The sequence below is a fragment of the Curtobacterium sp. MCLR17_034 genome (assembly GCF_003234485.1).
GTDB lineage: Bacteria > Actinomycetota > Actinomycetes > Actinomycetales > Microbacteriaceae > Curtobacterium > Curtobacterium flaccumfaciens.
On the sequence record NZ_QKTH01000010.1, the window covers coordinates 1 to 57671 of the forward strand.

The window sequence follows — 57671 nt, forward strand, 5'->3', positions numbered from 1 at the left end:
GTCAGATGTGTATAAGAGACAGGGCCTGCGGCGGGGGGGGTCCTGCGGCGGGGGTCCTGCGCCGGGCGTCCTGCGCCGGGCGTCTCGCGTCGGGGACACGAAGAAGGCCCCGGTCCTGTTGGACCGGGGCCTTCGTGTGACGCTTGGTTGCGGGGGCAGGATTTGAACCTACGACCTCTGGGTTATGAGCCCAGCGAGCTACCGAACTGCTCCACCCCGCGGCACGTTTAGAAGCCTACACGGGGCCGTGGCGGGACACAAATCGAGTGCCCCGCCACGGTGTGTCAGTTGCCGTTCTCGGCTGCCGTGGCGGCCTCGATCGCGTCCTGGAGGCGCTGATCGGCTTCCGCCGCGGCCACCAGGTCGTTGTCGGCGTAGGCCTCCTGGCGGTCCTGCAGGGCTGCCTTGGCGTCGGCCAGGGCTTCTTGCAGAGCGTCGTTGTCGGTCGAGCCGGAACCCGTCGAGCCGGTCGAGCCGGTCGAGCCGGTCGAGCCGGAGCCCGAGGAACCCGTGTCGGAACCGGACCCCGTGTCGGAACCGGATCCACTGTCGGAACCGGAACCGGAACCGGAACCGCTGTCGCTGCCGCTTGCGCCGGAGTCGCCGGCCGCCGCACCGGAGTCGCCGCCGAACAGCGAGTTCAGCGCTTCGTCGAGGGTGTCCTCGAACGCGATCTTGTCGCCGAAGGCCACGAGGACCTTCTGCAGCAACGGGTACGAACCACTCGAGGTCGACTGGACGTAGACGGGCTGCACGTAGAGGAACCCACCGCCGACCGGCAGCGTGAGCAGGTTGCCCTGCTTCACGGTCGAGTTGCCCCGCTTCAGGATGTTCAGCTCCTGCGACACGGTCGAGTCACCGTTGAAGAGGCTCTGCACCTGCCCGGGGCCCGGGATGTTGTCGGTCTTCGGCATCGTCAACAGCGTGAGTTTGCCGTAGCCCGACGCCTTCTCGCCCTTGCCGGCACCGCCCGCGTCGGAGTTCACCGCCAGGTAGCCGGTCAGCACGTTGCGGTTGTTCGCCCCGGCCGACTGCTGCGGGATGTAGGTCGTGTACAGCGAGTACGCCGTCCCCTGCCCCGGCACCTTCATCGTCAGGTAGTACGGGTCCTGCAGGTTCGCCCTGTTGGCGGTCGTCGTCGTCTGCGCGCCGAGCGCGTTCGTCGACGTCGCCGCGGTGTCGGCGTCACTGTCCGACGTCGCCGTGCTGGTCGGTTCCTGCGGGGTGTTCCACGCGTCGTCACCCGAGTAGAACGAGTTGGCGTTGGTCACGTGGTACGTACCGAGGATCGAGCGCTGCACCTTGAACAGGTCCGTCGGGTACCGCACGTGGTCGAGGAGTTCGGCGCTCATGCTCGACACCGGCTTCATCGACGTCGGGAAGATCTTCTGCCACGTCTTCAGGACCGGGTCCTTCGTGTCCCACGTGTACAGCGTCACCTTGCCCGTGTAGGCGTCGACGGTGGCCTTCACCGAGTTCCGGATGTAGTTCACCTGGTCGGTGCGGTACGTCGAGGACTCGGCGCCGGCGATGCTGTCCGACAGGCTCTGGCTCTGCGAGTACGGGTACGCGTCGCTCGTGGTGTATCCGTCCACCACCCACTGGATGCGGTGGTCGACGATCGCCGGGTAGGCGTCGCTGTCGACGGTCAGGTACGGCGCCGCCTTCTGCACGCGGGTGATCGGGTCGCGGTCGTAGAGGATCTGCGAGTCCTTGTTCACCGCGTTCGAGAGCAGGATCTGCTCCGACTGGAACTTCGCGGCGTAGACGAGCCGGTTGAAGAAGTTGCCGAGGCTCGGACCGCCGTCGCCGGCGTAGGTGGTGGTCGCGTTGCCGCCGTTGTCGTCGTCGGAACCGGACGGGTAGTCGAGCTCCACGTCCTTCGTGCCCTTCGGCGCACCCACGATCGAGTAAGGCGGCGAGGTCTCACCGAAGTACACGCGCTGCTGGAAGTCGCCCAGCGCACCGTTCGACGGGATCCCGGACTCGAGGAACACCGGCTTGCCGTCGCTCGCGCGCTGGTTGCCGTAGGCCGCGGTGACGCCGTAGCCGTGGGTGTAGACGAACGCCCGGTTGTACTGCGTGTTCGCGGCCGAGCTGAGCCCGGCGAGGTCGATGTCGCGGACCGCGATGACGGTGTCCTCGGTCTCGCCCTTGACGTCGTAGCGGTCGACGTCCAGCTCCTTCGGGAACTGGTAGTACTGCCGGTACTGCTGCAGCTGGCTGAACGTGTCGGAGACGATCTTCGGGTCGATGAGACGGATGTTCGCCGTCGTCTGCGCGTCCTTCGCGAGCGCACCCGAGCTCGTCTCGGTCGTGGCGTCGTAGTTCTGTTCCTCGACACCGGCGACACCGTAGGCGTCTCGCGTGGCCTTGATGTTCCGCTCGATGTAGGCGGACTCGAAGGTGCGCTCCGAGGGCTTCACCTGCAGACGCTGGACGACCCACGGGTAGATGCCGCCGACGACGATCGCGGCGACGAGCAGCAGGCCCGTCCCGACGATCGAGATGCGCCAGCGGCCGATGACCGCCGTGACGATGAAGAGCAGCGCGACGATCGCCGCGATGCCCGCCATGATCTCGCGGCCCGGGATCACTGCGTTGACGTCGGTGTACTGGGCACCGGTGATGAGCGAGTTCGACTTCGTCAGCGCCGCGTACTGGTCGAGCCAGAGGCTGACGGCCTGCAGCGCGATGTAGAGCGCCGCCGTGACCGCCAGCTGGATTCGCGCAGCACGGGAGATCCGGACCTCGCGACCACCGAAGCGGAGCGCGCCGTAGAGGTAGCTCGCAGCGAGCGCGGCGAGGCCGGCGATGAGGACGACGGCCGACGAGTAGGCCACGATCGAGCGCCAGAACGGCAGCTCGAACACGTAGAACCCGATGTCCAGTCCGAACTGCGGGTCGGTCTTGCCGAACGGCGTGCGGTTGAAGTACTCGAGGACCATGCTCCAGCGACCCGCGGTCGAGAGCCCCGCGAAGATGCCGAGGACCACGGGGATGCCGATCATCACGGCGCGCCGCAGCGGCTCGATGACCTGCTGGTAGCGGTCGAGCTGCGAGTTGAGCTTCGCGTAGACCGGCCGGAACCGGAACGCGAGCGCGATGCTCACGAAGACCGGGACCGCCATGCCGAGGAAGCCCGCCAGGAACATCAGGGTCCCGGCGATCCACCGGGTGGTGAGGACCTGCTGGAACCCGAGCTGCGCGAACCACGCGTAGTCGGTGTACAGGCTGGCGAAGATGAAGAAGGCGATCACCAGTGCGGCCAGCACGATGATCGTGACCACGATGGGGACCCGCGGCGAACGCCGCCCCGAGGTGGACGAGGTTGTCGTCACTTGATGTGCTCCAGACGTGTCGGACCGGCGGGCCCGGCTCGCGGCGGGCCGTCAGTGACACTGATCCTATGGGACCGGACCGAGCGTGAACCTGTACGGGGACTCAGGAGCGGGTCAGGACCCGCAGCGGGCGAGCTTCGCGGTGCTCCCGCCGTCGGCGATCGTCTGCAGGTCGGTGACGGCCTGGTCGAGCGTGGAGACGCTGTAGACGTCGAGCCCGTCCGGCACGTGCCCGACGACCTCGTCGCAGTTGTCCGCGGGGGCGAGGAACACCGTGGCGCCCGCGTCCGCGGCGCCGTAGAGCTTCTGCCGGATCCCGCCGATGGGCCCGACCTCGCCGTCTGCCGTGATCGTGCCGGTGCCCGCGACGTGCTTGCCGCCGTTGAGCTTGCCCGGCGTGATCTCGTCGATGATCCCGAGCGCGAACATCATGCCGGCGGACGGACCGCCGACGTCCTGCAGGCGGATCGACACCTTGAAGGGGAACTCGTAGCGCTCGGTGACGCCGACCCCGAGCAGCGCCGTGCCCTGCTCGCTGCGCGGCGTCACCCGGACGTCCTTCGTCGCGCCGTCCCGTTCGACGGTGACGGTCGCGGGGCTCGAGGTGCCGTGCTGCGCGACGGCTTCACGCAGGCTCACCGCGTCGGCGTTGGTCGTGAGCGACTTGCCGTCGAACGCCGTGATGACGTCGCCCTTCTCGATCGCGCCGTCGGCCGCTGAGCCCTCCTGCACGGCGCTGACCTCGAGTTCGGTGGGCAGGTCGTTCCCCTGCTGGATGAGCGCGGCGGCAACGGCCGACTGCTGCGACGCCTGCATGTCGGCGGAGTCCCGCTCGTTCACCTGCTCGGTCGTGGTGCCGCTCGGGTAGATCGCCTCGACCGGGATCACCGCCTGCGACCTGGTGAAGATCGCGCGGATCACGCTGGTCCACGACGGGCGGTTCGTGGCGTCGCCCTGGATGCCGACGGTGAGCATGTCGAGGGCGCCGGCCGTCGGGTACGTCTCGTGGCCGGACACCTGGATGAGCTTGACGTCCTTCGCGTCCTTGCCCGTCCCCTGCTCCTGCGTGCCGATCGTGTTGTAGACCGGCCCGGGGACCTCGATGAGGTACGGGCTCGGCAGCAGGCTCGCCAGCAGTCCCAGCACGACCGCGCCGATCAGGAACGCCCACCCGACGGTCCGGGCACGCGAGCGACGACGGGGCGCGGGGGCGAAGAGGGTCACGCGGGGTCCTTCCGAGGTGGGCACCCGCGCCTGGCGGCAGGGTGGTCGCCCACGTCTCGCGACGGGGCTGTTCGCCCTGGGCGCAGCGCTTCGGGCGTTCCCACGGGGGCATCCCAGGTGCGGCCCCGTGAGCAGCGATTAGCGTAGTCGGCATGCCTGATGAACCACAGCCGGGGCCGGACGACGACTTCCAGGAGATGCTGCGCAAGCTGCTCTCGGGCGAGGGGCAGATCGACCCGTCGCAGCTCGCCGGTGCCGCCGGTCTGCCGAACGACCCGGCCTCCGTGGCGAACCTGATGAGCCAGCTCCAGCGTGCCGCGCAGTCCGGCGGTGACGGCATCGACTTCTCGGCCACCGCCGAACGCGCCACCGCGATCGCTCGGGACGGCGGCCACCCCGTCGACCCGGCCACCTCGCAGGCGGCCGACCAGGCCTTCCAGGTCGCTGCACTGTGGCTCGACGAGGTCACGACGGTCGCCGAGCTGACCGCGACCCCGAGCCTCTACACGCGTGAGCAGTGGGCCAAGGCGACCGTCCCGGTGTGGACGCAGATCGCCGAGCCGGTGGCCTTCAGCATCGCCGATGCCCTGACCGAGGCGATCGACCAGCGTGCTCCCGAGCAGCTCAAGGCGATGCTCGGCGACGTCTCGAAGGCGATGCGCGGTATCGGCGGGGCACTGTTCGCGATCCAGCTCGGCCAGGTCGTCGGGCAGCTGTCGAAGGAGGTCGTCTCCGGCGGTGACGTCGGCGTACCGCTCCTCGACGAGCAGGTCGCGGCACTCCTGCCCCAGAACGTCGCCGAGTTCGCCGAGGGCCTCGACGTCTCCGAGGACGAGGTCCGCATCTACCTCGCGGTCCGCGAACTCGCCCACGCCCGGCTCTTCCGGTCGGCACGGTGGCTCCGGCTGCACATCATCTCGTCCATCACGGACTACGCGCGGGGCATCCACATCCCCTTCGACCGCGTCGAGGAACTCGCGGCCGACATCGACCCGACCAACCAGGAGCAGCTGCGCGACGCACTCGCCTCGGGTGCCCTCATCCCGCCGCGGACCGCCGAGCAGGACGCCGCGCTCGCCCGGCTCGAGACGATGCTCGCCCTGGTCGAGGGCTGGGTGGACACGGTCACCGCCGCGGCCACCGTCCGTCTCCCCAAGGCCGGAGCGATCGCCGAGATGGTGCGCCGTCGCCGTGCGGCCGGCGGCCCGGCCGAGTCGGCGTTCGCGACACTCGTCGGCCTCGAGCTGCGTCCGCGTCGTCTACGTGAAGCCGCCGCGATGTGGCAGCGGGTGACCGACGAGCTCGGCGCCGAAGAGCGTGACGCCCTCTGGTCGCACTTCGACCTGGTGCCGACCTCGGACGACGTCGACGCACCCGACGCCCTCGTCGCACGGCTGCGGAACCCGTCCCAGACCGACGAGGACGACGCGTTCGACAAGGCCCTCGAGGACCTGCTGAACGACTCGACCGGTGCGCGTCCGCACGAGGACGAGTCCGGCCGCGTGGCCGACGACCCCGAGGGTGGAGCGGGCGACGAGCCCGGGAACGACACGGGCGATCAGCCCCGCTGAGTTCTCCACAGATCCCCCTGGTGACCCCACGCGTGCCGCGTACTCCGGCACCGTGGGGTCATGGGCATCCGCATCGATCCGACGCTCGAGTTCGTCTGGCGTGACCCCGCCACGGTCCAGCTCGGGGTCGATCCTCCACGCGCCGTCGTCGCGGTGCCCACCACGGGGGAAGAACGGTTCCTCAACGGTCTGCGACGCGAGACCGGCCACGACGTGCTGGCAGGCCTGGCGGCCGCGTCGGGGTGCTCGCCGGAACGTGCTGCCGGTGTGCTCGGTGCCGCGTCGCCCGCGGTGGTCGAGGTCCTGCCCGAGCCGCTCGAACGCATCGAGGTGCACGGCGCCGGTGTCCTCGCCGACACCGTGGCGACGTTCCTGTCCGGCGAGGGCGTGACGGTCAGCCGCACCACCGCGCCCGCCGGGGGCCCGATCGTACTGCCCGAGCCCGAACCGCGCCTCGCCGTGGTGGTGGCCGACCACGTCGTCGACCCGGCGCTCCGCGCCGCGTGGACCCGCCGGGGCGTGCCGCACCTGGCGGTCGTCGTCGGCGACGGACGCGTCCGTCTCGGTCCGTTCGTCGTGCCGGGGGCCGGGCCGTGCCTCCAGTGCGCTGAGTACGCACGCGTCGACGATGACCCGGCCTGGCCGGCCATCGCCGCTCAGGTGTGGGGGCGGCACCCGGCACCGCTGTCACTGTGGCGGGCGGCGGCGGTGGCCGCCGCCACGACGCGGATGCTGCTGGAACGGCTCCCGCTCCGGACGCAACGAGCCGAGCCCGACCAGCTCGTCTTCGAGCGCGACGACCTGTCGGTCAGCCGTTCGCCGGTCCGGCCCCATCCGCGGTGCGCGTGCCGAGCGCTGCCAGGAACCGACTCGGAGCCCGGGCTCCCCCACGCGTGGAGCCCTGTTGCGACCACGTGATCGTGACCGAACGGCGGGCGCGCGTCAGCCCGACGTAGAACAGGCGTCGTTCCTCGTCCACCTCGGTGTCGGTCGACGCGTGCGAGATCGGCAGGAGCCCCTCGGCGGCGCCGGCGATGACCACGTGCGGCCACTCCAGACCCTTCGACGAGTGCAGCGTCGCGAGCGTGACAGCATCGACCTCGGGCTCGTGGTGCGTCGCCGCACGGTCCACCAGGTCCTGGGTGAACTGCTGCATCGTCGTGCCGACGGGGGCGTCCTCGGCCAGGCCCATGATCGCCTGCAGCGCTTCCCACTGCTCACGGACTGCGCCGGTGCCCTCCGGCGGCGTCTCCGTCCAGCCGCTGACCTGCAGCACCAGCCGGACCCGTCGGGTCAACTCGTCGTCGGTCTGCCGGATCGCCTCGCCGCGCATGTGGTGGACGGCGAGCTTGACCTCCGGGCGGTTGAAGAACCGGGTCCCGCCCTGCACGCGGTAGGGGATGCCGTTCCGGCCGAGCGCGGACTCGAGCGCAGCGGACTGCGCTCCGACGCGGAAGAGCACGGCGCAGTCCCCGTAGGACGCTCCGGCCCCGACGAGCTCGGCGATGCGCCGGGCGATGGTCTGTGCCTCGTCACCGTCGTGGACGCAGGCCAGCACCACCGGTTCCGGACCCGGTTCCTGGCTCTGGGCCACCAGGTCGAGCGCGCCGGGCTGGCCGCGCATCAGCGTGTTGGCCGCGGACACGACCTCGCGGGTGGAGCGGTAGTTCCGCTCGAGGCGCAAGACCGACCCGCGCGGGAACTCCGACCCGAACCCGAGCAGGTAGTCGCTCGAGGCGCCGGCGAACGAGTAGATGGTCTGACTGGCGTCGCCGACGACGCACAGGTCGTCACGGCCGCCCAGCCAGGCCCGCAGCAGGTCGTGCTGCACGGGCGAGACGTCCTGGTACTCGTCGACGACGAAGAACCGGTACTGCTGCCGCACGTACGACGCCACGCGGGGCTCGGACTCGACCATGCCGAGGGTCGCCAGCAGGACGTCCTCGAAGTCCAACTGCCGCCGGTCGTCCTTCAGTCGCTCGTACGCCTTCATCAGGTCGATGACCCGGCGCGGCGTGGTGTCGCGCGGCATCACCCGGTCGGCGGCGGCGGCCTCGTACTCGTCGAGCGAGAGCATCTGCACCTTGCGCCACTCGACCTCGGCGGCCAGGTCGCGGAGCACCGGGGTGTCGACGTTCATGCCGACCGTGTCCGCGGCGTGGGCGATCATCCGCCCCTTGGACTCGACTATCTTGGGGGCGTGCCCGCCGACGGTGTCCGGCCAGAAGTAGCTGAGCTGCGCCATCGCGGCGGCGTGGAAGGTGCGCGCCTGGACCGTCCCGGCCCCGAGCGCGCGCAGGCGCGACCGCAGTTCGCCGGCGGCACGGGTCGTGAACGTCAGCGCGAGGACGTGGTTCGGCGCGTAGGTCCCGGTGGCGACGCCGTAGGCGATCCGGTGCGTGATCGCGCGGGTCTTTCCCGTCCCGGCGCCGGCGAGCACCGCGACCGGACCGAGCAGGGTGCGGGCGACCGTCCGCTGCTCGGCGTCGAGCGCGGCGAGCAGTTCGTCGGGCGAGGGCGGCCGGGGTTCGACTGCCCCGGCACCCGGTGCACCGCGCGGACCGGTGACGCTCACGGCAGGTCCAGCGGCCCGCCGTACCACTCCTCGATGATGGCGCGGGCGATCGAGGTGCGTCCCGGCAGCAGCAGGGTGTCGCCGGCGCGCTCGCGGATCTCGTCGCGCGAGAACCACCGGACGTCCAGGATCTCCACGCCGTCGGGGCGGGCGGTCGTCGGGTCACCGCCGGCTGCGCGGGCGCGGAAGCCCACCATCAGCGACGCGGGGAACGGCCACGGCTGCGAGCCGAGGTACTCGGGCTCCTCGACACGGACGCCGGACTCTTCCCAGACCTCGCGGCGGACCGCGTCCTCGAGCGACTCCCCCGGCTCGACGAACCCGGCCAGCAGCGAGTACCGATCGGCGTCCCACGCGGCGTTGGAACCGAGCAGGATCCGGTCGTCGGCGTCGACGACCCCGACGATGATCGCCGCGTCCGTACGCGGGAAGAGGTCGTGTCCCTCGGGGTCGCGGCGGACCCATCCGCCGCTCACAACGGCAGTGGGTGAGCCGGTGCGCGGCGAGAAGCCGTGCACGGCGTGCCAGTTGGCCATCGCGACGGCTTCGACCGCCAGGCCCTGGTCGCGCGGCGAGAGCTCGGTGCCGAACATCCGGAGGCTCTGCCAGGCGTCGTCGTCGGGTTCGATCGCGGTCGCCGTCGCGCTGTCGATCAGGGCGGCGACGAAGCGGGTACCCGCCGGGGCATCGACGGCGTCCGACACCGCACGGCCGAGGTACAGAGTCACGGTGTCGACCGGGATCTCCGTCGCGGTCACGAAGCGCAGGGTGCCGTCGGCGTTCCGGAGCATCTCGGCACCACGCACCGGCAGGTACCGGGTGCGCTCGTCCTCGCGCAGGACACGCTCGACGTCGTCGGTCGTGCGGAACTCGGCGTCGCGGTCGAGTTCGTTGCGGGACAGCGGGAGCCGGGCGGCGAACTCGACGGTCACGGCGGGAGAGCTCCTCGGATCGGGTGCGGACGTGCAGGAGACGTGCGGTGGGCGTGCGGGCCGCCGAACAGCGTGGCGTGCAGCCGTGCACGCGACACGCGCCTACCCTGAGGGGCATGGCGGGATCCCAGTTCACTCTAGCCGCGTTGGCGACGACGGCCGTTCCAGGTCTCCTCGTCACGGGCACGCGCACGCTCGGCTCGGCCGCGGCCGGCGACTACGAGTCGGCGCTCCTCCGCGACGCCGACGGCACCGAGATCGTCATCCGCCGCCCCCGGAACCAGCGCGCCGAGGCGCGGCAGTCGGCCGACCTCGTCGCCATCCGCGCGCTGAGCGCCGGCATCCGCACACGCCTGCCGTTCGGCGTCGCCGAGTACCGCGGCCAGGCGCCGATCGGGTCGACGCGCGCCATCGTCACGACGCGGCTGGCCGGAGCTCACCCGACCCTCGCGTCGCTCGTCGAGCGCCCCGACCTCGCCACCAGCGTCGGCCGTGCCCTCGCCTCGATCCACCAGCTGCCGACGAGCTTCGTCTCCGACGCCGGCCTGCCGTCGCTCACGCCGTTCGAGGTGCTCCGGTCCGCCGTCTCGGTGATGGACCGCGCCGTGGCGACCAAGCTCGTCCCCGCCGCGCTCGTCGAACGCTGGGAGGGTGCCGCCCGCGACCAGCAGCTCTGGCAGTTCACGCCGACCGTCGTGCACGGTTCGCTCGGCACCGGCGCCCTGCTCGTCGACGGCGACGCGGTGACCGGGATCCTCGACTGGGGCGAGCTGCGGCTCGGCGACCCGGCGAAGGACCTCGCCTGGGTGCTCGCCGGCCGCCGCGATGCCTTCGACACCGTCCTCAGCGCCTACGAGGCGAACGGCGGCGGACGCGACCGCCAGCTCGCACAGCGTGCACGCGTGCACCACGAACTCGAGACGGCGCACTGGCTGCTGCACGGCGTCCAGGCGAAGAGCACCGAGGTCGTCGACGACGCCGTCGCGATGATGCACCGCCTGGTCGACGCGGTGCACGCCCCGAGTGCGGAACCACTGCAGTCCGTGTCACCCGAGACGATGGAGATCGGCGAGGTGGAGCAGCTGTTGTCCTCCACCGAACGCCGCCACGGCTGACGCTTCGTGAGCAGGAATGGTCGGGTCGCTGCGGCGCACCCGACCATTTCTGCTCACCAAGGTGCGGCAGGAGTCGTGGACGCGACCGCCTGGAGGCCCGGCGCGGGTCCGGCGGACCGGCACCGGGCCTCCAGGGCGGAGCGCGACACGGGCGGAGCGCGACACGGGCGGAGCGCGACACGGGCGCAGCGCGTGCGACGGGCGCAGCGCGCCCGCAGGACGTCAGCCGACGGCCTCGGACCACGCGCGCTCGAGTCCGGCTCGGTCGAGCAGCTCGGTCGGACGGACCTCGAGGTCGTCGGCGACGAAGTAGAACACCGCGTCGACCTGGTCGAGCGGCCGCCCGGTGAACTCGGCGTAGGCGACGCGGTACAACGCGAGCTGCAGGGTGCGGCGGGCCAGGTCGTCCGCCCCCGACGGCGCCTTGCCCGTCTTCCAGTCGACCACCTCGGCGCGCCCGTCGATCTCGTACACGGCGTCGAGCTTGCAGACGACGCTGTGCCCGAGGAACGGGATGTGGATCTCGCGCTCGACCTCGATCGGCGTCAGCCCGGCCCACCGTGAGCGCGCGAACGTCGCCTGGAAGTCCGCGAGTCGACGGGCGTCGTCGTCGGTGACCACGGCGTCCGGCGACGAATCGGCGAGGTCGTCGGCATCGAGGTCGAGCTCGCCGTCCCACACGTCGAGCGTCTCGAGCGCGCCGCCGCTCCGTGCCCGCTGTTCCACCCACTGGTGGAACAGCGTGCCGAGCCGGGTGGCCCGGTACGGGCGCTCCGGCATCGGCCGGCGGAGCCGCTCGGCCACGGAGTCGGGTTCGGTCAGGTAGTCCTTGAAGCCCGACGCCGGGACCCGGTGCGGGACGGCGACCGCGTGCTTCGCGTTCCGGGTGGCGTACCGTTCGGCGAGCAGCAGGTCGATGTCGGCGGCGAAGCGCCCCGCAGCACCGGGGTTCGCGTTCCGCACCCGCTCGGCGGCAGCCAGGACCCGCGGCGCACGCTGCCCGAACGGCACGTGCGGCCAGGTCTGGGTCGCGCCGCTCTCCCCCATCGGGTTCTCGTCGTGCACCGTCGTCTCCGGGATCGCCGCACCGTCGATGACGCCGGCGTCCACCAGGTCGCGCAGGTAGCGGCTCGGCTCGGTGGGTCGGACCCCGCCGGCCCAGAACGAGCCGGACACCAGCAGGTCGTGCTTCGCACGGGTCAGGGCGACGTAGGTGAGCCGGCGTTCCTCGTCCTCGTTGCGGGCCTTCACCTGTTCCTTGAAGGCGTCGATCGCCGTGGTGACGTCCTTCTGGGTCTCCTGCCCGCGCCATGCGAGTCGCGGCAGCTCGGCGGCGTCTCCACGGAACTCGTACGGCAGCCGGCCGAACCCGAGCCAGCCGGACGAGCCCTCCTGCGGACGCGCCGGCAGGCCGCCCTCGACCATCCGGGGCACTGCGACGGCGTCCCACTCGAGCCCCTTGGACCCGTGGATCGTCAGGATCTGCACGGTGCCGGCCTCAGGCTCCTCGGACCGCGGGCCCATGTCGTCCCGTCGGGCTGCGGCGTCGATCCACCCGAGGAACGAACCGAGGTCGGCGCGGTCGTCGGTCGACACGAAACCGGCGAGCTCGTCGATGAAGGCGTCGAGGTACGCGCCGCTGCCCTGTTCGTGCGCGGCGACCTCGATGTCGAGTCGCATCTCCTGCACGACGAGCGTCACGAAGTCGACCAGGTCGCTCCCTGCGCGTGAGCGGAGCATCGCGAGCTGCCCGCCGAGCGCACGCATCCGGCTGCGACCCGCGGGGGTGATGCCCTCGAGCGCGCCGTGCTCGTCGGGTGCGGTCGCGGCGAAGTCGAGCGCGTCGACGATCGACCCGTGCTCCCCGGCGGCCACGGAGGCCCGGAAGGCCGCGGTCAGGTCGTCGTCGAGGCGTTGCTGGGTGTGATCACGCTGGAACAGCCACCGGGCGAGCTGGTGCAGGGCGACGATGTCCGCCGCCCCGACCCGCCACCGTGCACCCGCGAGCAGCCGGATCAGGTCGTTGCCGGCCGCCGGGTCGTGCAGGACGCGCAGGCACGCCACCAGGTCGACGATCTCCGGACGCTGGAGCAGTCCGCCCGTGCCGAGCACGTGGTACGGCACCCCACGGGCACCGAGCGCCGCCGTGAACGCCGCGAGGTCCTTCCGGGCCCGCAGCAGCAGCGCCATCGAGCCCGCCGGGTCCTGCCTGCGGTGGTCCTGGAACCACGCCGCGACCTCGTCGGCCTCTTCCGGCAGGGTCTCGGGGAACACCACCCGCACGGTGCCGGCGTCCGCACCCGGCCGGGGCGAGAGCCGTTCGACGTCGACCTCGGACGCCTCGGACAGCGGCGACACGATCGCGTTCGCCCCCGCGAGCACGTCCACCGGGTTCCGCCAGCTGGTCGACAGCGCGAAGGTGACGGGTTCGGCCACGCCGGGTTCGTCGCCGCCGAAGTCGTGCGGGAACCGGGCGAGGTTCGCGGCGCTCGCACCACGGAACCCGTAGATCGACTGGTGCGGGTCGCCGACCGCCATCACCGAGTGCCCGCGGAACAGCCGCGCGAGGAACCGGGTCTGCACGACCGAGGTGTCCTGGTACTCGTCGAGGAGCACCACCCCGTACCGGCTCCGCAGGTCCGAGACGACACGAGGGGCCGACTCGGCCGCGGCGAGCGCGAGGGCGATCTGGTCGGAGAACTCCACGAACCCGCGGTCGACCTTCTGTCGTCGGAACTCGGCGACCAGGTCGGCCAGGGGTTCGAGGGCGCCGATCGCGGCGACCGCGTCCGTGATCGCCTTGTACGGCTTGCCGCGGTTGCCGGGGAGTTCGAGCAGCTCCGAGAACTCGATCGCGAACCGGCGCAGGTCCTCTGGCTCGACGAGGTGTTCCGAGGTGGCACCGGCGAGCGCGACCACGGCTGCGGTCAGGGTGTCGACGTCGCGGTCGAGTCCGGCGAGCCGGTCGTCGCGGGCGGCCACCACGACCCGACGGGCGAGCTGCCAGGCCGACGGTTCGGTCAGCACCTGGGACTCGCCGTCACGCCCGACGAGCAGGGCGTTCTCACGGAAGACCGCGTTGGCGAAGGCGTTGTACGTCGAGACCGTGGGTGCCTCGAAGGCGTCACCGGGGGTGATCAACCCCACGTCCTCGAGCGCGCGGATGCGGTCGTTGATGCGAACGGACAGCTCGCCGGCGGCCTTGCGGGTGAAGGTCAGGCCGAGGACTTCGTCGGGGCGGACGAGTCCGTTGGCCAGCAGCCAGACGACGCGCGAGGCCATCGTCTCGGTCTTCCCGCTGCCGGCACCGGCGACGACCAGCGCCGGCACGAGCGGTGACTCGATGACGGCGCGCTGCTGGGCGGTGGGACGGGGGCGGCCGAGAGCGTCGGCGATGGCGTCGGCGCCGTGCCGGATGACGGGCGGTGCAGCGGCAACCGTGCCGTCCGCAGCAGCAGCAGCAGCCGTGCCGGTCGTGTCCGCCGTGCCGGTCGTGTCCGCCGTGCCGGTCGTGTCCGCCGTGCCGGTCGTGTCCGCCGTGTCGGTCGTGTCCGCCGTGTCGCTCACCAGGTCACCTCCGCCACCACGTGGATCCGGCACTCGACCCCGGTCCGGGCCTTCTCGCAGTGGTCGTCCACGTTCGCCACGAACGTCCGGCCGGCCATGCCCCGCGCCACTCCGTGCAACCGCTCGCGGTAGGCCTCGCGCGCCTCGGCGTCGAACGCGTGCTGGGTCCGCTCGGAGTACGCCTGTCCGCCGCGGGGGTTCTGGACGAAGACCAGCCGGGCGTCGGTCATCGGAGACCCAGCCGGAACACCCTCGACCGCGCCGTCCTCGACCGCGAGTTGGTAGGCCCCGAGCTGCGGGTGTTCCGGCATGTCGTTCTTCTCGCTGGGCATCGAACGGCCGGTCTTCAGGTCGACGACGCTCACCCGCCCCTCGGGGTCGACCTCGATGCGGTCGATGCTCCCCCGGATCCGGGCGGGCCCGGTCACGAGCGCGAACGAGGTCTCGGCGCCGAGCAGTCGACGGCCGGCGCTGGCGAAGGTGCGGAGGTAGTCGCTCAGCCCCTCGATCATCCGCCGGGTCCGGGCACGTTCGCGGTCGGCGACCCAGGGCGACTCGAACGTGAGCTCGTCCCACCGCGCCTCGACCCGCTCCCACAGCGACTCGACGTCGATCTCGGTGGCGTGCTCCATCGCTTCGTGCACGATCGTGCCGATGCCCATCGCCGGGCTCGGGGCACCGCCGCCGAAGGTCTGCGCGAACCAGTGCACCGGGCACTCCTCGAAGGTGCCGATCCGCGACGGCGACACCGACACGGCCGGGGAGACGGGCTCTCCGCCCTCGACCTCGGGCGCGGGCTCGGCGTCGAGGTCGACCAGGGGGTCGTCCGTGGTCGGTTCGGCGAGCCCGTACCACTCGTCCGGAGCCGCCCCGGGGACCTCGGCCTCGGCCAGGCGGGCCAGGGCGGACGCGGCCTCGTGGTCGCCGGAGCCCACCACCCGGCGGCGCAGCGAGCCGGCGAGCCCACGCAGGGACAGTGGGTGGACGGTCGGCTGACGGTCAGGCGGCACCGGGACGAGCCGGACGAAGGGTGACGGCGACTCGTCGTCGTTCGCGACCGTGCCGATGACGACCTGGGTGGTGGCGCGCGAGACGGCCCGGGCGAACAGCCGGAGTTCGTCGGCGACCACGGCGGCACGGTCGTCGATGGGCGAACGCTCGACCCCGGCGGCAGCGCGGACCAGGCCGTCCGGGTCGAGCAGACTGCCGCGCACCCGGGTGTTGGGCCAGACGCCGTCCTGCAGACCGAGCACGACGACCACGTCGCACTCGAGCCCGATCGTCGCCGACGGCGTCAGGACCCGCACCCGGCCGGCGGTCCGGTCGGGGCCGATCGAGTCCTCTGGCAGGTCGGCGCCGAGCAGGTCGTCGACGAAGACCCGCGCGGGGGCGTCCGGCGTGCGCTCGACGAAGCGCTTGGCGGCGGTGAACAGGCCGACGACGGCATCCAGGTGCCGGTCGGCTTCCCCGGCGCCGACCCCACCGGCGGCGGACGGGGCGCCCCACGACTTTGCAAGACCGCTGCGTTCCCAGAGGCCCCAGAGGATCTCCTCGATGCTCGATCCTGCCTGGGCGTCGGCACGCGCCTGCACCAGGCTCCGGGCCAGCCGGGTCGCTCGTCGTGCGAACCCGGCGTCCACCGTCGCCAGGCGCTCCGGTGCGCCCAGGGCATCGACCAGCAGTTCGTCGGCGGTGCGGCTGCCGTCGCCCGCGAGCTCCTCACGCCGCAGGGCGAGCCGGAGCCGACGCATCGCCAGGGTGTCGAGGCCACCGAGGGGCCCGGTGGCGAACGCGGTGGCCAGGGCGGCGTCGAGCGGCAGGACGTCGAGCGCCACCGCGGCCGCGTCGAGCAGCGCCCGCGCCGCGGAGTCGTCGCGCGGACGGACGGGCGCGGCACCGGCAGTCGCCGGGACCTCGGCCACGGAGAGTGCCCGGACGAGTTCGGGGATGGCAGCACCGCTGCGGGTGACCACGGCCATCCGGTGCCATGGCACGCCGTCGAGCAGGCGGTGTTCGCGGAGTCGACGGGCGATCGCCACGACGAGCGCGGACCGGCTGGCGGCCTCGAGGTGCACGACGGCGTCGGGCCGCGCATCCTGGTCGCCCGCCGACGCGCTGCGCTGCCGACCGGCCGCCGCGGTGCCGATGCGACCCGTGACGCCGGTGACCAGGGCGCGGATCGGGGCGGGGTGCCGGTGCACGGCGCCGAGGAACAGCTCGTCGACACGGTCCACCCCGAGGCGCACGGCCAGTCGACCGAGCACGTCCGGTTCGGCGCCGCGGAACGCCGAGGCGGCGATGTCCGGGTCGCCGAAGGCCACGACCTGCACGCCGGAGCGCGCGAGTGCCCCGAGCAGCGCGATCTCACCCTCCACCAGTTCCTGCGTGTCGTCGACCACGACCAGGCGCAGGGCGGCGATGCTCGCGGGGAGCTCGTGCCGCAGCACCGCGGCGGTGGCGTACGCCACGAGTTCGCCGGAGTCGAGCCCGGTCGGCCGGAACGCGGTGACCGATGCCCGGTAGTCGTCCACGAAGTCCCCGACGGCCCGCCACTCGGGCCGTCCGAGCTCGTCGCCGAGTTCCCGCATGTCGTCGGGCTCGACGCCGGCCGCCACCGCACGCATCATGACGTCGCGCAGGGCGGTGCGGAACCCCGCTCGCTCCCGGACGACGGCGGTGATGGGGTCGGGCCAGGTCGGTCCGGCTCCGTCGAGTTCGTGCCCGGCGAGCAGGTCGGCGATGATCCGGTCCTGCTCCCCGCCGGTCAGCAGCGTCGGGGGTTCCTGCCCCTGCACCGACGCCGCGTGGGTGACGATCTGGAACGCCAGCGAGTTCACGGTGCGTGCGAGGGCACCCGGCACGACCCGGTCGACCGTCCGAGCGAGCCGGTCACGCAGCGCCGTCGCGGCCGTCCGCGCCGAGGTCAGGGCGAGCACCGTCGCGTGGCCGTCGGGGGTGATCGCGTCGGGACGGGTCAGCCGGTCTGCGACGAGCCGTGCGAGCGTGGTCGTCTTGCCGCTGCCCGGCGCACCGATCACCGCGGCGTGACGGCCGTCCGGCAACGCGAGCACCGCGGCCTGCGAGGGGTCGTCGACCAGTGCGCGCGCGAACCCGGTGTCCTCGGGAGCGGGCATCAGCAAGGTCTGCGGCACGCTCGTACGGTACCCAGGACCGCCGACAGCACCGCTGCGGACGCGCGGGGCACCGGTCGTCACGCCGTCGAGTGCGCCCGCGGCGAACGCCCGATGCCGCACGGGACCGCTCGGATACGCTGTGCTCGTGGACATCAAGATCGGCATCATCAACAGCCCCCGCGAGATCGCCTTCGAGACCGCCCAGACCGCGGACGAGGTCGAGAAGGCCGTGTCCGAGGCGCTCACCGCCAAGTCGACGCACCTGTCGCTCCAGGACGACAAGGGCCGTCGCTTCATCGTCCCCGTCTCGGCCCTGGCGTACGTCGAGGTCGGCGCGGAAGAGGCACGGCGCATCGGCTTCGTCGCCTGACGACGTGGAACTGCTCTTCGCCGTCCTCGGCGGCGTCATCATCGGTGCGGTCGCGCACGTGATCCTGCCGTGGCGGTCGAACCGTGGCGTGCTCGTCGGCCCAGCGGTCGGCGGCATCGCCGCAGCAGTGCTCTGGGAAGCGCTGACCTGGGCCGGGTGGCGGTACGACGGCACCTGGATCTGGGTCGTGGCCCTCGTGGGCTCCGGCGTGGTAGTCCTCGTCGTCGAGTGGCTCCTCGGCACGCAGCGCGACAAGCGCGACGCCGAGTACTACGAGCAGCTCAAGACGCGCGGCGCCTGACGCTCGAGCAACTCAGACGCGCGGCGCCTGACGCTCGAGCAACTCAGACGCTCGGCGCCCGACGCTCGACCGCTCAGGCCGTCAGGCCGAGCGCGTCCATCCGTCGGGTGTGCGCGGCGATGAGCTCGGTCCAGACCGGCTCGAGCCGCTCCTGGTCCTCTCGGGCGTGCGACGCCAGCGCCGACCGTGCGACGAGCAGGGTGTCGCCCACCAGACGTCGTCCCCACATCGCCAGACGCGAACCGATCTGCGGGTCGTCCTCGATGTGAGCCGTCAGCTCCTCGACGACCGCCGCTTCCTCGCGCGCGTCGAACACCGACCGCAGCCGCTGCCGCACGTCCGTCGGCAGCGAGCGGAGCAGGTTGCCGAACAGGTCGTTCAGGATGCCGGCGGTCACGTAGCCGGTCAGCATCGACTCGTACCAGTCGGCGCCGCTCGTCCGTTCGAGGAACAGGTCGATCGCCTCGCGGTGCGGGGCCATCAGCGCCGCCGGGTCGCCACCGCTGCGCTCGATCTCGGCCACGATCGTGCGGTGCCGCTCGAGCGCCGTGGTCGCGAGGACCCCGGTCACCAGACGGCCGGAGAGCGTCGGTGCCGAAGCACCGGCTCGTCCCATCGTCTCGTAGACGGAGAGCTGCAGGTACGCGGCCTGCCCGAGGTAGACGTCGAGCTCCGGGGTGACGTCGTCGAGCGCGAGGCGCTTGACCTGCGCGGCTCCGCGGGGGTTCCGCGACGCGAGCCATGCGGCAGCGAGCTGCGCCGCGCGCTTCCGGTTCCACCACGACACCACCCGACCAGCATAGAGGGCGCGCCCCGTGGGACCCGCCGGTCGCCCCGCTCGGCGCCCGGACCGGACCGCCCGACTCCCCGAAGCACCCCACCGCGCCCCGGACCACGCGCCCGTCGGTAGACTGGCCCGGACTTCCACCAGAACTAAGGTGATTCTTTGACTTTCTCAGACCTCAACATCGACCAGGACATCGTCGATGCACTGGCCGGCAAGGGCATCATCGAGCCCTTCCCGATCCAGGAACAGACCATCCCGCTCGGCCTGACCGGCCAGGACATCATCGGCCAGGCCAAGACGGGTACCGGCAAGACGCTCGGCTTCGGCCTGCCGCTGATCCAGCGACTCGGCGCCGACCCGGCGCACGGCGTGAAGGCGCTCGTCGTCGTCCCGACCCGTGAACTCGCGGTCCAGGTCACCGAGGACCTCGAGCTCGCGGCCTCGAACCGCCCGACCACGGTCGTCTCGATCTACGGCGGCAAGGCCTACGAGGGCCAGGTGGAGCAGCTCAAGGCCGGTGCCCAGATCGTCGTCGGCACGCCCGGGCGGCTCATCGACCTGCAGCGGCAGCGTCTGCTCGACCTCTCCCACGTGCAAGAGGTGGTGCTCGACGAGGCCGACCGCATGCTCGACCTCGGGTTCCTGTCGGACATCGAGCGCATCTTCCAGGCCGTCCCCGAGGTGCGGCACACGATGCTGTTCTCGGCGACGATGCCCGCGCCGATCGTCGCCCTCGCCCGCCGGTTCATGAGCCGTCCGGTGCACATCCGGGCGACCGACCCGGACGAGGGCCTCATGCAGGCCAACATCAAGCACCTCATCTACCGTGCGCACTCCCTGGACAAGGACGAGGTCATCGCCCGCATCCTCCAGGCCGAGGGCCGCGGCAAGACCGTGATCTTCACCCGCACCAAGCGTGCCGCGGCGAAGCTCGTCGAGGAACTGAAGGACCGCGGGTTCAACGCCGCAGCGGTGCACGGCGACCTCAACCAGGAGCAGCGCGAGCGCGCGATGGCGGCGTTCAAGGCCGGCAAGCGCGACGTGCTCATCGCCACCGACGTCGCCGCCCGCGGCATCGACGTGGACGACGTCACGCACGTGATCAACCACACGATCCCGGACGACCCGGACACGTACCTGCACCGCGCCGGCCGCACGGGCCGCGCCGGCAAGACCGGTATCGCGGTCACGTTCGTCGACTGGGACGACCTGCACAAGTGGACGCTGATCGACAAGGCCCTCGAGTTCGGCATCCCCGAGCCCGTCGAGACCTACTCGTCGTCGCCCCACCTGTTCGAGGAACTCGACATCCCCAAGGGCACCAAGGGCCGTCTGCCCGGCTCGTCGTCGCACGCCGCCTCGGCTGGCGCCCCCGTCGAGAAGCGCAGCAGCGACCGCCCGGCCTCGGGTTCGGGTTCGCGTGACGCGTCGCGTTCGCGGTCGCGCAGCCGCACCCGGTCAGGAGGCTCGGAGCAGTCCGCCCCGCAGGCTCCAGCCACCGAGTCGGTCGCCCCCACCACCGCGGCGGGCACCGAGGACGGCTCGGCCGTCGAAGGTGGTTCCACCACCGACGGCGCCGCGAAGCGTCGTCGCCGTCGCCGCCGTCGCGGAGCCGGCACCGGCGATGCCTCGGCGACCGCCTCGGCACCGCAGGGCACGTCGGACGGCGAGTAGCGCCTCCAGACCGAAGGGCCCGTCGCTGACGCGACGGGCCCTTCGTCGTCCCCGCCCGCCGACTGCCCCGCGAGGGCGACAGATCGCCGCCAACTGTCAGCGGGGATCTGTCGCTTTCGCGGATGGGTCAAGCCGCGCCGACCGAGATCTGTCGCTTCGGTGGGACGACGCGACGCGTCAGGACAGGCGCGAGCCGGGTCCGACGACGGGAGCGCTGCCCGTCGCCTCGGACACGATCGCGTCGAACGAGACGCGTGCGGTGCGGTGTTCCCCCAGCCGGTTCGGCTTGCCGGTGCCGTGGTAGTCGCTCGAACCGGTGACGAACAGGCCGTAGCGCGTCGCCCAGTCGAGCAGGGTGCGCTTGCCGTGTGCCAGGTTCTCGCGGTGGTCGACCTCGAGCCCGCCGAGCCCGGCGTCGACCAGGTCGCGGAGCATCGGCTCGTCGATGACGATCCCGCGCGAGGACGCCGCGGGGTGCGCGATGACGGGCACGCCGCCGGCCTGCCGGATGAGTTCGACGCCGCGCAGGGGCGACGGTGCCTCGTGGGGTTCGTAGTAGCCGGACGCCGGGTGCAGGATGCCGCGGAAGGCTGCGGACCGGTCGGACTCGAGCCCGCGGGCGACCAGGGCGTCGGCGATGTGCGGGCGGCCGATCGTGGCACCGGGGCTGGACTGGGCCAGGACGTCCGCCCAGGTGATCGGGTGGTCCTCGGCGATGCGGTCGACCATGCGGTGCGCGCGGGAGAGCCGGCCGTCGCGGATCCGGGTCGTCTCCTCGACCAGTCCGGGGTGCTCGGGGTCCACCAGGTAGCCGAGCACGTGCACGCTGCGGTAGCCGATGCGGGTGCTCAGCTCGAGGCCCGGCAGCAGGGTCAGGGGCAGCTCGCGCGCCGCGGCCGTGGCGTCCGCCCACCCCGCGGTCGTGTCGTGGTCGGTCAGCGCGACGGCGTCGAGTCCGGCAGCCGCGGCCGCTCGGACGAGCTCCGCGGGACGCTCGGTGCCGTCGGAGACACTGGAGTGCGCGTGCAGGTCGATGAACGGGTCTGGCACGTGGCCAATGCTATCCACAGGTGAGCGGCCGCACAGGCCGGGTGTCGCCCGGCGGTGCGATGATGGACGCATGGCCGACACGACTCCCCGCGCGACGAGCAACCGATCCACGACCCCCGGGTCCTCGACCTTCAAGGACTTCATCGGGTCGCAGTGGGCCGAGCGCTCGGAAGCGCAGCCCGAGCCCCGCGAGCAGGCCGCGTTCGCCGCCGAGCGTCGCGCGCGCGTCTCCGAGCTGCACCCGGGCCGCACGATCGTGGTGCCGGCCGGGCAGGCCAAGGTCCGCTCGAACGACTGCGACTACCCGTTCCGCCCGCACTCCACCTTCGCGCACCTGACCGGCTGGGGCACCGACACCGTCGTCGGCTCCGTGCTCGTGATGACGCCGAACGGCTCCGGCCACGACGCCACGCTGTACTTCCGCGCCACCGCGGGCCGCGACTCGGAAGAGTTCTACGCCAACCCCGAGATCGGGGAGTTCTGGGTCGGTCCGCGCCCCTCGCTCGACGCCGTCGCCGCCGACCTCGGGCTGGCCACGGCCGACCTCGGGGCGTTCACGGCCGTCGCCGACGCACTCGACGCGTCGGCGCTGCTCGTCCGTGAAGCCGACGACGACCTGACCCGTTCGCTCGACGCCCGCATCGGCGCAGCGATCGGTGGCGCGGACGAGACCGAGGGGTCGCCGGCCACCGACGACCTGCTCGCCCGCGACCTGTCCGAGCTGCGACTGGTCAAGGACGCGTACGAGGTCCGTGAGCTCCGCAAGGCCGTCGACGCCACGAAGCACGGGTTCGACGACGTCATCGGCGACTTCGACGCCGTGCTCGCGCACCCGCGCGGTGAGCGCATCGTCGAAGGAACGTTCAACCGCCGGGCGCGCGCCGACGGCAACACCGTGGGCTACGACACCATCGCCGCCTCCGGCCACCACGCCTGCATCCTGCACTGGACCCGCAACGACGGCGCCGTGCAGCCGGGCGACCTCATCCTCATCGACGCCGGGGTCGAGGTCGACTCGTTCTACACCGCCGACATCACCCGCACGCTCCCGGTGAGCGGCACGTTCTCCCCCGTGCAGCGGATGGTCTACGAAGCCGTGCTCGAGGCCGCCGACGCCGCGTTCGCGATCGTCAAGCCGGGCATCACGTTCCGCCAGGTGCACGCCACCGCGATGGAGGTCATCGCGCGCAAGACCGCCGAGTGGGGCTTCCTGCCGGTCTCGGCCGCCGAGTCGCTCGAGCCGGACAACCAGTTCCACCGTCGTTACATGGTGCACGGCACGAGCCACCACCTGGGGCTCGACGTGCACGACTGCGCGAAGGCCCGTCGTGAGATGTACCTCGACGGCACCGTGCAGGCCGGCATGGTCTTCACGATCGAGCCCGGGCTGTACTTCCAGCAGGACGACCTGACCGTGCCGGAGGAGTTCCGCGGCATCGGTGTCCGCATCGAGGACGACATCCTGGTGACCGAGGACGGTGCCGAGAACCTGTCGGTCGGCATCCCCCGGACCCCCTCGGAAGTGGAGGGGTGGATCGCCCGCTCGGGCCGCTAGCCTGATCGGGTGACCATGCCCGAGGCCTCCCCGAACACCATCTCGATCGAGGTCGAGCACTTCGACTCCCCCGACGCCCAGCGACTCCGCGCCGCCCAGCGCCTGGAGATCGACCGGGCGCACGGCGGCGACACCGAACCGGGTGAGAAGCCGACCGCCGAGTCGATCGCGGTGTTCTTCGTCGCACGCGACGAGTCCGGGACTCCACTCGGGTGCGGGGGCCTGCGCATCGTCGACGACGGCATCGCCGAGATCAAGCGGATGTACGTCCGACCGGAGTCCCGCGGCTCCGGCGCCGCGGCTGCGTTGCTGCGCCGGCTGGAAGAAGCGGCGCTCGACCTCGGGTCCCCGGCGCTCGTCCTCGAGACGGGCACGGAGCAGCAGCGCGCCGTCGGGTTCTACCAGCGCGAGGGGTTCCGGCGGATCGCGAACTTCGGGCCCTACGTCGGGGCGCCCCTGTCGGTCTGCTTCTCGAAGGTCCTCTAGCCCGCCCGAGCCTGCCCGGACCGCGCCGCGCGCAAGCCCGGACCGCGCCGCGCGCAAGCCCGGCTCGCGCGCGCCCGAGCCCGCTCGGCTCTCGGTCACGACGTGCCGTCTGCCCGAGGTCGAGCGGTCACGAACCGTCGTCTGGGCCGGCGCCGAACGACGATCTCTGACCGCTCGAGGCCGTGCGCGCGGGGTGTTGCGACCGCCCGGACCACCCGGACGCCGCCGAGGTCGCACGAAGTGCCGCCCGCGCAGCTCGGCGGCGACAGTTCGTGCGACCTCGGCGAACGCGAACGGCGTGTCGAGCGATCTCGCACGACCCGACCTCGCACGACCCGACCTCGCGCGACCCGATCTCGCACGACCCGAGGACGAAGCCCGATCGCGCTGGCCGGAGCCCGGCTAGCGGCGGTCGCTGTCCCCGTCGCCGTCGCGCTGGGCGTCCGGCGAGGACGAGGGCTCCGGCGGCGTGGCACCGGCGACCCGCTCGCCGTAGCGCGGCGGCTCCTCGGGTCGACGCTCCGGCACCGGCGGGGCCGCGGGGGCGGCAGCCGTCTCGGGGGTCTCCCCGTACCGGGGTCCGTCGTTCGTGCCGTAGCGCGGTGGGCCCGAAGGCGCACCCGTCTGCGCGCCGGGGGCCGACGTACCGGGGTGGTGCGGGCCTCCCGGCTGCTGGTGCGGTGTGGCGTGCCCGCCGTACGGCGACTGCTGCTGCGGCGGGACCCCACCGGGGCCCGGACGCCACTGCTGCTGCTGCTGCTGCTGCTGGGGAGCGTCGTTCCAGTGCGTGGACGGGGTCGCCCCGTGCTCACCGAGGATGCGCTGCGCCTGCCCGGTCAGCTGCGGGTTGACGACGATCTGGTAGTTCGTGGCGAGCACCTGGTGCACGCTCGTGAAGTCGCGCTGCCGCTTCGTGATCGCGAACGAGACGATGCCGTAGAGCATGCCGAACGCGGCACCGATGATCGCAGCAGCCAGGATCAGGCCGCCGGCGCTCGGCGAGAAGAGCGTGAGCACGATGCCGAAGAAGATGCCGAGCCACAGGCCGGACAGCGCGCCGGCGATGGCGGCACGGCCGTAGGTCATCTTGCCGGTGACCCGCTCGACCGTCTTCAGGTCGTTGCCGACGATCGAGAGCTGGTTGACGGGGAAGTCGGCCTCGGCCAGCTTCGCCACCACGCGCTGCGCGTCGGGGTAGCTGTCGTACGTTCCCAGGACGTCGCCCTTGGGCAGCGTCGGGAACGCCTGGGCGGTCCTGCCGGCGAAGGGGCTCTGATTGCTCACACAGCCATCATTCACCGCACACCTTGCAATCGCACGTGCACTCTCAGGGAAGCAGCCGATCGCAAGCCGTCGACCGGTGCCGTCGGCGGCGCGAGCGAACGCGCACACCCGAGCGACTACGCTGGGTCGGGTGAGCGCCACGAAGGTCTTCGTCGCCCGCCTCGCCGGGTGCTCCGTCTTCGACCCCGCGGGCGACCGCGTCGGCAGAGTTCGGGACGTCCTGGTCGTCTACCGCCGGGCCGATCCCCCGCACGTCGTCGGGCTCATCGTCGAGGTGCCCGGCAAGCGCCGCATCTTCGTGAGCATCGGCCGCATCACCTCCATCGGTGCCGGGCAGGTCATCACGACCGGCCTCGTGAACATGCGCCGCTTCGAGCAGCGTGGCGGCGAGGTCCGCGTCATCGCCGAGATGCTCGGCCGCAAGGTGCTCATCAAGAACCAGCGGATCCGCGCCACCATCGAGGACGTCGCGATCGAGGACCGCGGGCAGGGCGACTGGGAGGTCGCGCAGCTCTTCCTCCGCAAGCCGAAGACGACGCCGTCACCGTTCGGCAAGGGTCCGACGACGTTCGCGACGTGGAACGAGGTCACCGAGGACGAGCTCCCCGGCGAGGCCCAGTCCGCCGAGCACGTCATCGCCGCCTACTCCGACCTGCTGCCCGCCGACCTCGCGTCGACGCTGCTCGACCTGCCCGCCGAGCGCCGGTTCGAGGTCGCCGAGGAACTTCCCGACGACCGCCTCGCCGACGTGCTCGAGGAGATGCCCGACCAGGAGCGCATCGAGATCCTCACCCGGCTGGTGGATGCCCGCGCCGCCGACGTCCTCGACCAGATGCAGCCGGACGACGCGGCCGACGTCCTCGCCCAGTTCTCCGACGAGCGGAGCGAGGCCCTCCTGCAGCTCATGGAGCCGGAGGAGGCGCAGGACGTCCGCATGCTCCTGGAGTACGAGCCGGACACCGCCGGTGGTCTGATGACCACCGAACCGGTGATCGTCTCGGCCGACGCCACCGTGGCCGAGGGCCTGGCGCTGGTCCGCCGCCACGAGCTCGCTCCGGTGCTCGGCGCCGCCGTCTGCGTCACCCTGCCGCCGTACGAGCCGCCGACCGGTCGGTTCCTCGGACTCGTGCACTTCCAGCGGATGCTCCGCTACCCGCCGAACGAGCGGCTCGGCACGCTCATCGACCAGCAGACCGAACCGGTCCGGGTCGACGCGAGCGCCGCCGAGGTCACCCGCATCATGGCGACCTACAACCTGCTGTCCGTCCCCGTGGTCGACGACGCCCACCGTCTCGTCGGGGTGGTGACGATCGACGATGTCCTCGACCACGTCCTGCCGGACGACTGGCGAAGTCAGGGCGAGGGGGAACCCTCACCGCTTCCACGCCAACGCCCGCGCAGGACACCCGTGACGACGGGAAGGAGGACCACCCGTGGCCCGAACGGATGACAACCGTCGCGACCGTGACCGCCAAGAGGTCCGGCTCGACTCCCCGAAGGGCATGCGCACGCGTGTGCTCCCCAGCCGCCGCCGTGGTCGCGGGGACACCTTCGGTCGTGCGACCGAGGGCATCGCCCGCGGGATGGGCACGCCGTGGTTCCTCATCGGTCTCACGCTGTTCTGCGTGGTCTGGATGGGCTACAACACCCTGGCGCCGAAGCCGTGGCAGTTCGACTCGGCGGCCATCGGCTTCACGGCTCTGACGCTCGTGCTCTCGCTGCAGGCCTCGTACGCCGCCCCGCTGATCCTGCTCGCGCAGAACCGGCAGGACGACCGCGACCGCGTGCAGTTCGAGCAGGACCGCCAGCGCGCCGAGCGCAACCTGGCCGACACCGAGTACCTGGCCCGCGAGGTCGTGGCCCTGCGCCTGGCGATGCGGGACATGGCGTCGAAGGACTTCATCCGCGCCGAGCTCCGCTCCCTGCTCGAGGAGCTCGACCGCCGCGACGCCGACGAGGCCGGGTACGCGGACGAACACGACAGCTCCACCCGTGGCTGAGGCCGTCCCCACCGACGAACAGCTCGGCACGGCGGTCCTCGCTGCGCTCGGCCGCGTCATCGACCCCGAGATCCGCCGCCCGGTCACGGAGCTCGACATGATCCGCGGTGTCGACGTGCAGCCAGGAGGCGCGGTGCGCGTCGACCTGCAGCTCACGATCGTGGGGTGCCCCGCCGCCGACACCATCGAGCGCGACGTCCGCGTCGCCGCCGGGTCCGTCCCGGGGGTCGCCGCGGTCGACGTCGACGTGTCCGTGATGGACCCGGCCACTCGTGCCGCGCTGACCGAGCGGCTGCGAGCCGGCCGGCCCAAGGGCATCCAGTTCACCGCGGACTCGCTCACGCGCGTCATCGCCGTCACGAGCGGCAAGGGTGGCGTCGGCAAGTCCACCGTCACCGTGAACCTCGCCGTCGCGCTCGCCCGCCGGGGTCTGCGGGTCGGGGTCGTCGACGTCGACGTGCACGGCTTCAGCGTCCCCAGCCTGATGGGTCTGACCGACGAGCACGGGGTCGCACCCCGCCCGACCCGCGTGGACAGCATGATCCTGCCGCCGGTGGCGCACGACGTGAAGGTCGTGTCGATCGGCATGTTCGTCGACGACGTCTCGACCGCGGTGTCGTGGCGCGGACCGATGCTGCACCGCACCGTGAACCAGTTCCTGACGGACGTGTTCTTCGGCGACCTCGACGTCCTGCTGCTCGACCTGCCCCCGGGAACCGGCGACGTCGCGATCTCGGTGGGGCAGCTGCTGCCGCACGCCGAGGTCCTGGTGGTCACGACTCCGCAGGCCGCCGCGGCCGACGTCGCCGAGCGCAGCGGGATCGTCGCCCGGCAGACCGGACAGCGGGTCATCGGCGTGGTCGAGAACATGGCGGGGCTCGTGCAGCCCGACGGCTCGGTGCTGCACCTGTTCGGTGAGGGTGGTGGCGCCGAGACCGCCGCACGGCTGTCCCGTGGCCAGGACGCCCCCGTCCCGGTGCTCGGCAGCGTGCCACTGTCGGTGCCCCTGCGCGAGGGCGGCGACGCCGGGGTCCCCGTGGTGCTCGGCAGCCCGGAGGACCCGGCCGCGGCGGCCCTGACCGCGATCGCCGACCGGATCACCACGATGGGACGCGGGCTCGCCGGCCGGAAGCTCGGGTTGTCGCTGTCCTAGGCTCGGGGCATGAGCACCGATCACGTCGATGTCGACTGGGACCACGCACGCGCCACGAACCGCGCGAACTGGGACGACCGGGTGCCGATCCACGAGGGCGCCTACGCGATCGACGCCCTCGCCGACCCCGGCCACCGCTCGGACGTCGTCCGCGAGGACCTGCCGGCCCTGACGCCCTGGTTGCCGAACGGCTCGCTCGACGGCCTCGACGTCTGTCACCTGCAGTGCCACATCGGCACCGACACGGTGTCGCTCGCCCGCGAGGGTGCCCGACTGACCGGTGTCGACTTCTCCCCCGCCGCCCTCGCCTCGGCCGCCGGACTCGCATCGCGCCTCGGGCTCGACGTCACCTGGGTCGAGACCGACGTCCTCGATGCCCGGGCCGCCGTCACCGGTGACTTCGACGTCGTGTACACGAGCATCGGCACGATCTGCTGGCTCCCCGACCTCGACCGCTGGGCTGCGCAGGTCGCCGGCCTGCTCCGCCCCGGCGGGGTGTTCTTCATCCGCGACGGACACCCGGCGCTGTACGCCCTCGACGAGGACGCCGACGAGCTCGTCACCCGGTACCGGTACTTCCCGGACGGCACCGCGCAGCAGTGGGACGACGCCGGCACCTACGCCGGTGACGGCACGGTGGCGAACACCCGCACCTTCGAGTGGCCGCACCCGCTGTCCGAGATCGTGAACGCCCTGCTCGGTGCCGGGCTGCGGCTCCGACGACTCGACGAGGGCCGGACCCTGCCGTGGCGCTTCAGCTCCCGCATGGTCGAGACCGACACCGGCTCGTGGGCCTGGCCGGATCACGACCGCGACCGGATCCCGACCACCTACACGATCGTCGCCACCCGCGACTGACCTGGTCCGTTCGGCGCATCCTGTGCGTTCGTTCATGGACAGGGCGTTCTACCCCGGCGCATTATGCAAGGGCATTACACAATGCCCTTGCGGAATGTGACGTGAGGGCTCCACCCGCCGGACGACGACGTCCGACCGAGGACAGGAGAACCGTGTGAACCAGAACACCCGCGTGCGATCGGGCCTCGTGGCCACCATCGCCGCCGTCATCGTCGCAGGGGGCTCGCTCACAGCGGCGCCAGCCCTCGCCGCGACGACCTGCGCGACCGCCTGGAGCGCCGGCACCGCCTACAACGGCGGAGCCACCGTCAGCGAGAACGGTTCGAACTACACCGCGAACTGGTGGACCCAGGGCGACGAACCGGCAACCCACTCCGGTGCGACCGGCAGCGGCCAGCCGTGGACGTCGTCCGGCACCTGCACCGGTGGCGGCGCCGGCGGCGGGACCACCACCCCTGGCGGCGGTGGGACCACCACGCCCGGCAACGGCAGCACCGGCACCGCGAGCGGTCTGGTCTTCAGCCCGTACAAGGACATCACCGTGAACCTCGACTGGAACACGAACGTCATGAACACCGCGGTCACCGGCACGCGGATCCCGGTCGTCGGGTCGAGCAACAGCCTCGTGTCGACGCGGGAGCCCGGCCTCAAGGCAATCACGCTCGCCTTCGCCACCGGTACCTGCGGCAGCGAGAACTGGGGCGGGGTGGCCGCCGACGCGTTCGCGAGCGCCAACATCGCGAAGCTCGACGCTGCCGGCGTGAACTACATCGTCAGCACCGGTGGCGCCGCAGGCTCGTTCAAGTGTTCCGGCACCGCGCTGCAGTCCTTCATCGCCCGCTACGCTTCGCCGCACATGATCGGCGTCGACTTCGACATCGAGAGCGGGCAATCGGCCGCGGACGTGCAGAACCTGGTGAGCGCAGCGGCCCTGGCGCAGGCGAAGTACCCCGGCCTGCGCTTCTCGTTCACGCTCGCCACGCTGGCGGCGTCCGACGGCTCGTTCGGTGGACTGAACAGCACCGGCGACGCCACCGTCAAGGCGATCAAGGCCTCGGCGCTCACGAACTACACGATCAACCTCATGACGATGGACTTCGGACGCGCGACCACGGCCAACTGCGTGATCGTCGGGTCGACGTGTCAGATGGGGCAGTCCACGATCCAGGCGGTCACGAACCTGCAGCACACCTACGGGATCGCCTCGTCGAAGATCGAGGTCACCCCGATGATCGGCGTCAACGACACCTCTGACGAGGTCTTCACCCTCGCGGATGCCGACACCGTCGCCGCGTACGCCAAGTCCCACGGGCTCGCGGGCGTGCACACCTGGTCGCTCGACCGCGACACCCCCTGCCCGACGGCGCAGAGCACCGCGTCACCCACCTGCAGCTCGGTGGCCGGCACCACGGCCCTCGCCTGGACCGACCGCTTCCTGGCGGCCCTCAAGTAGGGAAGGACCGGGCGTCGCGACGCGACCCCCTGACGGACTGGAGGCCCGGTGCCAGCTGGCACCGGGCCTCCAGTCCGTCAGGTGGGGACGTGACGGGCGTCAGGTCGCCTCGGCGTCGAAGGGTGCCGGTTCACCGGCGGCCAGGGGCACGACGGGAGCCGTCGCGCGAACCTTGGAGGCCGTCACCTGCGCGGTCTGGACGGCTGCGGCACTCGTGCCGGAGTCGAGCAGGGCGTCGCGGATGATGCGGCGCGGGTCGTACTGGCGCGGGTCGAGTTTCTGCCACTCGATGTCGTCGAACTCGGGGCCCATCTCGTCGCGCATCCGCTCCTTCGCGGTGTCGGCGAACCGACGGACGGCCTTGACGAACTCGGCCAGCTTCTGGGCGTACATCGGCAGGCGCTGCGGCCCGAGCAAGAGGACGCCGATGACCCCGATGATCAGGATCTTGTCGAGCGGGATGTCCACGCGAGCGAGCCTAACGCGTGCTGCTGCGTTGCACCTCTAGAGTTGTCTCCCGAACGGAGTGTGCGTGTCAGAGAAAGAGTCGAACTGGAAGTTCGCCGAGGACATCGTCTCGGAGACCGAGGCGATCGCCCGTGCTCGTGAGCACTCCCTGGAACTCGGGGTCGAAGCGATCTCGCCCGCGATCGGTGCGCAGATCGGGGTCATCGCCGCAGCCTCGCGAGCCACGAGCATCATCGAGATCGGCACCGGCCTCGGGGTCTCCGGCCTGTACCTGCTCGCCGGCGCCCCGAACGCGACCCTGACGACGATCGACGTCGAGGTCGACCACCAGCAGTTCGCCCGCGACGCCTACATCAGCGCCGGCACCGCTCCCGCACGGATCCGGCTCATCCCCGGTCGGGCGAACCAGGTGCTCCCCCGCATGAACGAGGCCTCGTACGACGTCGTCCTCGTCGACGCCGACCCCGAGCACGTCATCGAGTACGTCGAGCACGGTCTCCGGCTCGCCCGCCTGGGTGGCACCGTCCTGGTGCCGCACGCCCTGTGGCGCGGACGCGTGGCCGACCCGGTGAAGCGCGACCGCGCCACCACGGACTTCCGGCTGCTCCTGACCGAGGTGTCGACCTCGGGTGCGGTGCGCAGCGCGCTGTCGCCCGCCGGTGACGGGCTGCTGCAGTTGACGAAGGTCACCAACTAGCGCTCGACCCGCCGGCGCTCGCGCAGGTCAGTCCAGGTGCCGCAGGTACCGCTCGGGCGACTCGAGGAACGCACGCTCGTTCCGCACCAGCTCGAGGTCGTGCCACTCGGTGCGCCGCAGGCCCCACTCGCCGACCTCGTGGATCTCGGCCCCGGGGAACGCGGCGAGCACGGGTGAGTGGGTCGAGAGCACGACCTGGCCGACACCCGTCTCGACGATGGACTGCAGGAGCCCGATGAGCGCCAGGCACCCCGAGAACGACAGGGCGGACTCCGGCTCGTCGAGGATCCAGAGCCCGGGCCACTGCGACCGGTGGATCACGAAGTCGAGGAACGACTCACCGTGGCTCCGCTCGTGGAACAGGGGCTCGGCTCCCCCGGGGTGCTGTTCGAGGTAGGTGAAGACCCCGTGCATGGTCTCCGCGCGCAGGAAGAAGCCGGACCGCACCGCTCCGGGCTCCCGGTGCAGGGCGATGTGTTCCCAGAGCTGCGATTCGCTCGGGCGGGTGCTGTGCCCGGACTTCGTCGAACCACCCTCGGGCCCCATCCCGAAGGCGAGCGCCATCGCCTCGACCAGGGTGGACTTGCCGGCACCGTTCTCGCCGACCAGCACCGTCACCGGAGCGAGGTCGAGCCCGTCGTCGAGCAGCTGCCGAACGGGCGCGAGCGTGGCCGGCCAGACGCTGCGCGGCATCGGGTCGGGCGCGTACTCCTCGACGCGGCGGATCGGCAGTCTCGTCCTCGGCACGGCCCCATCCTGCCGGAGCCGACCGACACCGCGTGTGGGCGCCCCCTACCGGCGGACAGACGGAAGGCCCGGAGCGTACACGCTCCGGGCCTTCCGTTCTGGTGCTTCGACGTACTAGGCCGAGACGACCTCAGCGAGTGCGTCGTGGAGTTCCTTGGCCTCGGCATCGTTGACCGAGACGACCAGGCGGCCTCCACCTTCGAGCGGAACCCGCACGATGATGAGTCGACCCTCCTTAACAGCCTCCATCGGCCCGTCACCGGTCCTCGGCTTCATGGCTGCCATCAGATGTCCCCTTTCGTGCAGTAAATGCAGCCCCATTATCCCGTATGGAGGGGGCAACTGCGAAACCGCCCAGGTTGGGGGTGTCGGATGCCCCGTCCGGATGCTCCGCAGAACGCGGTTCCACGGGCCTCCGGCGCCCCGCATCGATCACGGCGGGGTCCAGTCGTAGCCGTCGATCCACCACGTGTAGTACAGCCAGACCCACTGCAACCCGACGAACGCGACGACGACGGCCACGCGGTACACCCGCGACCGCGGCAGCGCGACGATCCCGAGCAGCGGCGCGATCGGCACGAGGATGCGCCAGGTGCTCGACTGCGGGAAGAACACCGCCAGCAGGTACACCAGGTACGCCACGCCCCAGAGTCGGAGCTCGATGCCGATCCGGCGTGCGGCCGGCATGCACACGAACGCCGCGAACCCGACGAGCACGACGACGAGCAGCACCGTGCCGGCCGGCTGCCCCAACCACCACCCGAACCCCTGCACCCACGGCGCGAACGGCACGAGTTCCTTCCACCCGATGTACGACGACCGCCAGGCGAGCTCGGTGTCCGTGTAGGCCTTCGGCGCCCCGGTCACCGCCCACGCGATCGCCGGCCATGCCAGACCGACCAGACCCGACACCGTGGCGACCACCGCGGGTGGGACGAGCCGGCGGAGGGTCAGCGGTTCCGACGAGCGCACCCACGCCGGACGGATCGCCCACGCGGCCACGAAGAGCACCACCAGGAACGCGAAGGCGAGCCCCGTCGGTCGGGTCATGCCGAGCAGGAGGACGACGGGCAGCATCGCCCACCACAGTCGATCCACCATGAGCAGCAGCGCGACGAGCAGCAGGAACAGGCCCATCGACTCCGCGTAGGCCACCTGGAACATCGCCGACACCGGTGCGACACAGAACAGCACCGTGGCGAACGTCGCCCGTGCGGGGTCGAGGAACCGTCCCATGAGCCTGCGGAACACCAGCGCGGCCCCGAGTCCGGCGAGCAACGACACCGAGACCGCGACGAACTCGAACGACGCTCCGGTGAGCAGCGTGAGCGCGCGCACCAGGAACGGGTACGCGGGCATGAACGCCCACGCGTTCTCGGTCACGTGCCCGGCGGCGTCGACGGGCAGCGTCGACGGGTACCCACCCGTGGCGATCACGCGGTACCAGGCACCGTCCCAGATCGACGCGAACGACAGGTAGCCCGGGCTCTGTACGGTGAACGAGTTCGCCGCCTGCACGCGGGCGAAGGCGAGCATCATGGTGCCCGTGACGAGCCGCGCCAGCACGTAGACGACCGTGATGCGCACCCACCACGGGACGACCCGGTACCGGGCCCGCCAGCGGTTCCGAGCAGGGGTCCTCCGGGTGGCCCCCGCCGTCGTCAGGCCGTCAGCCACCGACGCAGCCCGGCCTCGACCGCGGTGATCTGCGCGACCGGGACCTGCTCGTCGTCGTGGTGGGCGAAGACCGGCTCGCCGGGGCCGTAGTTGACCGCGGGGACCCCGAGCGCCGAGAAGCGTGCGACGTCGGTCCAGCCGTACTTCGGACGGGGCTCCGGTCCGCCGACGGCCGCGACGAAGTCCTGCGCGAGTGGGGCATCGAGTCCGGGGCGGGCACCGGCGGCGAGGTCGACGATCGTGACCTCGTACCCGTCGAACAGCTCGCGGATGTGGGCGACGGCTTCGTCGGCCGAGCGCGAGGGTGCGAACCGGTAGTTCACGTGCACCATCGCCTCGTCGGGGATGATGTTGCCCGCGATGCCGCCGCTGATGCCGACCGCGTTCAGGCCTTCGCGGTACTCGAGCCCGTCGACCGTGACGGTGCGGGGCTCGTAGGCGGCCAGGGTGGCCAGGATCGGGGCGGTCTTGTGGATCGCGTTGTCGCCGATCCAGCTCCGGGCGCTGTGCGAACGCTTGCCGAACGTGCGGATCTCGGCGCGGAGGTTGCCGTTGCACCCGCCCTCGATCTGCGCCCCGGACGGCTCGCCCAGGATCGCGAAGTCGGCGGTGAGGAGTTCGGGTCGTGTCCGGGCCAGGCGGCCGAGGCCGTTCAGGGCGTCGCTGACCTCCTCGTGGTCGTACCAGACCCAGGTGACGTCGACCGAGGGGTCGACCAGGTCGTACGCGAGCTTGAGCTGCACCGCGCAGCCGGCCTTCATGTCGACGGTGCCGCGGCCCCAGAGGATCTCGGTGCCGTCCTCGGCGGTCCGGAACTCGGTCGGCAGGTTGTCGTTGAGCGGCACCGTGTCGATGTGACCGGCGATGACGACGCGGCGGTCGCGGCCCAGGTTCGTCCGCGCCACGATCGCGTCGCCGTCGCGGATCACCTCGAGGTGCGGCAGCGGTGCGAGCACGGCCTCGATCGCGTCGGCGAGGGCCTGCTCGTTCCCGGACACCGACTCGATGTCGCAGATGGCACGGGTGATGTCGATGGACGAGGCGGTGAGGTCGAGGTGCTCCGGCATGCGGGCAGCCTACCGGCCGCCCCTCGCACCGCCCCGGCAGTCCGGACGGTCGGGAACCCCACCGCCCCGGCAGTCGGGACGGTCGGCGACCCCACCGCCCAGGCCGTCCGGCCGGACGGTGCCCGCCGACGGCCGCTCGGTACCCTGGAGCCGTGACCGACACGACTGCCACCGACCGCCCGACCCACGCCTGGGGCCACGGCCTCGCGACGATCGCCGCCGACGGCACGACGCTCGACACCTGGTACCCGGAGACGCACCTCGGGGCGCTGCCCGCCGGCGCCGTGTTCCCCGCCGAGCTGCAGGCGCACGTCGGGGACGACCCCCGCCGCGAGGTCCGCTTCGAGGCCGTCACCACCGAGATCACGATCGACGCCGGCCCCACGAGCACCCCGGACGCGTACCTCCGCCTGCACCTGCTGAGCCACCTGCACGTCCGCCCGAACGAGGTCTCCCTCGACGGCGTCTTCGGCCACCTGCCGATCGTCGCGTGGACGAACGCCGGCCCGGTGCACCCCGAGTCCCTGACGCGCCTGCGCCCGTCCCTGCAGCGCGCCGGCATCGCCGTGCACGCCATCGACAAGTTCCCGCGCCTGCTCGACTACGTCGTGCCGGACCGCGTCCGCATCGGCGACGCCAACCGCGTCCGCCTCGGCGCGCACCTGGCACCGGGCACGACCGTCATGCACGAGGGCTTCGTCAACTTCAACGCCGGCACCCTCGGTGACGCCATGATCGAGGGCCGCGTCTCGCAGGGCGTCGTCGTCGGCAACGGCACCGACATCGGCGGCGGCGCCTCGATCATGGGCACGCTGTCCGGCGGCGGCACCCACCGTGTCTCGCTCGGCGAACGCGCGCTGCTCGGCGCGAACGCGGGCCTCGGCATCTCGCTCGGTGACGACTCCGTCATCGAGGCCGGTCTCTACGTCACGGCCGGCACGAAGGTGGTGCTGGTCGGCGCAGCCCCGAACCCCGACGGCACCCCGAAGACCGTCAAGGCCGCCGAGCTCTCCGGCACCCCGAACATCCTCTTCCGCCGCAACAGCATCAGCGGCGCCGTCGAGGCACTGCAGCGCAAGGGCGAGGGCATCCAGCTGAACACCGCGCTGCACGCGTAGCGCCCCGCCCCGGCCCGCGCGCCCGGAGGCCCGCCCCGCGAGCGGTCACGACACACCGTCCGCGGGCGCCGAGGGCGAACGAACCGTCGGTTCGACACCCGCCGGACGACAGTTCTCGACCACTCGGCAGAGGTGAGCGGCGCGCCCCGCGCCGCGCCCGACACGCACGCACGGAGGCCTGGAGGCCCGGTACCGGCCCACGAGACCGGCACCGGGCCTCCAGGCCGTCGCGTCCAGTGCCCCACCCGGCCCCGCGAGTGGTCACAACACACCGTCCGCGGGCGCCGAGGGCGCACGAACTGTCACTGCGACACCCGCCGGACGACAGTTCGCGACTACTCGGCGGAAGCGAGCGGCGCGTCCCGCCGCCCCGCGCCCCTGCACGCACGCACGGGAGGCCCGGTGTCGGTCCACGAGACCGGCACCGGGCCTCCAGGTCGTCGCGTCCAGAGCCCGCCCCGCCCCGCGAGCGGTCACGACACACCGTCCGCGCGCGCCGAGGGCGCACGAACCGTCGTTCCGGCACCCTCCGGACGACCGTTCGCGACCACTCGGCGGAGGCGACCGGCACGTCCCACGATCGCGCACACACCGACGCACGCACGGGAGGCCCGGTGTCGGTCCACGAGACCGGCACCGGGCCTCCAGGTCGTCGCGTCCAGAGCCCGCCCCGCCCCGCGAGCGGTCACGACACACCGTCCGCGTACGCCGAGGGCGCACGAACCGTCGTTTCGGCACCCGCCGACCGACAGTTCGCGACCACTCGGCGGAAGCGAGCGGCGCGTCCCGCCGCCCCGCGCCCTGCACGCACGCACGGGAGGCCCGGTGTCGGTCCACGAGACCGGCACCGGGCCTCCAGGTCGTCGCGTCCAGAGCCCGCCCCGCCCCGCGAGCGGTCACGACACACCGTCCGCGCGCGCCGAGGGCGCACGAACCGTCGGTTCGACACCCTCCGAACGACAGTTCGCGACCACTCGGCGGAGGCGACCGGCGCGTCCCGCCGGACGACGGCGGGGCGCTCTGCGTCGGTCAGCGCCCGGGGACGTCGCGCTCGGGTGCACCCACGTAGAGCTGCTGCGGGCGACCGATCTTGTTGAGCGGGTCGTTGTTCAGCTCGCGCCACTGGGCGATCCAGCCCGGCAGGCGACCGATGGCGAACAGGACGGTGAACATCCGCGGCGGGAAGCCCATTGCCTTGTAGATGATGCCGGTGTAGAAGTCGACGTTCGGGTAGAGCTTGCGGCTGACGAAGTACTCGTCCTCGAGCGCGATCTGCTCGAGTTCCATCGCGATGTCGAGCAGGTCGTCCTGCACGCCGAGGGACTCGAGGACCTCGTGCGCGGACTCCTTGACGAGCTTCGCGCGCGGGTCGTAGTTCTTGTAGACGCGGTGCCCGAAGCCCATGAGCTTGACGCCCTGCTCCTTGTTCTTCACCCGCTCGACGAAGCGCGTCACGGGCTCGCCCGAGTCCTTGATCTGCTGGAGCATCTCGAGCACGGCCTCGTTCGCACCGCCGTGCAGCGGGCCGTACAGAGCGTTGATGCCGGCCGAGATCGAGGCGAACATGTTCGCCTTCGTCGAGCCGACCATGCGCACCGTCGAGGTCGAGGCGTTCTGCTCGTGGTCCTCGTGCAGGATGAGGAGCCGCTCGAGCGCCTTCGAGAGCACCGGGTTGGGCTTGTAGGTCTCGGCCATGGTGCCGAAGTTCAGCCGCAGGAAGTTGTCGACGAACGACAGCGAGTTGTCCGGGTACAGGAACGCCTGCCCGATGGCCTTCTTGTGGGCGTAGGCCGCGATCACCGGGAGCTTGGCGAGGAGCCGGACGGTCTGCAGCTCGACCTTCTCGGGGTCGTCCACGTCCATGTCGTCCTCGTAGTACGTGGACAGGGCGCTGACGGCGCTCGAGAGCACGGACATCGGGTGCGCCGAGTGCGGCAGGGCGTCGAACAGACGGCGGAGGTCTTCGTGCAGCAGGGTGTGCCGACGGATGCGGGCGTCGAACTGCTCGAGCTCGGTGGGGGTCGGCAGCTCGCCGTAGATCAGGAGCCACGCGACCTCGAGGAACGTGCAGTTCCCGGCGATCTGGTCGATGGGGTACCCGCGGTAGCGCAGGATCCCCTGGTCGCCGTCGATGTAGGTGATCGCGCTCTTCGTCGCACCGGTGTTCACGAACCCGTAGTCGAGCGTGTTCATCCCGGTCTGCTTCTTGAAGGTCGAGATGTCGATCGCGGACGCGCCGTCGACGCTCTGCAGGATCGGGAACTCCGCCGTGCCACCCGGGAACGTCAGCGTCGCGATCGCGCCCTGCTGTTCAGCGGCGGGACTCACGGGGACGGGCGTGGTGGGCGGTGTGGCCGTCTTCTGAGCGTCATTGGCAGTGTCAGTCACGAGGACAGCCTAATCGCGGCACCTGTCGGTCGTGCACACATCCCAGGTGACGATTTGGTGGTTCCCACGGATTGCGGGCACCACCGGAACCACTCGTGTCCGTGCTACGCGGTGCCGAGGCGACGGCTGCTCGCCAGTCGCTGCGACGCTGCGGCGATGCGTTCGTCGGTCGCGGTCAGGGCCACGCGGACGTGCTCGCCCCCTGCCGCACCGTAGAACGTGCCCGGTGCGACGAGGATCCCGCGGTCGGCGAGCCAGGCCACGGTGTCGAGTGCGGGTTCGCCCCGGGTGGCCCAGAGGTAGAGCCCGGCCTCGCTGTGGTCGATCCGGAACCCGGCATCCTCGAGTGCTCGCCGGAGCATGTTCCGTCGCGCGCGGTAGCGGGCCTTCTGCTGCTGCACGTGGGTCTCGTCCTGGAGCGCGACGACCATGGCCTGCTGCACAGGCAGCGGCGGCATGAGCCCGGCGTGCTTCCGGACGGCCAGGACGTCGGCCAGGATCGCGGCGTCACCGGCGACGAAGGCCGCACGGTAGCCGGCGAGGTTCGACTGCTTCGACAGCGAGTACACGCTCAGCACGCCGTCGAGCGAGTCGCCGACGACCCGGCGGTCGAGGATCGTGGGCGTCGGCGTGGTGGGGTACTCCGGGTCCCACCCGAGCTCGGCGTAGCACTCGTCGCCGACGATGACGGCTCCGAGCTCGCGGGCGCGCACCACGGCGGCGCGGAGCTCGTCGATGGTCAGCACGCGGCCGTCGGGGTTGCCCGGGGAGTTCAGCCACACGAGCTTGGTGGTGGACGGCCACGCGGCGGGGTCGTCCGACGCGAGGGCCTCGGCCCGGACCAGTGCGGCGCCGAGCTCGTACGTCGGGTACGCGGCGGCCGGGAACACCACGGTGTCACCGGGCCCGATGCCGAGCCAGAGCGCCAGGCCCGCGATGAACTCCTTCGAGCCGATCGTCGGCAGCGCGTTCGCCTCGGTCAGGGCGACGCCGTGCCGACGGCCGTACCAGTCCGCGATGGCCTGCCGCAGCGCCGGGGTGCCGGCGACCTGCGGGTAGGCGTGCGCATCGGTCGCGGTGGCCAGGGCGGTGCGGACGACCTCGGGCGTGGGGTCGACGGGCGATCCGACGCTGAGGTCGACGATGCCGCCCTCGTACGCCGCGGCGCGCTGCTTGAACGGGACGAGCTGGTCCCAGGGGAAGTCGGGGAGGTCGAGCGCCACGAGGGGGGTCCGGTCAGCCGCGGACGGGCTCGGCCGCGACGACGGGGTGGTCCTTGTGGATCACGCCGACCTTCGCAGCGCCGCCGGGCGACCCGACCTCGTCGAAGAACTCGACGTTGGCCTTGTAGTAGTCGGCCCACTGGTCGGGCAGGTCGTCCTCGTAGTAGATGGCCTCGACGGGGCAGACCGGCTCACACGCACCGCAGTCGACGCACTCGTCGGGGTGGATGTAGAGCGAGCGGTCGCCCTCGTAGATGCAGTCGACCGGGCATTCGTCGATGCAGGCGCGGTCCTTGACGTCGACACACGGCTGGGCGATCACGTAGGTCACGGTTCGGGTGCTCCCTTCGACGAGCGGCTTCGAGTCTACTCGCGGCCCGGGGCCGTCCGGGACCGCAGCCCCGACAGGTCCGGCCACGCGAGGACCAGGGCTGCGATGACCGCGGGGGCGAACGTCCAGACGTACCCGGCCGCGTTGGCGAGGACGAGCGGCGAGCTCTCCCCGCCGACCGACACGAGCACCTGTGTCGCGACGAGGATCCCGATCCCGATCGCCGCGACCATCGCCCGCGAACGGTAGACGAGCCGCACGCCCACGGTCAGGCCGAGCACGATGAGGGTGGTGACGACGAGCCCGACCGGGATCGCGCCGAGCGTCTGCTGGTGCGTGACCGTCCCGAGGCCACCGGCGAGCAGTCCGAGCAGCAGCGAGACGACGACCGCCGCGGCCTTGCCCTGGCCGGACATCTCGGCGTAGGTCTGCGGCGCCGCCGGCTGCGGGGCCGCGTCGTGCCGGAACGCCTCGACCGCCGGGGCGTGCTGCCGGACGCCGTGCGGCATCACCCACGACAGAGCGCTCGGGTCGGCGGGATCCACGGGGTCGACGGCGACCTGGGAGTGGTACTGCTCGACGGCCGCACGCACCTTGGCCCGGACCGGCAGGACGTCGACCGTGACGTCGGCCTGGCCGCTGGCGGGGTCGACGATCGTCGAGAACGGGACCTCTTCGGCACGGGCCGCGTACTGCGCCGCGTGGTGCATCCGCACGTGGTCAGGGTGCCCGTAGCCGCCGTCGTCGGCGTAGCTGATCACGGCGTCGGCACCGGAGGAGCGGATCGCGGCGCGGACGTCGTCCACCACCTCGCCCAGGTTCGCTGCGGTGAGCGAGTCGGCCGGGGCGTCGTCCGCGGCGGTGGCCCGCCCGTCCGGGCCCCACTGCATGCCCGAGTCGACGTAGCGACGCTCCGGCAGGTCGGTCGGCCGGGCACCGCGCCCGCCGAGCCACAGGTGCTGCGGACCACCGAGGGCGGCGAGGGCCGCGGCGATCTCGGTCTCCCGGTGCCGTGCCACCCGCGCGGGGTCGCCAGCCAGCGGGGCCAACTGCTCCGTGAGCATCTCGCCGCGCTCGCCCCGGGTCGCGGTGAGCACGGTCACCTCGGCGCCGCGCTCGAGTAGGGTCGCGATGGTCCCGCCCGACGAGAGCGTCTCGTCGTCGGGGTGGGCGTGCACGATCAGGACGCGCTCGGGGCGCGTGGCGGGGACCTTCGACATCGTCCCCAAGGGTACGGGACTAGCGGGGCGTGACGATGTAGGTCGCCGTGACGCCGCCGCTGTCCTTGGTCTCCGAGAAGGTCAGGACGACGCGGTAGGCGTCGCTCCGGAACATGCCGAACGCGCTCGACGAGTCCGCACGCTTGGCCGACTCGGTGTACCCGGCGTCGGTGAGCTGCTGGACAGCGGCCTGGAAGTCATCGACGGAGGCCGCCCGGACCTGCGCGACCCACCCCGAGCCGTTCGGTCCGGCTCCCCCACCGAGCACGGTGCCGTCGACGAGCGGGACGTCGGCCGACGGGAACCCGTCCGGCACCTTGCCGTCGGAGGTCACATCGGCACCCTTGAGCGCCGTGTCGAGCGCGCCGTCGATGCCGCCGGCGACCGAGGACATGCCGTCCTGGATCGCCTTGCCGTCGATGCCCGCGATCCCGTCGGCGACGTTCGACGCGACGGAGGACCCGAGGTCGGTGGCCTGCTGCACGGCCTGGGTCGAGCAGCCGGTGAGTCCGGCCAGGGCGATGCTGGCAGCGACGGCGGCGATCAGCGGGGTACGGAGGGAACGCATGGCGCGACCGTAACGGACGAGCCGGGAGGCCCGGCGCGAGTTGGCTGTGAACGTGCCGTCCCCGGGGCGGTCACGTGCGCGGCGGGGCCGCCCCGGGCCTCCTTCCCGAAGAAGGTGTCAGGCGACGTAGGCGCGCGTCGCCGCGACCAGGGCGTCGACGCCGACCGGGATCGCGGTCTCGGCCTGCGGCGCGTAGAACGGCGAGTGGTTGCTCGGGATCTCCTCGCCGCGGCGGAAGCGCTCCGGGTCGGTGATGCCCGTGAACCAGTACACGAGCGGCGTTCCGGCGGCGGTGGCGAGCTGGCCGACGTCCTCCGACGCCATGGCGAGCCCGATCTCCAGGTCGCGGGCTCCCGGCACCTCGGCGCGGATGGCCTCGAGCACGGTGGCGGCGGCCTCGGCGTCGTTCACGGTGACCTCGGCGCCCGGCGCGCGCACGATCGTCGGCTCGGACAGGCCTCCGGCCGTGCTCTCGGCCCGGACGATGCGCTCGATCGAGGCGATGATGCGCTGGCGGGTCTCCTCGTTGCGGGCCCGGGTCGAGATCTCGATCACGGCCTCGTCGGGGATGATGTTCGCCCGCGTGCCGGCGTGGAAGCTGCCGACGGTGACGACCCCCGCGTCGCTCGGCGAGACCTCGCGGGCGACGACCGTCTGCAGCCGCACGACGGCCGAGGCCGCGGTGACGACCGGGTCGAGCGAGGCCTGCGGCGCAGAACCGTGCGCCCCACGGCCGTTGAAGGTCACCGTCAGCCGGTCGCTCGACGCCATCACGGGGCCGGTGCCGACCGCGACGATGCCGACCGGTGCGGGTGCGGAGTGCTGCCCGAGCACGACGTCCGGCTTCGGGAACCGCTCGACCAGGCCGTCCTCGACCATCGCGCGGGCGCCGGAGATGACCTCTTCAGCAGGCTGGAAGACGGCCACGACCGTGCCGCGCCAGTCCCCCGTGGTGGCGACCAGGCGCTCCAGCGTGCCGAGCAGCCACGTGACGTGGATGTCGTGGCCGCAGGCGTGCATGGTCGGGACCTCGCGGCCCTCGTCATCGGTGCCGACGTGCTCGCTGGCGTAGGACAGGCCGGTGCGTTCCTGCACGGGCAGGCCGTCCATGTCGGCGCGGAGCCAGACCACGGGGCCCTCGCCGTTCGACACGACACCGACGACGCCGGTGCCGCCGACGCCCGTCGTCACCTCGATCCCACCGATCTCGGCGAGCTTCGCAGTGATGACACCGGCGGTGCGGTGCTCCTGGAAGCCGAGCTCCGGGTGGGCGTGCAGGTCCTGGTAGATCGAGAGCAGGTCGAGAGTCACGCTGACCACGGTACAACCGCGAACGGCCCGGCCACCTGTTGCAGGTGACCGGGCCGTCGGACGGAGGACGGGCCTCCGCGCGTGTTGCTCGTGCTGGTGCTTACGCGTCCTGGCGCTTGAGACGCGCGTAGGAGCGCTGGCGAGCCGACGCGTCCAGCTCGACCTTGCGGATGCGCACGGCGGCGGGGGTGACCTCGACGCACTCGTCCTCACGGGCGAACTCGAGGCACTCCTCCAACGAGAGCTGACGCGACGGCGTCATCGACTCGAACGTGTCGGCGTTGGCCGACCGCATGTTGGTGAGCTTCTTCTCTTTGGTGATGTTCACGTCCATGTCGTCGGCGCGCGAGTTCTCGCCGATGACCATGCCCTCGTAGACCTCTTCGGTCGGGTTGACGAAGAACGACATCCGCTCCTGGAGGTTCGTGATGGCGAACGGCGTCACCACACCGGAGCGGTCGGAGACGATCGAGCCGTTGATGCGGGTCTGGATCGCGCCGGCCCACTCGTCGTAGCCGTGGAAGATCGCGTTGGCGATGCCGGTGCCACGGGTCTCCGTGAGGAAGGACGTGCGGAAGCCGATCAGACCGCGCGACGGGACGATGAACTCCATGCGAACCCAGCCCGTGCCGTGGTTCGTCATGTTCTCCATGCGGCCCTTGCGAGCGGCCATGAGCTGCGTGATCGCGCCGAGGTACTCCTCCGGCGTGTCGATCGTCATGTGCTCGTACGGCTCCTGCAGCTTGCCGTTCTCGTCACGCTTCGTGACCACCTGCGGCTTGCCGACGGTGAGCTCGAAGCCCTCGCGACGCATCTGCTCGACCAGGATGGCGAGTGCGAGCTCACCACGACCCTGGACCTCCCACGCGTCGGGGCGGCCGATGTCGAGGACCTTGAGCGAGACGTTGCCGACGAGCTCGCGGTCGAGGCGCTCCTTGACCATGCGGGCGGTCAGCTTGTGGCCCTTGACCTTGCCGACGAGCGGGCTGGTGTTCGTGCCGATCGTCATCGAGATCGCCGGGTCGTCGACCGTGATGGTCGGCAGCGGGCGGACGTCCTCGGGGTCGGTCAGGGTCTCGCCGATGGTGATCGTGTCGAAGCCGGCGACGGCGACGATGTCACCGGGGCCCGCCGACTCGGCCGGGTAGCGGTCGAGCGCCTTCGTGATGAGGAGCTCGGTGATGCGGGCGTTGACGACGGTGCCGTCGTGCTTGACCCACGCGACCGTCTGGCCCTTCTTCATGGTGCCGTGGAAGATGCGCAGGAGCGCCAGGCGACCGAGGAACGGGGAGGCGTCGAGGTTCGTGACGTGCGCCTGCAGCGGGTGCTCGTCGTCGTACTTCGGGGCCGGGACGTGCTGGAGGATCGCTTCGAACAGCGGCTCGAGGTCGTCGTTGTCGGGCAGCTCGCCGTCGTTCGGCTTGTTGCGCGACGCGGCACCGTTGCGACCCGAGGCGTAGACCACCGGGACGTCGAGGATCGCGTCGAGGTCGAGGTCGTCGACCTCGTCCGACAGGTCGGAGGCGAGGCCGAGGAGCAGGTCCTGGGACTCGGAGACGACCTCGTCGATGCGGGAGTCGGGCCGGTCCGTCTTGTTGACGAGCAGGATCACCGGGAGCTTCGCGGCGAGCGCCTTGCGCAGCACGAAGCGGGTCTGGGGCAGGGGACCTTCGGAGGCGTCGACGAGCAGCACGACACCGTCGACCATGGAGAGGCCGCGCTCGACCTCACCACCGAAGTCGGCGTGACCGGGCGTGTCGATCACGTTGATGGTGATGGGGCCGTCCGCGCCGAACTCGGTCGCGTGCTTGCCGTTGTAGAGCACCGACGTGTTCTTCGCGAGGATCGTGATGCCCTTCTCGCGCTCGAGGTCGTTCGAGTCCATCATGCGGTCTTCGCCCTCGAAGTGGGCGTCGAACGAGTTGGTCTGCGTGAGCATCGCGTCGACGAGGGTGGTCTTGCCGTGGTCGACGTGTGCCACGATGGCGACGTTGCGCAGGTCGGACCGGGTGGCGAGCGCCATACAGGACATCCTTCAATTTCTGGGAGAGTGTCGGGCCAGTGTTTTCACAGCACCGCACCCGTGGGCAGAACGCCCGACACGCCAGTCTACCGGTAGTTCGCAAGCGACAGGAGTACAGCGCATGAGCCGTCGGCGAACGTGGGTCGAGATCACCATCGTCCTGCTGCTCTCGCTCGGCGCCAGCGCCCTCTACTCGATCCTGCAGATCATCGACGACCTGTCCCAGACGACCCCGCTCGGCGAGCAGTCGACGGCGCTGAACACCTCGTCGACGACGGTGCAGTACGTCGACCTCGCCCGGCAGCTCCTCGGCATCGCGGTGGACCTGGCCCCGGTGGCGCTCGTCTGCTACCTGCTGTGGAGCACGTCGCGGCCGCACCTCGGGCGGCTCGGGATCGACCGGTTCCGGGCGAAGCCGGACCTGGGCGGCCCGGCGCTCATCGCCCTGTGCATCGGGATCCCGGGGCTCGCGCTGTACTTCGCGGGGCGGGCGCTCGGCATCACGGTCGCGGTCGACGCCGCCGCGCTGAACTCGTACTGGTGGACGGTCCCGGTCCTGCTGCTGTCCGCGATCCGCTCGGGCCTGCAGGAAGAGGTGATCGTGATCGGGTACCTCTACGCCCGTCTCGGCGACCTCGGGTGGGGCCGCTGGCAGATGATCTTGTCGACCGCCCTGCTGCGCGGCAGCTACCACCTGTACCAGGGGTTCGGCGCGTTCATCGGCAACGCGGTGATGGGCATCGTGTTCGGCTGGATCTACACGAGGTGGGGCCGACTCCTGCCGCTCGTCATCACACACGCCCTGCTCGACGCGGTGGTCTTCGTCGGGTACCCCTGGGTGGCGCACGCGTTCCCGCAGTTGTTCTCGTAGGCCGCGGAGCGCATCCACAGCCCCCGCACAGCGCGCCGAGGGGCAACCACCGCCGGGCCGCCCTACCGTGAGACCCATGAGCATCCCCGCGATCGGCGAGTCCGCCCCGTCGTTCACCCTGCCGGGGATGGTCGTGCGCGGCGGCGTCCGCTCGGACGACGAGTACGACCTGTCCGCCGAGATCGGCCGCACCGTGGTGCTGGCCTTCTACCCGGGCGACGCGACCGCGGTCTGCACGGCCCAGCTCTGCAGCTACCAGGCCGAACTCGACGAGTTCACCGACCTCGGCGCCACCGTGTGGGGCATCAGCCCGCAGGCACTCGACTCGCACGAGGGGTTCGCCCGCGGCTCCTCGCTCGCGTTCCCGCTGCTCAGTGACACCGCCGGCTCGGTGATCCGCGCCTACGGGGTGCAGGCCCCGGGCATCGGCCTGCGTCGGTCGGTCTTCGTGATCGGCCCCGACGGCGTGGTCCGGTGGCGGCACATCGGCCTGGTCGGTCTGCGGTTCCCGAAGGCCGAGACCATCCGCGAACAGATCGAACTGCTCGTTTCGTAGTCCTCGGCGTGGGATTCCCCTGAATGCGTCGCGATGGGGTATTGACACCCCAACTGGGGGCGACGACCATTGACGGCACGAGGGTCCGTCCAGGATCTGCCTCCCCGGGGAATCGGGTCGTCCGGAGATACGCGCCGGTGTGTCACACCCGCTCCCCGGGCGTCTCCGGGGAGGCATCTCGTACCCTCGTCCGGTGCCCACCACCATCGTCGCCCCCGGCCTGCGCGCCCTCGCCGTCGTCCTCTGGGTCGTGGCCGTCGTGCTCGTCCCACTGGCGCTGCTCGGCGGCGGCGCCCCCTGGCTCGTGCCGATCCCGAGCATCGCCGTCGCGTTCGTCGCCTGGGCAGCGCTGTGGCGTCCCCGGATCGAGCTGACGCCGGAGCACCTGCGCATCGTGGACGTCCGGCGGACCAGCACCTACACCTGGTCCCGCATCAGCGAGGTGCGCACGAAGTACGGCATCGAGGTGGTCACCAGCGAGGGCGTCCGCCGCGTCTGGATCGCGACCCGCCCGACGGCGCGTCTCGCCGCACACAGCGGTGACCAGCCGGGAGGCCCGGATCACCTGGACGTCGATGCTGCGGCCGCGCGGATGCTGGCCCACGTGCCCGCCCCGGCCGAGCAGGACGGCCCACCTCCGTCGACCGTGACGGCTGCGCCGATCACGCACCGCACCCACGGCTGGACGATCCTGGCGATGGTCGTCCTCGGGGTCGCGGCGTCGCTGGCGGCGGCACGGTTCTAGCGGTCACGCAGCAGAACGACACCCCCGACGTCGTGCGACGTCGGGGGTGTCGTTCGTGAACGGGGCGGCGACTACTTCGTGTAGCCGACGTCCTGCCACTTGACCGAGGACTGCTGGAACTGCGCCGGACCGTAGTTCACCAGGTCCTTGCGCACACCCCAGGCGTACGGCTCGGCGAACAGCGGGATGGTGCCGGCGACCGCGACGATCTTCTTGTCGATGGCCTGCGCGTCCTTGATGCGGGCATCCGGGTCGAGCTCGCCGTTCGCCTTGTCCCACGCGGCACCGAGCGAGTCGTCCGTCACGCCGGAGTAGTTCTGGCCGGCGTCGGCGGGGTAGTAGATCGACTTCAGCGACGAGATCGGGAACGGCGTGCCCTGCCACGCGAAGTACGTGGCGTCGAAGTCACGCGTCGTCGTGGTGATGTACTTCGTGAAGAAGTCGTCGGTGGGCACGGTGTCGATGGTCACCTTGAAGCCGGCGAGCTTGGTCTGCTGCTGCACGAGCTGCGCGACGTTCGCCGAGTTCGGGTTGTCCGACGGGATCACGAAGCGGACGTCGAGTTCCTTGCCGCCCTTGGTCGCGTAGCCGTCCGAACCGATCTTCCAGCCGGCGTCCTCGAGCTTCGACTTCGCCTTGTCGGTGCTGTAGCCGTAGACGCTCGACGCGTCGTCCTCGTAGCCCTGCTGTCCGGGCAGGTAGACGAGGTTGTTGAGCACGTCGCCCGGGCTCTTCACCGGCGACAGGATCGCCTGGGCCACGACCTTGCGGTTGATGGCCTGTGCGAACGCCTGGCGCACGTCCTGGTCCTTGAAGACGTCCGAGGTGCCGTTCAGCGTGATCTGACGCTGCGTGGTGCCGAGCGAGCGCTCGATCTTCGAGTCGGACCGCGAGTTCGCCGTCTTGAGGTTGTCGGCGCTGCCGTTCAGGTTGAACGCGTCGAGCTCCTTGTTGCCGTACGCCTGGGCGACGCCGTCACGCGAGACCGTCTTGAAGACGATCGTGTCGAGCTTGCCCTCGTCACCCCACCACTTGGAGTTCTTCTCGAAGGTCACGACGCCACCGTTGGTGTCGAAGGACTTCAGGATGTACGGACCACCGGAGACGTAGGTCTTGCCGTCGGCGGCGTACGGCGCCTTGGCCCAGGCCTTGTTGAAGTGGTCCGGGGTGTCGACGGCCCAGTACGGGTAGATGGCGGTCAAGACGCTCGCCCAGTCGGCGTTGGTCTTCGAGAACGTCATGATGACGTCACGCTCGTCGGAGCCCTGCTTGACCGAGTCCACGTCCTCCCACACGTTGGTGGACAGCGGCGCGAAGGCCTTGTCGGAGCCGTTCAGCGCCTTCCAGTTCGCGATGACGTCCTTCGCGCTGATCGGGGTGCCGTCCGACCACACGGCCTTCGGGTTGATCTTGATCTCGACGGTCTGGGGCGAGTCCTTGGTCAGCTCGACGGACGTCGCGTAGTCCTTGTTCGCCTCCCACTCACCGTTCTCCTTGAACTGGATGAAGCTCGGCAGGTAGGTCTGCGAGATCGTCGTGTCGTCGACGGTCCCCGAGTCCAGGTTGAGCAGCTGCCAGTTCGCCGGAGCCGTGTCGATCGGCAGGGTGATCGACCCGCCGTCCTTGACGTCCGCGCGGTCCGCGACGGTCCAGCCGGTCGACTTCAGCGACGACTCGGCGACCGCGGAGTTGTCGCCGCCCGCTTCTCCGCCGCCGGAGCAGCCTGCCAGCACGACGGCAGCTGCCGCAGCGGTGGCCAGGACGGCGATGCCCTTGATCCTCTTTCGCATGGCGAGGATTCCCTTTCGTTGTGGTTCGCGCAGATCGCGCTGGACCGCGGCGGCCCCCGCCGTCGCGCCTGTTGGTTGAGAACCCTAGCCACATCCGAAGGCGGCACAAGGGTCTGTGCGATGAATCGAAACACGCTCGTAACGAATGTTGCATAGCGTCACTTCCGTTGTCCCACCCAGTCGCTCGAACGGCTAGCCTGTCGCCACCGACAACGCCGTCCGGTCGGACGGCCGCACCCAGAGGTCACGAACCACATGCTCGCCTTCATCGCAAAGCGGATCGTCAACTACATCGTCCTGACGATCGTGGCGACCACGCTCGGGTACATCCTCGCCAGCACGACGCTCAACCCGGCAGCCCGGTTCCTGGGGCGCAACCCGGCCGTGCCGCCGGGCACCATCCAGGCGTCGCTCCGCAAGCTCGGCGCCGATCCGGACACCCCGCTCCTCGTCCGCACCTGGGACTGGTGGGTCGGGCTGGTGACGCACGGCTCGCTGGGCATGAGCACCCGCGGCACCGAGGTGACGGCCGACATCATCGCCCGCTCCGGGACGAGCCTGCGGCTGCTCGTGATCGGCACACTGCTCGGCGCGATCCTCGGGGTGCTCCTCGGCGTCTGGAACGCGGTCCGGCAGTACCGCACCTCCGACCAGGTGTCGACGTACCTGTCGTTCGCTGTGCTCGCCACCCCGACCTTCGTCATCGCGGTCGTGCTGATGATCCTCGCGACCACGCTCAACCAGGGCGTGGGGACGCAGGTGATCCGGTTCACCGGCGAGTACACGCCGGGGGTGACCGGGTTCTTCCCGGTGCTCGGCGACCGGCTCGTGCACCTGTTGTTACCGACGATCTCGCTGACCATCGGCGCCGTCGCCACCTACTCGCGCTACCAGCGCTCGGCGATGCTCGACGTGCTGTCGAACGACTTCATCCGGACCGCACGGTCGAAGGGCCGCACCCGCGGCTCGGCGATCATGCGCCACGGTGTGCGGGTCGCCCTCATCCCGATGTCGACCTTCTTCGCGTACTCGTTCGGACTCATCCTGACCGGCGCGAGCATCACCGAGCTGGTCTTCAGCTGGCACGGCATGGGCGAGTACTTCGTCCAGAGCATCAGCAACAACGACATCAACGCGGCGTCGGGCACGATCCTCTTCACGGCGATCCTCGTGCTCATCGCAGGGACCCTCGCGGACCTGCTGTACGCCGCGCTCGACCCGCGAGTGAGGGTGTGACCCGTGTCTGTTCTCGACCCCACGACCACGACCACCGCCGGTGACCCCGGCGACGGCAACGCCGGGACGCCGGCGCACGTCATCGAGGTGAAGGGCGGCCGCACCCCGCTCTGGCGCAAGGTGTTCGGCACCTGGCGCGCACGCATCGGTGGCAGCGCCCTGCTCCTCATCATCCTCTGGGCGTTCCTCGGCCCGTACCTGTACCACTGGAACGCCGTCGACTCCGACGGGCTGGCGTTCGGCATGCCGCCGAGCGCCGCGCACTGGTTCGGCACGAACGACATCGGCCAGGACATCTACGCGCAGACCCTGGTCGGCCTGCAGAAGTCGCTGCTCATCGGCCTGATCGCCGGACCGGCAGCGACCCTGATCGCCGGCATCGTCGGCGCGATCGCCGGGTACTTCGGCGGCCTCACCGACCGGCTGCTCGTGTGGGTCATCGACCTGCTGCTCGTGATCCCGTCGTTCTACGCGCTCGTGCTGCTCAGCCCGGTGTTCAAGAACCTGACATGGGTTGCCCTCATCGTCGGCCTCGCGGTGTTCAGCTGGATGGTGATGGCCCGGGTGATCCGCGGGCAGACGATGTCGCTCCGCGAACGCGACTACGTCAAGGCCGCCCGGTTCATGGGCGTCCCGGCGTTCACGATCATCCGTCGGCACATCCTGCCGAACGTGGCGTCGCTGCTCATCATCGACGCCACGCTCGGCGTCGGCGCCGCGATCCTGGCGGAGAGCTCGCTGAGCTTCTTCGGCTTCGGCATCCAGATCCCCGACGTGTCGCTCGGCACCCTGCTCGCCGCCGGCAGCCAGTCCGCCGTCACCCGCCCGTGGCTGTTCGTCCTGCCCGCCGCGACGCTCGTCGCGACCGTGCTCTCGACCAGCCTGCTCGGCGACGCCCTGCGCGACGCCATCGACCCCACCTCCGGAGCCAACCGTGACTGAGCCGCTGCTCACCGTGTCCGACCTGTCGGTCACGTTCAACCCGAAGACCAAGCCCGTCTACGCGGTCCGGGGTGTCGACTACTCGGTGGCCCCCGGTGAGTTCCTCGGCATCGTGGGCGAGTCGGGTTCCGGCAAGTCGGTGTCCTCGATGGCCGTGATGGGCCTGCTGCCGTCGTCCGCCCAGGTGCAGGGCAGCATCCGGTTCGATGGGCAGGAGCTCGTCGGCAGGAACGACCGCGAGATGTCGGCGCTGCGCGGTCGGGACATCGCGATGGTGTTCCAGGACCCGCTGTCCGCATTGACGCCGGTGTACACGATCGGCCAGCAGATCATCGAGGGCCTGCGCCTGCACGACCGCTCCCTCACCCAGCACGCCGCACGCACCCGCGCCGAGGAACTCCTGCGCATCGTCGGCATCCCGAACCCGGCGCGACGACTCGACGCGTTCCCGCACGAGTTCTCCGGCGGCATGCGCCAGCGCGCGATGATCGCCATCGCGATCGCGAACGACCCGAAGCTGATCATCGCGGACGAGCCCACCACGGCGCTCGACGTGACGATCCAGGCGCAGATCCTCGACGTGCTGCAGACCGCCAAGGACATGACCGGTGCGGCCGTCGTGCTCATCACGCACGACCTCGGCGTCGTCGCCGGCAACGCCGACCGCGTCGCCGTGATGTACGCCGGCCGGATCGTCGAGACGGCGCCGGTGCTCCCCCTGTTCCGTGAACCGGTGATGCCGTACACGATCGGGCTGCTCCGCTCGATGCCGAACATGACGTCCGCCCGCACCGAGCGGCTCGTCCCGCTCGACGGCCGCCCGCCCCTGCTCACGCAGAAGCCGACCGGCTGCCCGTTCGCCGACCGCTGCCCCGCCGTCATCGACGCGTGCCGCGACGGCGAACCCGCCCTCGTCGCACCGACGGTGCCGCAGAGCGCCGACAACCCGGTCCTGACCGGTGCCGTCCAGACGATCGGCAACGGCACCCTGCTCGACGACCACACCGCCGCGTGCATCCGTCGCGACGAGATCGCCGCGGGCACCCTCGAGCGCTCGGAGATCTTCCCCCGCCCCGAGGACGTCCCCGAGGCAGCGGTCGACCACGGCGACGAGGTCGTGCTCGAGCTGCAGGACGTCGTCAAGACGTTCCCGCTCACCAAGGGCGCGCTCTTCCGCCGGCAGATCGGCGAGGTGCACGCGGTGGACGGCATCTCCCTGACGCTCAAGCGCGGCCAGGTGCTCGGTCTGGTCGGCGAGTCCGGCTGCGGCAAGACGACCACCATCATGGAGATCCTCGAGCTCGCCGGGGCCCAGCACGGCACCATCCGGGTGAACGGCGTCGACACCGCCTCGCTGTCCAAGAAGGACCGTCTGGCACTGCGCCGCGACATCCAGGTCGTGTTCCAGGACCCGATGGCGTCGATCGACCCGCGCCTCGACATCGGCTCGGTGATCGGTGAACCCCTCACCGTGCACGGCGTCGCGAAGGACGAGATCCGCCGGCGGGTGCGCGAGGTCCTCGAGCTGGTCGGGCTCGAGCCGAGCTACATCGACCGGTACCCGCACGAGTTCTCCGGCGGCCAGCGGCAGCGCATCGGCATCGCCCGTGCGCTCATCGTCGAGCCGAAGATCCTGGTGCTCGACGAGCCGGTCTCCGCGCTCGACGTCTCGGTGCAGGCCGGTGTGATCAACCTGCTCGAGGACCTCAAGCACCGCCTCGGGCTGTCCTACCTGTTCGTGGCGCACGACCTGTCCGTCGTCCGGCACATCGCCGACGACGTCGCGGTCATGTACCTCGGCCGCATCGTCGAGTACGGCGACGGCGACGCGGTGTTCTCGGACCCCCAGCACCCGTACACGCGGGCCCTGCTGTCGGCCGTGCCGGTGCCGGACCCCATGGCCGAGGCCGCCCGCGGGCGCATCCTGCTCGACGGCGACCTGCCCTCCCCCACGGAGCGCATCGACGGCTGCCGGTTCCGCACGCGCTGCCCGCTCTACCAGCTCCTCGACGAGGGCCGGCAGGAGCAGTGCCGCACGATCGACCCGGGTCTCGAGCCCGTGCACGGCCGCGGTGTCGCCTGCATCCAGACCGACCAGGAGCACCTGCTCACCGAGCGGGTCGGCGCGGTCGTCTGACGACGCCGGTCACGTTCACCGCTCCAGATCGTGAGCAGGAATGGTCGGGTCCCGTCCGCGGACTCGACCATTCCTGCTCACCGAGCGCGGCAGTGGACGTGACCAACGGACGGACGGGAGGCCCGGTACCAGCTGGTACCGGGCCTCCCGTCCGTCGTGTGGTCGCGATCGCGAGCCGCGTCAGGCCCCCAGCCACAGGCTGAGCAGCGAAGCGGCGAGCAGCGCCAGCGCCGCTGCGCCGACCGCCAGGGCCGGCACGTCCCAGCCGCGCACGGCGTCGCCGGCGCCGGTGCCGTCGCGGTGCTCGGACCAGCGGTCGAGCAGCACCGTCATCTCGTCGGGCTGTCGCAGGACGGCCCGCTCACCGCGCCGGGCCGGTTTCGGCCGCGGCAGCGACGGCCCACCCCAGCACTGGACCTTCCGGCCGGCGACCGTCTCGATCACGATCTGCCAGCGGAGCCGGACGTCGGCGACGGCCTGCCACGGCACCACGGTGCGGCGGAGCGGGTTGACCACGGTGACCGCGCGCTCGTCGATGACGATGCACGGGCGGTAGGTCAGGACCCAGAGCGCCCAGACGAGCACGGCGATCGGGCCGGCGGCACGGAGGACGACGTCCCAGCTCCCCCGGAACGCCGCATCGCCGAGCAGGAACAGGCCCAGGACGGCGACGAGGCCGGACGCCACCGCGCCCCCGCGACCAGCGCGGAGGACGACGGGGCGTCCGGCCTCGTTCGTGTCCAGGTGGATCAGCGTCCGAACTCGAACCCGGCGCCGGGGATGGCGGCCAGGAGGTCCTTCGTGTACTGCTCCTTCGGGGCGGCGAAGACCTCGTCGGTCGTCGCCTTCTCGACGATCTGCCCACGGCGCATGACGCACACGTTGTCCGCGACGAGGCGGACGACCGCGAGGTCGTGCGTGATGAACAGGTAGGTCAGGCCGAGCTCGGTCTGCAGCTCGGTGAGCAGGTCGAGGATCTGGCCCTGCACGAGCACGTCGAGCGCGGAGACTGCCTCGTCGAGGACGATGACCTCCGGCTTGAGCGCCAGCGCGCGGGCGACGGCGATGCGCTGTCGCTGGCCACCGGACAGCTCGTTCGGGTAGCGGTTGACCATCGACTTCGGCAGCGCGACCTGGTCGAGCAGCTCCAGCACCCGGGCGCGACGCGAGGCCTTGTCGCCCACCTTGTGCGTGGCGAGCGGCTCGGCGATCGTGTTCCCGACGTTGTACATCGGGTCCAGGGAGCCGTACGGGTCCTGGAACACCGGCTGCACGCGGCGGCGGAAGTCGAAGAGGTCCTTGCCCTTCAGCGCGCCGATGTCGATGCCGTCGAACTGCACGGTGCCGCTCGTGATGCTCTCGAGCTGCAGGACGAGCTTCGCGACGGTCGACTTGCCCGAACCGGACTCGCCGACGAGCGCCGTGGTGGTGCCCTTCTGGATCGAGAACGACACGTCGTCGACGGCCTTGAGCTCGCGGGTGGCGAGGCTCTTGCCGCGCAGCTTGTAGACCTTCTCGAGGTTCTTCACCACGATGAGGTCCTCGGCCGGACGGTGCTCGCGCTCCTGGGCCCGGGCGATCAGCTCGGCGTCGTCGTTGCCGGCGTCGGCGATGTCGACGCGCGCGTGCTGCACCTTCGACTGGATGCGACGGCTGGCCAGCGACGGGGCCGCCGCGACGAGCCGCTGCGTGTACGGGTGCTGCGGGTTGGCGAGGATCTCCTTCGAGGGACCGGCCTCGACGACCTGGCCCTTGTACATCACGACGAGCTTCTCGGCGCGCTCGGCGGCGAGGCCGAGGTCGTGCGTGATGAACAGCACCGAGGTGCCGAAGTCGCGGGTCAGGCTCTCGAGGTGGTCGAGGATGACGCGCTGGACGGTCACGTCGAGCGCGCTCGTCGGCTCGTCGGCGATGAGCAGCTGCGGGCGGCTCGACAGACCGATGCCGATGAGCACGCGCTGGCGCATGCCGCCGGAGAACTCGTGCGGGTACTGCTTCAGGCGGGTCGAGGCGTCGCCGAGGCCGGCCTCCTGCAGGACCTCGACAGCACGGTCACGGACTGCCTTCTTGCCGGTCGCCATGCCGTTCGCACGGATCGCTTCTTCGACCTGGAAGCCGATCGACCACAGCGGGTTGAGGTTCGACATCGGGTCCTGGGGGACGTAGCCGATCTCCTTCCCGCGGATCTCCGACATCTCCTTGTCGCTCAGCCCGACGAGCTCGCGCCCGTTGAACTTGATCGAGCCACCGGTGACCTCACCGGTGCCGGGGAGCAGCTTGATGATCGCCTGGGCGCTCGTCGACTTGCCCGAACCGGACTCGCCGACGATGGCCAGGCGCTCGCCCTGCTCGAGGGTGAGGTTGACGCCGCGGACGGCCTGCACGAGGCCGCCCTGGGTCTTGAAGCCGACCTGCAGGTCGGTGATCTCGAGCAGCGGGGCGCCGGAACCGCCGGTGCGGCTGCTGTTCGTCTGGGTCAGTGTCTCGCTCATCGGCGGGCCCTCGCCTTCGGGTCGAGCGCGTCGCGCACCACGTCACCGAGGAGCAGGAACGCGAGCACGGTGATGGACAGGGCTGCCGACGGCCAGAAGATCGTCGACGGTGCCGTTCGGATCGAGACCTGTGCGGTTCCGATGTCGAGGCCCCAGCTGAGCGCTGAGTCCGGGAGCCCGATGCCGAGGAACGACAGGGTCGCCTCAGCCACGATGAACGTGCCGAGCGACACCGTCGACACGACGATGACCGGGGCCACGGAGTTCGGGATCACGTGACGGACCAGCGTCTTGAAGCGGCTCACGCCGAGCGCGGCCGAGGCCATCACATAGTCGGACTGCTTCGCGCTGAGCACGGCACCACGCATGATGCGAGCGATCTGCGGCCAGGCGAACGCGGCGAGGACCAACGCCACTGTGATCGCGTTCCGCGCCGGGATGACCGACATGATCACGATTGCGCCGAGCACGGTGGGGATGGAGAAGAAGATGTCCGCGATGCGGGACACGATCGTGTCGAGCCATCCGCCGTAGAAGCCGGCGAGAGCGCCGATGATGACACCGACGATCGTGACCAGCACCGTGGCGACGATGCCGACGATCAGCGAGTTCCGTGCACCCCAGATGACACGTGAGTACACGTCGTAGCCCTGGCGGTTGTACCCGAAGATGTGGCCTGCTTCCGAGCCTTCGTTGCTCTTGGCGAGGATCGCCTTCCTCGGGTCGATGTGCGTGAAGAGGCCAGGGAACAACGCCACGACGATGATGAGCAGGATGAGCACGGCGGACACCCAGAACATCGGGCGGACACGCATGGAGTCCCAGGCATCGGTCCAGGTGGACCGGGTCTTCTCGTTCTCGTCGACCTGGTCGACCGCTTGGAGCGGGGTCTCCTCGATCGGAGCGACGTAGTGCGTCGCCGAGCGGGATGCGGCGTTACTTGGCATAGCGGATCCTCGGGTCCAGGACGGCGTAGAGCAGGTCGACCAGGAGGTTGGCGAGCATGAAGATGATGACCATCACGGCGACGAACGACACGACGGTCGGTCCTTCGCCGAGCTTGACGGCCTGGAACACCGTGCCACCCACACCGTGGATGTTGAAGATGCCCTCGGTCACCACGGCGCCGACCATCAGGTTGCCGATGTCGACACCCAGGTACGTCACCACGGGGATGAGTGAGTTGCGGAAGATGTGCACGCCGACGACACGACGACGGGGCAGGCCCTTGGCCGTCGCGGTGCGGACGAAGTCAGCACTCATGTTCTCGGCGACGCTCGCGCGCGTCAGACGCACGATGTACGCAAACGACACCGAGGCGAGCACGATCGCGGGCAACACGAGTTCGTCCCACGGCGCTTCGCCGGACACCGTCACCCGGAACAGTCCGAGGTTGATGCCGAAGACGTACTGCAGCAGGAACCCGACGACGAAGGTCGGGACCGAGATGAGCAGCAGCGACACGACGAGTGCGGTGGCGTCGAACAGCTTGCCCTTGCGCAGACCAGCGATGACACCGACGACGATGCCGGCGACCGATTCGAACAGCAGCGCCAGGATCGCCAGACGGGCGGTGATCGGGAACGCCGAGGCGAGCTGCGAGCTGACCGGCAGACCCGAGTACGTCACGCCGA

At 71.0% G+C, this 57671-nt stretch carries 47 protein-coding genes and 1 tRNA gene (1 of these 48 running past the window's edge); 21 read left to right on the top strand and 27 right to left on the bottom strand.

Going from position 1 to position 57671, the window contains the following annotated elements:
• Positions 1–144: 144 nt before the first annotated feature.
• The 3 genes from DEI98_RS11310 to DEI98_RS11320 form a co-directional block, all read right to left on the bottom strand.
• A tRNA-Met gene (locus DEI98_RS11310) sits at positions 145–221 on the bottom strand.
• A 63-nt stretch (positions 222–284) separates the two neighbouring features.
• Positions 285–3290, bottom strand: coding sequence for a UPF0182 family protein (locus DEI98_RS11315; RefSeq protein ID WP_181438019.1), 3006 nt, complete (start codon positions 3288–3290; stop codon positions 285–287).
• A 165-nt stretch (positions 3291–3455) separates the two neighbouring features.
• Complete coding sequence (locus tag DEI98_RS11320; protein WP_111022636.1) at positions 3456–4565, bottom strand: PDZ domain-containing protein; 1110 nt, start codon at positions 4563–4565, stop codon at positions 3456–3458.
• Positions 4566–4717: 152 nt separating this feature from the next.
• On the opposite strand from DEI98_RS11320, the gene DEI98_RS11325 reads away from it, so the two are divergent.
• A complete protein-coding gene (locus DEI98_RS11325) occupies positions 4718–6136 on the top strand; it encodes a zinc-dependent metalloprotease (RefSeq protein WP_110864460.1) in 1419 nt (472 codons plus the stop codon).
• Between the two features lie 60 nt (positions 6137–6196).
• Positions 6197–7054 carry a TOMM precursor leader peptide-binding protein gene (locus tag DEI98_RS11330; protein WP_111100799.1) on the top strand — a complete coding sequence of 286 codons (858 nt, stop codon included), beginning with the start codon at positions 6197–6199 and terminating at the stop codon, positions 7052–7054.
• On the opposite strand, the gene DEI98_RS11335 is transcribed toward DEI98_RS11330, so the two are convergent.
• Positions 6945–8711 (bottom strand): ATP-dependent helicase, encoded by a 1767-nt coding sequence (locus tag DEI98_RS11335; protein ID WP_181438020.1) that lies wholly within the window; start codon positions 8709–8711, stop codon positions 6945–6947. The genes DEI98_RS11330 and DEI98_RS11335 overlap by 110 nt on opposite strands.
• A complete protein-coding gene (nudC, locus tag DEI98_RS11340; protein WP_110864458.1) occupies positions 8708–9643 on the bottom strand; it encodes an NAD(+) diphosphatase in 936 nt (311 codons plus the stop codon). Before nudC ends, DEI98_RS11335 begins: the two co-directional genes overlap by 4 nt.
• 116 nt (positions 9644–9759) lie before the next feature.
• Here nudC and DEI98_RS11345 point away from each other — a divergent pair, with 116 nt between their 5' ends.
• Positions 9760–10758, top strand: coding sequence for a phosphotransferase (locus DEI98_RS11345; RefSeq protein ID WP_110864457.1), 999 nt, complete (start codon positions 9760–9762; stop codon positions 10756–10758).
• 222 nt (positions 10759–10980) lie between these two features.
• On the opposite strand, the gene DEI98_RS11350 is transcribed toward DEI98_RS11345, so the two are convergent.
• Both DEI98_RS11350 and DEI98_RS11355 read right to left on the bottom strand, forming a co-directional pair.
• Positions 10981–14325, bottom strand: a complete 3345-nt coding sequence (locus tag DEI98_RS11350) for an ATP-dependent DNA helicase (protein WP_258370811.1) — start codon at positions 14323–14325, stop codon at positions 10981–10983.
• The gene (locus DEI98_RS11355) at positions 14322–17477 is read right to left on the bottom strand and encodes a UrvD/REP family ATP-dependent DNA helicase (protein ID WP_181438021.1); all 3156 of its coding nucleotides are present in this window, start codon (positions 17475–17477) and stop codon (positions 14322–14324) included. The genes DEI98_RS11350 and DEI98_RS11355 overlap by 4 nt, the downstream gene beginning before the upstream one ends.
• A gap of 127 nt (positions 17478–17604) precedes the next feature.
• Between DEI98_RS11355 and DEI98_RS11360 the strand changes: the two genes are divergently transcribed.
• Entirely contained in the window at positions 17605–17829 is a 225-nt protein-coding gene (locus tag DEI98_RS11360; RefSeq protein ID WP_031259670.1) for a DUF3107 domain-containing protein, read from the top strand.
• Positions 17830–17833: 4 nt separating this feature from the next.
• Positions 17834–18130: a hypothetical protein gene (locus DEI98_RS11365; protein WP_027464580.1), complete on the top strand. Its 297-nt coding sequence runs from the start codon at positions 17834–17836 to the stop codon at positions 18128–18130.
• Between the two features lie 73 nt (positions 18131–18203).
• Here DEI98_RS11365 and DEI98_RS11370 read toward each other — a convergent pair whose 3' ends face one another.
• Positions 18204–18917 (bottom strand): ferritin-like domain-containing protein, encoded by a 714-nt coding sequence (locus DEI98_RS11370; RefSeq protein WP_258370812.1) that lies wholly within the window; start codon positions 18915–18917, stop codon positions 18204–18206.
• 159 nt (positions 18918–19076) lie between these two features.
• Between DEI98_RS11370 and DEI98_RS11375 the strand changes: the two genes are divergently transcribed.
• The gene (locus tag DEI98_RS11375) at positions 19077–20591 is read left to right on the top strand and encodes a DEAD/DEAH box helicase (protein ID WP_111029546.1); all 1515 of its coding nucleotides are present in this window, start codon (positions 19077–19079) and stop codon (positions 20589–20591) included.
• 177 nt (positions 20592–20768) lie between these two features.
• On the opposite strand, the gene DEI98_RS11380 is transcribed toward DEI98_RS11375, so the two are convergent.
• Positions 20769–21641: a PHP domain-containing protein gene (locus DEI98_RS11380; RefSeq protein WP_111088209.1), complete on the bottom strand. Its 873-nt coding sequence runs from the start codon at positions 21639–21641 to the stop codon at positions 20769–20771.
• A gap of 70 nt (positions 21642–21711) precedes the next feature.
• Between DEI98_RS11380 and DEI98_RS11385 the strand changes: the two genes are divergently transcribed.
• Positions 21712–23196, top strand: coding sequence for an aminopeptidase P family protein (locus tag DEI98_RS11385; RefSeq protein ID WP_111094756.1), 1485 nt, complete (start codon positions 21712–21714; stop codon positions 23194–23196).
• Between the two features lie 15 nt (positions 23197–23211).
• On the top strand, positions 23212–23682 hold the full coding sequence (locus DEI98_RS11390) for a GNAT family N-acetyltransferase (RefSeq protein WP_071405472.1): 471 nt from the start codon (positions 23212–23214) through the stop codon (positions 23680–23682).
• A gap of 402 nt (positions 23683–24084) precedes the next feature.
• Here DEI98_RS11390 and DEI98_RS11395 read toward each other — a convergent pair whose 3' ends face one another.
• Positions 24085–24966: a general stress protein gene (locus DEI98_RS11395; RefSeq protein WP_111100801.1), complete on the bottom strand. Its 882-nt coding sequence runs from the start codon at positions 24964–24966 to the stop codon at positions 24085–24087.
• Between the two features lie 130 nt (positions 24967–25096).
• On the opposite strand from DEI98_RS11395, the gene DEI98_RS11400 reads away from it, so the two are divergent.
• From DEI98_RS11400 to DEI98_RS19000, 5 genes are all read left to right on the top strand, one after another.
• A complete protein-coding gene (locus DEI98_RS11400) occupies positions 25097–26416 on the top strand; it encodes a magnesium transporter MgtE N-terminal domain-containing protein (protein WP_027464574.1) in 1320 nt (439 codons plus the stop codon).
• Positions 26417–26468: 52 nt separating this feature from the next.
• The gene (locus tag DEI98_RS11405) at positions 26469–26966 is read left to right on the top strand and encodes a DUF1003 domain-containing protein (RefSeq protein ID WP_042539423.1); all 498 of its coding nucleotides are present in this window, start codon (positions 26469–26471) and stop codon (positions 26964–26966) included.
• Positions 26959–28119, top strand: a complete 1161-nt coding sequence (locus DEI98_RS11410; RefSeq protein WP_111100802.1) for a P-loop NTPase — start codon at positions 26959–26961, stop codon at positions 28117–28119. Before DEI98_RS11405 ends, DEI98_RS11410 begins: the two co-directional genes overlap by 8 nt.
• Before the next feature lie 9 nt (positions 28120–28128).
• On the top strand, positions 28129–28977 hold the full coding sequence (locus tag DEI98_RS11415) for a bifunctional 2-polyprenyl-6-hydroxyphenol methylase/3-demethylubiquinol 3-O-methyltransferase UbiG (RefSeq protein WP_111100803.1): 849 nt from the start codon (positions 28129–28131) through the stop codon (positions 28975–28977).
• 154 nt (positions 28978–29131) lie between these two features.
• Positions 29132–30430, top strand: a complete 1299-nt coding sequence (locus tag DEI98_RS19000) for a carbohydrate-binding protein (protein ID WP_111100804.1) — start codon at positions 29132–29134, stop codon at positions 30428–30430.
• 99 nt (positions 30431–30529) lie between these two features.
• Here DEI98_RS19000 and DEI98_RS11425 read toward each other — a convergent pair whose 3' ends face one another.
• Positions 30530–30898, bottom strand: coding sequence for a twin-arginine translocase TatA/TatE family subunit (locus tag DEI98_RS11425; protein ID WP_027464570.1), 369 nt, complete (start codon positions 30896–30898; stop codon positions 30530–30532).
• 64 nt (positions 30899–30962) lie between these two features.
• Between DEI98_RS11425 and DEI98_RS11430 the strand changes: the two genes are divergently transcribed.
• On the top strand, positions 30963–31595 hold the full coding sequence (locus tag DEI98_RS11430; RefSeq protein ID WP_017887052.1) for an O-methyltransferase: 633 nt from the start codon (positions 30963–30965) through the stop codon (positions 31593–31595).
• A 27-nt stretch (positions 31596–31622) separates the two neighbouring features.
• Here DEI98_RS11430 and DEI98_RS11435 read toward each other — a convergent pair whose 3' ends face one another.
• The 4 genes from DEI98_RS11435 to dapE all read right to left on the bottom strand — a co-directional run bounded on the left by DEI98_RS11435 (position 31623) and on the right by dapE (position 35086).
• Complete coding sequence (locus DEI98_RS11435; protein WP_111100805.1) at positions 31623–32342, bottom strand: AAA family ATPase; 720 nt, start codon at positions 32340–32342, stop codon at positions 31623–31625.
• A gap of 114 nt (positions 32343–32456) precedes the next feature.
• Positions 32457–32627 (bottom strand): DUF3117 domain-containing protein, encoded by a 171-nt coding sequence (locus DEI98_RS11440; RefSeq protein ID WP_017887054.1) that lies wholly within the window; start codon positions 32625–32627, stop codon positions 32457–32459.
• 147 nt (positions 32628–32774) lie between these two features.
• The gene (locus DEI98_RS11445; protein ID WP_111100806.1) at positions 32775–34019 is read right to left on the bottom strand and encodes a hypothetical protein; all 1245 of its coding nucleotides are present in this window, start codon (positions 34017–34019) and stop codon (positions 32775–32777) included.
• Positions 34004–35086, bottom strand: coding sequence for a succinyl-diaminopimelate desuccinylase (gene dapE / locus DEI98_RS11450; protein WP_111100807.1), 1083 nt, complete (start codon positions 35084–35086; stop codon positions 34004–34006). The genes DEI98_RS11445 and dapE overlap by 16 nt, the downstream gene beginning before the upstream one ends.
• Before the next feature lie 152 nt (positions 35087–35238).
• Here dapE and dapD point away from each other — a divergent pair, with 152 nt between their 5' ends.
• Positions 35239–36204 (top strand): 2,3,4,5-tetrahydropyridine-2,6-dicarboxylate N-succinyltransferase, encoded by a 966-nt coding sequence (dapD, locus tag DEI98_RS11455; protein WP_111100808.1) that lies wholly within the window; start codon positions 35239–35241, stop codon positions 36202–36204.
• A gap of 1029 nt (positions 36205–37233) precedes the next feature.
• Here the strand turns inward: dapD and DEI98_RS11460 are convergent.
• The 7 genes from DEI98_RS11460 to typA form a co-directional block, all read right to left on the bottom strand.
• The gene (locus tag DEI98_RS11460) at positions 37234–38532 is read right to left on the bottom strand and encodes a citrate synthase (RefSeq protein ID WP_111100809.1); all 1299 of its coding nucleotides are present in this window, start codon (positions 38530–38532) and stop codon (positions 37234–37236) included.
• Between the two features lie 164 nt (positions 38533–38696).
• Positions 38697–39815: a succinyldiaminopimelate transaminase gene (gene dapC / locus DEI98_RS11465; protein ID WP_111100810.1), complete on the bottom strand. Its 1119-nt coding sequence runs from the start codon at positions 39813–39815 to the stop codon at positions 38697–38699.
• A gap of 13 nt (positions 39816–39828) precedes the next feature.
• On the bottom strand, positions 39829–40146 hold the full coding sequence (gene fdxA / locus DEI98_RS11470; RefSeq protein WP_017887060.1) for a ferredoxin: 318 nt from the start codon (positions 40144–40146) through the stop codon (positions 39829–39831).
• A 35-nt stretch (positions 40147–40181) separates the two neighbouring features.
• The gene (locus DEI98_RS11475) at positions 40182–41366 is read right to left on the bottom strand and encodes a PIG-L family deacetylase (protein ID WP_111100811.1); all 1185 of its coding nucleotides are present in this window, start codon (positions 41364–41366) and stop codon (positions 40182–40184) included.
• A gap of 19 nt (positions 41367–41385) precedes the next feature.
• Complete coding sequence (locus DEI98_RS11480) at positions 41386–41934, bottom strand: hypothetical protein (protein ID WP_111100812.1); 549 nt, start codon at positions 41932–41934, stop codon at positions 41386–41388.
• A gap of 117 nt (positions 41935–42051) precedes the next feature.
• Positions 42052–43245: an amidohydrolase gene (locus tag DEI98_RS11485; RefSeq protein ID WP_220037077.1), complete on the bottom strand. Its 1194-nt coding sequence runs from the start codon at positions 43243–43245 to the stop codon at positions 42052–42054.
• Between the two features lie 100 nt (positions 43246–43345).
• Complete coding sequence (gene typA / locus DEI98_RS11490; protein WP_027464562.1) at positions 43346–45268, bottom strand: translational GTPase TypA; 1923 nt, start codon at positions 45266–45268, stop codon at positions 43346–43348.
• Positions 45269–45389: 121 nt separating this feature from the next.
• Between typA and DEI98_RS11495 the strand changes: the two genes are divergently transcribed.
• The 3 genes from DEI98_RS11495 to DEI98_RS11505 all read left to right on the top strand — a co-directional run bounded on the left by DEI98_RS11495 (position 45390) and on the right by DEI98_RS11505 (position 47440).
• The gene (locus DEI98_RS11495) at positions 45390–46139 is read left to right on the top strand and encodes a CPBP family intramembrane glutamic endopeptidase (RefSeq protein WP_111100814.1); all 750 of its coding nucleotides are present in this window, start codon (positions 45390–45392) and stop codon (positions 46137–46139) included.
• Positions 46140–46215: 76 nt separating this feature from the next.
• Positions 46216–46695 carry a peroxiredoxin gene (locus DEI98_RS11500; protein ID WP_111029557.1) on the top strand — a complete coding sequence of 160 codons (480 nt, stop codon included), beginning with the start codon at positions 46216–46218 and terminating at the stop codon, positions 46693–46695.
• A 193-nt stretch (positions 46696–46888) separates the two neighbouring features.
• Entirely contained in the window at positions 46889–47440 is a 552-nt protein-coding gene (locus DEI98_RS11505; RefSeq protein ID WP_181438022.1) for a PH domain-containing protein, read from the top strand.
• A 71-nt stretch (positions 47441–47511) separates the two neighbouring features.
• On the opposite strand, the gene DEI98_RS11510 is transcribed toward DEI98_RS11505, so the two are convergent.
• Positions 47512–49230 carry an ABC transporter family substrate-binding protein gene (locus DEI98_RS11510; protein WP_111100815.1) on the bottom strand — a complete coding sequence of 573 codons (1719 nt, stop codon included), beginning with the start codon at positions 49228–49230 and terminating at the stop codon, positions 47512–47514.
• Between the two features lie 255 nt (positions 49231–49485).
• Between DEI98_RS11510 and DEI98_RS11515 the strand changes: the two genes are divergently transcribed.
• The 3 genes from DEI98_RS11515 to DEI98_RS11525 are packed head-to-tail and all read left to right on the top strand — an operon-like array spanning position 49486 to position 53545.
• Positions 49486–50466, top strand: a complete 981-nt coding sequence (locus DEI98_RS11515; RefSeq protein WP_110864437.1) for an ABC transporter permease — start codon at positions 49486–49488, stop codon at positions 50464–50466.
• A gap of 3 nt (positions 50467–50469) precedes the next feature.
• On the top strand, positions 50470–51408 hold the full coding sequence (locus tag DEI98_RS11520; RefSeq protein ID WP_071404170.1) for an ABC transporter permease: 939 nt from the start codon (positions 50470–50472) through the stop codon (positions 51406–51408).
• Complete coding sequence (locus tag DEI98_RS11525; protein WP_110864436.1) at positions 51401–53545, top strand: dipeptide ABC transporter ATP-binding protein; 2145 nt, start codon at positions 51401–51403, stop codon at positions 53543–53545. The genes DEI98_RS11520 and DEI98_RS11525 overlap by 8 nt, the downstream gene beginning before the upstream one ends.
• Positions 53546–53725: 180 nt before the next feature.
• On the opposite strand, the gene DEI98_RS11530 is transcribed toward DEI98_RS11525, so the two are convergent.
• The 4 genes from DEI98_RS11530 to DEI98_RS11545 all read right to left on the bottom strand — a co-directional run.
• Positions 53726–54232 (bottom strand): PH domain-containing protein, encoded by a 507-nt coding sequence (locus DEI98_RS11530; RefSeq protein WP_071404172.1) that lies wholly within the window; start codon positions 54230–54232, stop codon positions 53726–53728.
• Between the two features lie 62 nt (positions 54233–54294).
• The gene (locus DEI98_RS11535; protein ID WP_111100816.1) at positions 54295–56037 is read right to left on the bottom strand and encodes an ABC transporter ATP-binding protein; all 1743 of its coding nucleotides are present in this window, start codon (positions 56035–56037) and stop codon (positions 54295–54297) included.
• Complete coding sequence (locus DEI98_RS11540; RefSeq protein WP_111022608.1) at positions 56034–56984, bottom strand: ABC transporter permease; 951 nt, start codon at positions 56982–56984, stop codon at positions 56034–56036. The genes DEI98_RS11535 and DEI98_RS11540 overlap by 4 nt, the downstream gene beginning before the upstream one ends.
• Positions 56974–57671 carry the 3' portion of an ABC transporter permease gene (locus tag DEI98_RS11545; protein ID WP_111022607.1) on the bottom strand. It continues 232 nt past the right edge of the window, so only the last 698 of its 930 coding nucleotides appear in the window; the start codon falls outside the window, past its right edge — the gene reads right to left on this strand; the stop codon is at positions 56974–56976. Before DEI98_RS11545 ends, DEI98_RS11540 begins: the two co-directional genes overlap by 11 nt.

Coding starts and splice junctions, on each gene's coding strand:
- dapE (WP_111100807.1), bottom strand. CDS start 35,086: ATGCCGGAGCACCTCGACCTCACCGCCTCGTCCATCGACATCACCCGT.
- DEI98_RS11495 (WP_111100814.1), top strand. CDS start 45,390: ATGAGCCGTCGGCGAACGTGGGTCGAGATCACCATCGTCCTGCTGCTC.
- DEI98_RS11345 (WP_110864457.1), top strand. CDS start 9,760: ATGGCGGGATCCCAGTTCACTCTAGCCGCGTTGGCGACGACGGCCGTT.
- DEI98_RS11535 (WP_111100816.1), bottom strand. CDS start 56,037: ATGAGCGAGACACTGACCCAGACGAACAGCAGCCGCACCGGCGGTTCC.
- DEI98_RS11415 (WP_111100803.1), top strand. CDS start 28,129: ATGAGCACCGATCACGTCGATGTCGACTGGGACCACGCACGCGCCACG.
- DEI98_RS11440 (WP_017887054.1), bottom strand. CDS start 32,627: ATGGCAGCCATGAAGCCGAGGACCGGTGACGGGCCGATGGAGGCTGTT.
- DEI98_RS11330 (WP_111100799.1), top strand. CDS start 6,197: ATGGGCATCCGCATCGATCCGACGCTCGAGTTCGTCTGGCGTGACCCC.
- DEI98_RS11405 (WP_042539423.1), top strand. CDS start 26,469: ATGCGCACGCGTGTGCTCCCCAGCCGCCGCCGTGGTCGCGGGGACACC.
- DEI98_RS11475 (WP_111100811.1), bottom strand. CDS start 41,366: ATGTCGAAGGTCCCCGCCACGCGCCCCGAGCGCGTCCTGATCGTGCAC.
- typA (WP_027464562.1), bottom strand. CDS start 45,268: ATGGCGCTCGCCACCCGGTCCGACCTGCGCAACGTCGCCATCGTGGCA.
- DEI98_RS11480 (WP_111100812.1), bottom strand. CDS start 41,934: ATGCGTTCCCTCCGTACCCCGCTGATCGCCGCCGTCGCTGCCAGCATC.
- DEI98_RS11515 (WP_110864437.1), top strand. CDS start 49,486: ATGCTCGCCTTCATCGCAAAGCGGATCGTCAACTACATCGTCCTGACG.
- DEI98_RS11385 (WP_111094756.1), top strand. CDS start 21,712: ATGGCCGACACGACTCCCCGCGCGACGAGCAACCGATCCACGACCCCC.
- DEI98_RS11540 (WP_111022608.1), bottom strand. CDS start 56,984: ATGCCAAGTAACGCCGCATCCCGCTCGGCGACGCACTACGTCGCTCCG.
- DEI98_RS11325 (WP_110864460.1), top strand. CDS start 4,718: ATGCCTGATGAACCACAGCCGGGGCCGGACGACGACTTCCAGGAGATG.
- DEI98_RS11510 (WP_111100815.1), bottom strand. CDS start 49,230: ATGCGAAAGAGGATCAAGGGCATCGCCGTCCTGGCCACCGCTGCGGCA.
- DEI98_RS11500 (WP_111029557.1), top strand. CDS start 46,216: ATGAGCATCCCCGCGATCGGCGAGTCCGCCCCGTCGTTCACCCTGCCG.
- DEI98_RS11390 (WP_071405472.1), top strand. CDS start 23,212: ATGCCCGAGGCCTCCCCGAACACCATCTCGATCGAGGTCGAGCACTTC.